This is a genomic window from Persicobacter psychrovividus (assembly GCF_036492425.1).
Classification (GTDB): domain Bacteria; phylum Bacteroidota; class Bacteroidia; order Cytophagales; family Cyclobacteriaceae; genus Persicobacter; species Persicobacter psychrovividus.
In genome coordinates this window covers 57,672-115,342 of sequence record NZ_AP025295.1, presented here as the reverse complement: position 1 = coordinate 115,342, position 57,671 = coordinate 57,672, and the positions used below count along the sequence as shown (strand labels likewise).

Genomic DNA, 57,671 nt, shown 5'->3' with positions numbered 1-57,671 from the left:
TGAACTGTTTTTTATCGCTACGTTTACAAATGGTAAAGGCTGATTGGCCTCATTGGTCACCTTTCCGCTGATGCTGCTTTGCGCAAACGCGTGTATGCTTAATAAAAGTAAAAATACAGTAAAGATTTTTTTCATGGCGTGACTTAGTATATGATTTACGCCACAAAGTAGGTACTTATTTTTAATTAATCCAATTAACAATAAGTGTAATAGGTTATATTTAATATCAATTTAATGTCAATCGAAATACTTGCTTTTAAAATCGACAGAAAACTAATCTTTTTGATGTGTTGCTTAAAAATTAACCGACTAATTTTTAAGGGGATACATATTTTCAGGCTTCAAAAGGGATCCTAAAAATAATGAACCCTGTATCACTCCAGCAATCATTTATCATCAATCAATGGTTACGGCTGAGGAGAGCTACAGATCAATGCTACCTTGTGCCGTGCTATGTCGATCAATTTTCAGGCCATTCAAGCTTTTATGGCTAAAAAGGTAAGTAGATGGTGGGCATCAGATAATCTAAATTATTTGGCCGACAGATCAATGGGATATTTGGTCCGTATAATCTTTCCGATCTCATTAATCTGTGGGCTGTGAAATTTCAGACAAAACTAAAGGATAATGTGCTGCTGCCTTTAGCTGTCGTGGGTTTTGGAGGAGTCAGAAACCAAGCGGTTAATTTCCTGTAGTTCAGCAGGTGTAATATCACGCCATTTGCCCACAGGAATATCCAGCTCAATATTCATAATTCTGATTCGCTTCAGTTTAATCACATTGAAATCAAGGTATTCACACATTCTTCGGATTTGTCGGTTCAAGCCCTGTGTCAGAATAATTTTGAATTTGAATTTCGTGATTTTTGTAACCTTACACTTCCTGGTTACAGTATCGAGAATAGGAATTCCATTACTCATGCTGCGGATAAAATCATCGGTAATGGGTTTGTCCACCGTTACGATATACTCCTTCTCGTGATTATTTCTTGCACGAAGGATTTTATTGACAATATCGCCGTCATTAGTTAAAAAGATCAGCCCTTCTGAAGGTTTGTCCAATCGACCAATAGGAAAAATTCGCTTCGGGTAATTGATGTAATCAATGATATTGTCTTTTTCCACGCGGGTATCAGTGGTACAAACGATACCAATAGGCTTGTGAAAAGCAATATAAACAGGTTTTTCGTTGGGGGTATGGATCACCTTGCCATCCACACGCACTTCATCCGCTTCACTGATTTTGGTGCCCAGCTCAGGAACTTTCCCATTAATCGTGATTCTTCCTTGTTCCAAAAGTTTGTCTGCTGCTCTTCTTGAACAGTAACCTACCTCACTTAAAAACTTATTTATTCTTGTTAATTTTTCTTCCATTGCCATCCTTGCGTTCAATCTGCAAATATCAAGAATATTTTTTTAATCCGAACAAAATTTAGGCGTAATAGTGCGATATTTTACCGATACCAGGTATTTTTCAGCTAATGCTCGATATTTTTCTGCAAAATTAACTTCCCTTCCGTGAAGCTGTAACAAAGCAGATGCTGCATATCGTGCGCACTGTCTTTATATACACAACCATTGTCAAGGCCAAGAATCTTTTCTTTTTGCGCGATGCGCCGTTGGATTTCAGTTAACGGCATGGGGTTGTGGCCATGAAGGATGGTGCGGTTCCCCGCGACGGTGGGCTGATACTCAAAATTTCGGATGGTGAGCATGGCAATTTCATTCTGAAACATCGTTGAAACCGATCGGAGATCGAAGCCTGCATGGGCCGCCAGCCATTTTTCAGAGGCGACGAAATAGGGCAGCTCCTGTAGCCATTTTTTTATGGAAGTGATGATTTCCCCTTTTTTGTTCACCAAATCTGTGGACTTCATTCTTTTGGTATAAGCGGCCAAAGCTTCTTGCCCTTGTTCCTCAGACTGTAGCAAAATTTCTTCATGATTTCCGCGAATGCAAATAATATGCAGCCCTTCATTTTGCCATTTTTGAATTTGGTAAATGACTTTGGCGCTGTTCGGGCCTTTATCAATATAATCACCAAGAAAAATCACCAGATCCGTCGGCCCAACCTGCAGCTTGTCCCATAGTGCGCGCATACTTCTCAAGCAGCCATGGATATCTCCGATGAACAGCTGACGATGGTATTTTTGTAACGAGGAGTCAAAAGTGTGGGTCGACAAGGATAATAATTTAAAGGTTAAGGACTATGGGTAATTTAGGTAATTTCCTGCTAAAATGATCCTTTTTGGCTTGTTTTTGATGTTTGACTGCGAGATTTCTACTACCTTTAGATAAAAATAAATATTACGATCATGTTTGGATTTTTAAAAGGATTGTTTGGTTCTAAAGGGCCAGATGTTAAGGAACTGAAAGAAGAAGGTGCGATATTTTTGGATGTACGCACCGCAGAGGAGTATAGAAAAGGGCATGTGAAAGGGGCGATGAATATTCCGTTGGATATTTTGGATTCTCAGCTTAAGAAACTGAAAAGCAAGAACAAAGCTATAGTGGTTTATTGCCAAAGTGGAAAGCGCGCCAAGACGGCACAGTCGATGTTGGAGAGTGCGGGGGTCGAGACGGTTGTTAATGGTGGTAACTGGCAACGATTGTCGATTAAATTGTCCAACTAATGGCTGGGCGTTTATTGGTGCTGGGTAGTGGCAATGCCTTCCATGCGGGAGGTATGGCTCATTCTGCCTTTTTAATGGAGACGGAGTCGGGGCTGACACTGCTTGAATGTGGTGCCACCACACTGTTACAGATGAAGCAGCGGAAAGTCAAATTGTCCAACCTTCGGACGATCATTATTTCGCATCTTCATGGCGACCATTTTGGGGGATTACCTTTTCTTTTGCTCGATCGGGCTTTCAGTGATGAGGCAGATCAACCCTTGTGTTTAATTGGCCCTGCGCAGTTAAAAACGCAATTATTCGCGCTGATGGAGGTATTGTACCCTGCTTCAGAAAGACATTTGGAAAGGCTGAATCTTCAATTTAAAACTTTGGGCGGGGAGAGGATTTCTACGGCTGACTTTGCAGTGGACAGTTTTGAGGTAAAGCATTCAGAAGCGATTAATGCTTACGCTTACCGCATTAATCACCCACAATTTAAGGTGTTTTATTCTGGTGATTTACAGTGGACGGATGCCGTTCTTGATTGGTCTGATGGTTGTGATTTAAAAATCATTGAATGTAATTTTTTAAATAATGGAAAGGGCGGACATGTTTCTTTGGAAGCAGTGAAAGAGCACCTTGACCGTCTTGGGAAATCGGAAACTTACTTCCACCACCTTGATCAGGAAACGAGGGCATATATGCTGAATAGTGGCTTGCAATGTACAGAAGATGGCTTGACAATCTGGTTGAGTTGATTGTCAATTATGTACAAGAAATATGACGGAAACCGTGCCTTTTGTTATGATTTAATCAAATAAAATATGGTTAAATTAGACTTGAGGAATTTTTTATTCTGAATTTAAGGTTATTCAGGGTGGTTTAATTGGTTGTTTTTGAGGAAGATAGGGGATTGTAATTATTTTATAAATTTCTTCTTTTTACCTATATGATGGTAAAAATCAGACGTTTTTGTATCTTAATGTAAATTTAACCTACTACTCAACAATCACACCTCTTAATTATGTCGAAGATGGAAACCGTTCATGATTTCGAATCCGTGGCCTTCAACCCATGTGATTTCCTGAACTTCATCCCGATACATGCATTAACAAATAAGGCTTTCAACGATCAGCATTTGTCAGATCATGGAGGCTACTTTATTGTATTATTGCAAGATGTATCGGGTTCAATTACCGTTGATCTGCAAGAAGTCAGCACCCAAGGACCTTTACTCTTTCTATTAGGCCCTGATAATCATTACAATTTTGAAATTGCAGAAAATGCCAAAGTCAATGGCTTCATTCTTAATTTTGATGAAGTTCTGTTTTCTTTGTGTAACCTGCCCGAAGAATACCGTTCTTTTTTCAATGACTGGAGCGTTGAAAGTAATTATTCTCTCGATAGTAATGAATTCAACTATCTGAATAATATGCTGGCCAATTTGTCTACTGAAGTCGAATTATTTTGCCGTGAACCGTATCACGACAATATGATCGTCAGGATGGTAGAACAGCTGATGATTTTTGCCTACCGAAAGGAGACCAACAAAAACAGCTGGCGACTAAAAGCGGAAGATGCTTATGTATGTCGATACCGTTCTTTCCTTGAATTGCTCGACGCGCAATACAAACAGTGGCATTTGGTGGGCGATTATACTGAACATCTGCAAATGCACGAAAAACAATTGAACCGTGCCTGCAAGCGGGTGGCGAACAAATCGGCCTTGCAAATTATTCATCACCGATTGTTATTGCAAGCCAAGCGATTGCTGGTAAGTTCTAACAGTTCAATTAAGGATATCGCTTTTGAATTGGGCTTTGCCGATCCAGCGCATTTTAGTAAGTTTTTCAAGAAGAAAACTGGTGCTTGGCCTGTGGAATTTCGACAAGGCGTAGAAGCATTGATGGAGGCTTAGAAATATGCGAAAGACAAGAAATATTGCATTGAAACAACAAAAGGGAACCCAAGTACGGATTCCCTTTTTTTATGGAAGTGTATTTTTTAAATACCGAGTTGGTCAATCGCTGATTATAGCGTTTTGATCAAGGCTTCGTTCATTTTTACATAGTCTGAATTTCCAGCACTTTGTGCCAGCTGAAGCGATGTTTTTGCCGCTTTTTTAGCTTCTTTGTTTTTGCCATTCTTCGCCAAAATTTTAGCCTGAAGATTGAAATACCAATAAGCATCAGTACGTAATTTTACGGCTTCGTTGATCCAGTTTTCAGCTTTTGACAAATCCTTCTCCGTTTCGAAGTAATATCTTGCTGCCGAGAAGTAATCATTTGCTTTGGATTTTGGGTCGAATGCTTTAGCGATAGAAGCCTCAACAGCTTTATCTGTTTCAACAGTTACAGGAATGCTTACCATCGTGTTTTCCCAAAGGATATCCAAAGTAGCACCCGTCGGCTTAAAGTTGTTGAACTCAATAGTGAAAGATTCCCAGGTTGTTTTTGTTTCCTGCGTAGGAACATCAAAACGCACTAAATCTTCAGCTTGATCATAGCGGTTTTTTCCATAACCTGTACCCCAGTGCGTAAGATTTTTGTGAACAACGATCGTCCATTTGTCTTTTTGAGGAATTGCATATAGTGCGTATTTCCCTTTGGCTACTGCTTTACCCGCCAACTGAACATCCTGATCGAAGGTGATTTTTGTTGAAGCGTTTGCTCCCAAGCGCCATAGTTCACCAAATGGAACCAACCCACCAAAAACCTGACGGCCTTTCATGCTCGGGCGTGAATATTCCACAACCGCTTTAGAAAGTCCAATAGTTTGGTGCAGCTCAGCAGCAGGAGAAGGTTGTGGTGTTGTGATTTGTGCGTTGGCAGCAACGGCCATTACGCTCAGAAAAATACTGAAAAAAATCTTTTTCATTTTCGGTTGTTGTTTATTGTAGAATGATGTCAGGCTGGGCATCGGCAGGTTATCGCCACCCGATGTCTTGGCCAAGTATAAAATAGGGGGTAATTTTGGACAATCGGAAATTATTCTATCGATAATTTAATCAATGATTAATGAGAATCTATAGGCGACTTTCAACTAAGCGCCCCTTAAAACGTTTATAGAGGAACAAATTGACGGTTCTTTCGAGATATTTTCTTTCTCTTCAGAAATTTTGATAATTTGTATTTTAGTTCGCATTTAACAATAATTTATAGCCTTTATACAGAATGGAAAATTCAAATTGGAATAACCAACGCCAAGCTTCTCGAAGTGGTTCAACCTTTTCTCATGGGACTTCCCATGTAGAGGCAGCCTCTCGGGTTTTCATGCAGCATGTTTATGGCTGGATGACTTTAGGGTTGCTCATTACCGCCTTGTTTGCCTACCTTACTTTCAACTCTGAATTCCTATTCAGTATTGTATCAGGGATGGGAATTTGGGCCTTGATCATCGCTGAGTTAGGGTTGGTCTTTGTCATCTCAGGGATGATCAATAAGTTGTCGCCTTTGGCGGCCAAAGGATTATTTGCACTTTACAGTGCCCTTAACGGATTGACGTTGAGTGTGATTTTGATGGCCTACACCCAATCGTCCGTATATTCAACCTTCTTAATTACAGCGGGTACTTTCGGACTGATGAGTGTTTATGGTATGGTAACCAAAAAGGATTTAACCAACCTCGGAAGCCTTTTAATGATGGGACTTGTAGGGATTATTATTGCTTCGCTGGTGAATGTATTTATCGGAAGCAGTGGTTTATCCATGATTATTTCCTATGTGGGCGTTTTGATCTTCACAGGTTTGGTCGCGTATGATACCCAAAAACTGAAAAATATCTCTTACAGTGTTTCTTCAGTAGGAGCAGGTAATGCAAGTAAAATGGCAATTTTGGGGGCTTTAAGCCTTTATCTTGATTTCATTAACTTGTTCATTATGCTTTTAAGAGTGTTAGGAAATCGCAGATAATATTAATTCATCAATTGATTGGCCTATTTCGTAAAAGAGATAGGCTTTTTTTATGTCATTTTTTATAAAAGCCGTAATTTAAGGGAAGCTTGACAACCTATTATGACCCTTTAATCCGCATCTCTTGCCTAAACTTCTGCTTGTTTTATTCGCCATTTTATTTTCTTCCGCCGTCTGTGCCCAAAATTTCACCCTCAAGGGGCGTGTTAGCGAGTTAGGAACAGAAGAATCCATTCCTTTTGCAAATGTGTACCTGAAATCCAACCCCATGGTGGGAGCAGAAACAGGCCCTCAGGGGGACTTTAAGATGCTGATTCCTGCGGAGAATTTGCCTGATTCACTGATTGTTAAATTTATTGGTTACCGTTCTCAGTCCATTGCGATTTCAGCAGATATGGTCGAGGATTTTTTGAAAGTACATTTGGAGTTTGAGCGTCAGGAACTGACAGAAGTGGTTTTTAAGGCGAAAGAAAATCCAGCTTTTGAAATTATCAGGGAATGTATTCGCCGCTCGGAAGGGCAGGTTCAGCGTTTTCAGGAAGGTTGGCACGGTACCCGCAAGAATGAGTCTTTGTTATATATGAAGGACCTCGGCGATCGGGAGCTGTACAAGCGGATGGGCAAGGAGGCCGAGAAGATCATCAGTGAATATTATGATATTCCTGAAGATGTGCGGTCGGGGAATTTGCCGATTCCGATATTTGCCGCTGAAGGAACCACCCTGCGGCAAGGGCGAGGTGGCGGGCAGGTATTGGAGGAAAATATTTCAAATACCCGCAAGGGAATGGGCTTTGATGCGCAGAGTATTTTTGGTGCTGTGTTGGGTGATCAGCGCTATCGGATTGATAATCTTTTTCAGAATAATGTCATTGTCCTTGACAAGGCGATTGCGTCGCCGCTTTCCAACTTTTGGCGGGCCAACTACAATATGTGGCTGATGGACAGTACAGAAGTTATTGGAGCGGATGTGACCTATAAAATTCTTTTTGAACCCAAAATTCGGTCAGGAATATTTTTTGAAGGTTATTTATGGATCAATAAAGCGGATTATGCCTTGCTGCGGGTAGAGATGAAATTACCCAACACTTCGGGGATTAACTTTTTGGAAGGCTTTTTTTATACGCAGTCATTCTATAAAAACCAGCTGGGCTATTATCAGAGCTCACAGGTTAATTATCAGCAGCGTATTTCAGGTATTCCTGGCGTACCGAAAATCATGATGAATTTTTCCGTGAATGATCTCGAAGCAGCGCAAGGGTATGTGGAAGTGGAATCGTTTCGGACTGATATTCCTGCTGAAAGTACGATAGGCGCCATGGATACCATGTTCAATGTGACGGTTACAGATTTCTCGCAACACATTAAAGCGATCAGTGCCATGGAAAACCGAAGCAGTATTGGTTTGGTTTCCAAGGTGGTGAATGCCATGACGAGTGGATTCTTTGATGGTGACCGTTATGATGTGGGGAATTACCTCGGTTTTTTGCTGTATAACAATGTGGAAGGTTTACGGCTTGGTTTGGGCGCACGATCGACCTTCGGTACCAAGCATTGGTATTTTCGCGGCTATGGAGGGTATGGGCTGAAAGATCACCATTTTAAAAGTCTGCTCAGCACCAAATATATTTTCAGCAGGGAGGATTATCATGTGCTTGGAATTCAATATATTAATGATCTGATGCCACTGTCGATGAGCCAGTTTGGGGCAGATCCCTATGAGTTAAACCTTCGCTTTACACAATGGGGGAATTTAGCGATTCGAAATCCTTTTTATATTGAGAAAGTGGATATTGATTATTCATTGCGCTTCAATAGAGATTGGATCTTTACGGCCAATGGGCGGATGTACCATTTGGAACAGGCCAATCAGGAGGCGATTTCTGAGATTGAGCGGATAGGGAAAATTAAAACTTTTGAGGGGAATGTAGGCTTGCGCTGGAGTTTTGAAGACAAAACAGTGGCCAATAAAAATTTCCGACTGATACGAAATGGGGCACAGCGCTTTCCTGTTCTGGAGCTTAAATATGCCTATGGCGTTGCAGATTATCAATCCGAAACCTTACCGTATCATCGCTTGATTTTCAATCTCAGGAACAATAATTCCCCATTATTGCTTTTCGGCGAAACCTCCTATAATATTACCGTGGGAAAGGTGTTTAATCCTTTGCCTTATCCTTTATTGAATGTCCATCAGGGGAATGGGAGTTTGGCTTACCTGGTCGGGACCAGCCAAATGATGAATTCCTTTGAATTTGTGAGTGATCAATTTGTTACCGCAAATGTTAAGCATTATTTCAATGGGACCATTATGGGACGGATTCCTGGTTTGCGGTGGCTGAATAAGGTTACCAAAGCACGGATTCTTATTGAAGGGGATTTTGCCTGGGGCGGATTGAGTGATGAAAATAAATTGTTGAATGAAAATTATTTGGTTAAAGCTGCTCGAAATGCCGAAGAAGCACAGGCGAGCTTTGCAACCTTTGAGCCAGGCACGCCCTATGTTAGTTTTGGCTATGGGCTGGAGAATATTTTCAGACTGTTTTTTATTCAGTATTGGCATAGATTCACTTACCTGAACCAGCCTTATCCAGTAAGTAGGGGCAGTTTCAAGGTTGGCTTTGCCGTGAAGTTTTAAAGAAGCCATCAGTAAACCCGTTAGGGAGGGCAATAGGATTGAAATTTTTCATAGCTTTGTGGCTTCAAAGTCAGTGTATGAAAAATTCCTATTTCAACCTTCTCAAAAAATCACCACAGGTAGTCAGTTATGGTGTCATCCATTATTTCTTTTCATCTGTTGGACAGAGCTTTTTTTTAAGTCTATTCATTCCTCAGTTTTGTACTCGGCTTGCCATTGATGCGGCCACTTTTGCTTATATCTACGCTGTATCGTCTTTTGCGGCAGGGGTCTTATTGTCTGTTATCGGCCCAGTGGTAGATCGGATCGACCTTCGAAAATGCAGTGGGTTGTTTGCCCTGCTGGCGGCATGTTTTTGTTTGCTGATGGGGCAGGTGCAATCTGTTTGGATGTTGGGCATTGCCATTTTTGGGCTGCGCCTGACCGGGCAAGGCATGATGCCGCTGATTGGTGCGGCAGCCATGGGGAAATATTTTAAAGCTGATCGGGGAAAAGCGTTATCAATTGCTGCTCTCGGAATGTCAGTAGGCGAAGTTTTGGCACCCATCGGATTGGTGGTATTGATCAACACTTTTGAATGGACGACGCTTTGGAGTGCCTTGGCAGTTATTCAGGCGGTGGTTTTTCCCTTCATCGCTTATCTGTTGGTGGGCAAGGTCGATCTTTTTGCCACCATTGCCACCACGGCACAGTCCAAAGGCTCCAGCAAAAAATTTATTCGCGAATTGCTGCGCAGCCCGTCCTATTGGCTGTATGCGGTTTCCCTTGTTTTCTGCCCATTTTTAGCAGCAGGGATCATGATTCACCATAGTAGTTTGCTGGAGATAAAATCCTGGAGTTTGCCCATGTATGCGACAGGTTTTGTGGGGTTTGGGGTGGCACGTATTCTGAGTTCAATCAGTACAGGACCATTGATTGATCGATGGTCGGCGAGTCGATTATTACCTTACTTTTTATGGCCGATAATCATGATGATGGCCTGCCTAATTTTCGTGAAACAGGTTTGGGTGTTGTATTTGTTACTTTTTGTTCTTGGAGGAAGTTTGAGCTTCGGGAGCATTTGTGGGACCGCGCTGTGGGCTGAAATTTATGGCGCCGAGCGAATGGGGACCGCCAAGAGCCTCAACTCGACCTTAATGGTGTTTGCCTGTTCTATGGCGCCTATCATTTTTGTATCGGTATTTACTACCGCCTACCTTTTTGTGGCGATGGCAGGCTTGATTATGCTCGCCATTGTTTTGTCTTTGCTGACGCGTTTCAGCTTGGCAAGAAATAGCGCAACAAACCAGATGAAGGCCAAAAAAGCCACCTGTTGAGGTGGCTTTAGGGCAATCTTTTAAGGAGTAGATCAACCCCTGATTTGAATAATGGTAATTTTAGAATCTCGAAAAGCCTTTATATACTCTGCTTTTGTTCACAGGAACCAAGTCGCCCTGATATTTTAATTCCGAAGACCAATTGCCTCGGATACGCGCTGTTGCTTGTCCAGAGGCCATAACGGTCATGGTAACGTCAAAATTTCCTGCAGACCCAAACAAGCTGAAGCTCACCATATAGCCTCCATGCTTATTCTCTTTGAATTCATACTTATTGACTTTACCCTCCCAGGTAACGCCGCCTATTCCGTTTATGCCCACAGGAATATTCTGAAAAGCGAGCTGCATAACCCCTTCTTCCTGTGCAATGGAGATAAAATTCGTGTTTGAATTCACCATCGCTGTTCTGCCATACTTGTTGTAAAGGGTATGTGACTCAAGCACGAACGCGCCGCTTTCTATCATCTGTTTGGTGATTTCAGCTTGTATGGCTTCTTGTTCCGCTTCCGCTATTTTTTTCTGCTGCTTGGCAAGTCTGCGTTGCTCTTTTTTTGTAAGAGGTTGATCAGTCTGTTCCGTGGTAATTGTCCCTTGTGCAAAAGCGACATTGGCAATCATTACAAAAATGATCATCCAGATTGTTGTTAGCTTATTCATAATTGATTGAATTATAAATGAGTAATGTTGTTGGTTTTAGTTGTTGATAAGATTTTTTTGAAAAAACCCTATACTAATTAAGTGCTTTTTGTAGGTTATATCCCTAACGATTGTTTAAAATTTTATTAGAGGTCGAACTTTTGACACTGCTTCAGCAGGATTTTTCTTGTCGGAAGGTCCTTTAAAGTGGTCATTTTGAATGTATTGGTAATCTTATTCTTTTTTTTATCCTACATTCAATTATTTCTTCTATAACTGCTGCTATTGCCTCAACGCTTGGGTAGAAATTGGTGTTTATTCAAGAAAAAGATGCTATGAAACAATTTTCCCTCATATATTTCTTACTGCTGATAAGCTTTGTTCAGCTGTCTTGTTCCAATAATTCAAAGGATCAGAAATTGCCTGACGTAAATTTGGATCAGCAATTAAACAGTTTACTGGAGGTGCATGGGCAACAACAAGGGGTATCATTTTTTCAGTTACCATCCTCATCCGACTTCAGTAATATTCCTCAGGATCCTAAAAATCCGATTACCAAGGAGAAAATAGCACTCGGGAAGTTTCTTTTTCATGAAACTGCCATTGGTACCAAACCTAAATATGTTGAAAATGCAGAAACTTATTCCTGTGCGAGCTGTCATCATGCAGATGCGGGATTTCAGGCGGGTATGATGCAGGGTATTGGCGAAGGCGGTGATGGATTTGGTGTGCGGGGAGAAGGAAGAATTTTAAGTGAACATACACAGGCTGATTCTGCCGATGTTCAGTCGGTACGTTCACCGACCGTTTTAAATGTTGCATTTACTGAATTGGTTTTGTGGAATGGTCAGTTTGGTGCCGAAGGGCAGAATTCTGGGACTGAAGCGCAATGGACTGAAGGCAGTCCGAAAGCGGTGAATCATTTGGGTTTTAAAGGTGTGGAAACACAGGCAATTGCAGGCCTTGCAGTGCATCGACTGGAAATCAAAGAATGGTTGCAAGATGATGCTACTTACGGAAAATTATTCGACGACGCCTATGCGAATTTGCCGAAAAAAGACCGTTGTAATGCTGAAACCGCAGGCATGGCCATTGCGGCATATGAGCGCACCATTACAGCGGAGCAAGCACCATTTCAACAATATTTACGGGGCAATCAGCAGGCATTATCTCATGAACAGAAACAGGGGGCTATTTTGTTTTTTGGGAAGGCAAATTGTGTGAGTTGCCATACGGGTCCAGCTTTGAACTCTGACGAGTTCCATGCTTTAGGCATGAGTGATATGCCTGAAAATGGCAGAATTGGTACTGTACCGCTCGATAGCCGATTGGGAAGAGGGGGCTTTACCAAGAACCCAAAGGATAATTTTAAATTCAGAACACCTCAATTATATAACTTGAAAGATTCGCCATTTTTGGGGCATGGCGGAAGTTATAAGTCAGTTAGGGAAGTGATTGAATACAAGAATTTGGCTAAAGCGGATCAGCCTGAAGTTCAGCAAGGCCAGCTGTCACCTGCATTTGTGGGATTGAATTTATCAGCGGAAGAGATTAATCAGCTCACTGATTTTATAGAGAACGGCCTGTATGATCCCAATTTGCGCCGTTTTGTTCCTGATGTTTTACCTTCAAATAATTGTTTCCCGAACAACGACCAACAATCAAAAATGGATTTGGGATGTGAGGGGATATAAAAAAAGGAGTGCTTCATAGCACTCCTTTTTTTGACGTTTATTTGAATTGACCAGTAGCAATTTTGAATCCCCTGGTTTTGTATAACGGTTTGTTTTAAATCCGTAAGTTTTAGAAAGCTGCGCCCGTGGTTGCAAGCTCATAAAGGTGGCCCATAATTTGAGCGACAATCACCAAAATTACCATTGCAAATGGGTAAACTGTCGCATAGGCTACGGACGGCGCATTGGTTTCGGTCATACCATCTACGGCACTCAATCCTGGTGTAGAGGTCATTCCCCCTGTTAGTGTACCCAAAAGAGAGAGGTAATTAATCTTCAGAATTCGACCAATGGTAATGGCTAAAATCATCGGGATCATTGTAATCATTACACCTGAAATAAAGAGGGAGAATCCATTGGCTTCAATGGTGGCCACCAAGCTGCTTCCTGCGCTTGTCCCTACTGCCGCAAGGAAAAACAGCAAGCCTATTTCACGTAAAAAAGCATTCGCTGGACCTGCGATGTTCCAAAGAATTGGGCCAGTTTTTCCTACCCATGACAATAGAAGCGCGGTAATCAACACGCCACCTGTCAGTCCTAAACTGAAGTTTCCAAAATGAATATTTCCCAAAAGGATACCAATAACCGCAATGGCGGCAACAGGGAAGAAATCTCCCACCGTGAGGCTTTTGTTGTCATTGCCAATTAATCGAGAAACAGCAGCGGTGTTGCTTGTTCCAGAAACCACCATCACACGGTCACCAAATTTAAGGCGCGAACGGTAGTTAGGGGTCATGTCTACACCAGAACGACGAATACGTGTAATCCGTGCATTATAGTTTTCAAGTAAAGCCAAAGATTGCAATTCTTTGTTAATGATTTTTCGGTTAGTCACCGTAAACCAATGGGCATCAAAATCCTCAGATTTAGGAATCTCAACAACTGTTGTTGGGCCAATCAGCATTTCTACTTTGTCCAGTGAGTCGTCTGTTCCTACAGCCTTGATAATGTCACCCTTTTTCAGTCTGTAATTTTTATCCGCAACCATACTGTGGCCTTCACTCATTACGCGTGAAATATTTGCGCCAGTCATTCGGTTGAAAAGCAAGTCGCCGATACGTTTTCCAAAAACTTGCTCGTTATCTACAATGTAGTTTTTGTTGAGCATTGAAGGGTAATTGGATTTTGCATCTTCATAATATTTTTCTTCTTCTTCTTTAATATTGATGCGGAAGAATTTTGGGGAAAGTCGACAGAACAAGATCACGCCAATAACACCAAACGGATAGGCAATACCATAACCGATCGAAGCTTCTCCAGCTCCTTTGGTGGCTTCAATAGCTGCCGCTAAACCTGGTGTGGATGTCAGTGCTCCTGTGAACAAACCTACTGCCATGGCCAGGTCGATATCGAATAAATAGGCGCAACCCAAAGCGGTTAATCCTCCTGAAAGGACAATGGTTACTGCAACAATAATTAACTTTGATCCCTGTGTTCTAAAGGAATCAAAAAAGGCGGGACCCGCCTGAATTCCTATCGTCAGGATAAAAAGAATCAGCCCGATTGTTTTAAAAATGGGTGGGATAGAATAGCCCAAATGTCCGAAAAAAAGTGCCACAAAAATAACCATCGAGGCATCAAAGGAAACACCTTTAATTTTGATCCGTCCCAACAGCATTCCTATCGCAATCACGAGAAATAGTATAAAGTAGTCTATTTCAAAAAGATGTGAAAAGTCCATTGATTATTTTAGATTGATTATGTGAATAATGACAAAACTACATGAAAATTGTGGGTCTTGAACTGATGTAAATCAATAAATTGTTTTGATAATTATCTTTGATTGATTTTTCGTAAAATTGTGGGTTAGAAATTCAGTAGATGAAAAAATCAGCCACTTTTGTTTATTGATAATTGTGGTTTTAGTAAATTGGAAAGTATGTAAAAAAGGTTGGGCGAGTTTTTGAACTTGAATTTGTAACAAATTTATAGGTTTAGCTACTTTTTTTCGCCTCGGCGTGTACTTTTTCACGGGCTTTCAACGTACAAAATGATAGCATTAACCCAAGATTATTGATGAAATACCCAACCCTATATTTACTGGCAATTATTCTATGTATTAGCTGTAATCAGAAGTCGGATCCTGGTCCCTCGGAACGAAATCGAACGGGTGGCTATTACTGGAATTTAATTCCGCCCCGAATGGACACCTATAACGTGCCTGTTTCTTTTCATTATTTTATTGAAGAAAGTGATGAGGACTTTGAGGTGATGGAAGGGCGTTTGGTAGAAATTGTGAAGGAGGTCAATCGTTTATTTGATAATGAATCTGCCTATCTGGAAAATCACGCATTTACTCGATTGGGCGTTAGTTTGGTGATTGATACCATTGTGGTGCACCGATTGGGTGAGGGAGATTTTGGAGAGGTTCAGGAGAGCTTTCGTAACAATAATCTTGACTTCTCCTATGTTGATAATTCTGATCATCTTTCGAGCGTCAGGGTGGGCATGATTCCTATTGATGATGATTTTTACCAAACAACCGCCTGGGGTGAATTTCCATATTTTCAGAATCAGCAAAATTCCATGCTTGGATTTACCTCAAGTGTCTATCTTGTGGAGTCGCTGCGCAATTACGATCAGCAAGTGAAAGACCACTATGGGATCGGTTTCCCGTATATTTTTGCGAATGAAGACACCTATACGACCAAACTTGGCGGCGAGTGGTTGGCCCATGAAATGGGACATATCCTGGGCTTATTTCATGTTTTTGGAAGAAATTGTGAGCGTACCGCGACGGATCCGCAAACGGGGCTAAGTGGCGTTTATGATATTGACTTTTGCGATGATACCTATGGTTACATTAACAATGGTTCTGGAGGTGTGGCAGCAAAGTGTACCGAGGGTCCTGAAGTTCCTGAATTCAGAACGAACACAAATGTGATGGATTATCGCGATTACACCACACGAATTACCAAAGATCAATTGATGCGTGTGCAAACTGTCCTCACCCGGGGATTGCCTATTTCAACGATTGTCATTCCACCGATTACCACCTGGGTTGGAGGCTTTGAGTCGCCGAATGCCAGATTGATGCCTGCAAGAAGCCGAGCGGATGATCAGCATTTACCTATCCGCTGCGCGACACAGCCTTAAGATTTCCCGCCATGGGACCGACATTCATAAACCTGAAGGATCAACTTTCAGGTTTTTTTTGTTAATATCGGAGATGGAAGAGGAACAGCTCAAAATACAACGCTCCAATGGGGTCATTGATGTGACTTTAAACCGTGATCATAAACGGAATGCATTCAGTCAGGAGATGAGTGAATCATTGATTGAATTATGTCAGCAGATCGATTATCAGCAGGATCGCATTTTGGTTATTCGCGCCCATGAAAATGCCAAAGTATGGTGTGCGGGTCATGACCTGTCAGTATTTGATCAGCTTGAATCTTTTTTGGACAACAACCCGATGTTAGCACTTTTTGATGCGCTGATGTCATGCCCAATCCCGATCATGAATCTGATTACAGGTGATGTGTATGCGGGTGGCCTTTGCCTCGCCATTTGTGCTGATTTTAATTTGGCGCGTTCCCACATTAAGGTGGGAATGCCACTGAATAAAATGGGACTTCCTTTGAATGAACGGATTTATGGTCAGTTTATTCATACCATTGGCCTTATGAAAACGAAGCAGCTCCTTCTGACGGGGCAGCCAATTTATGGGGAGTCGGTTTTGGAACAACTGGGACTTTTTACCGCGGTTTTTGCTGATCAACAAGCATTAGAGGAGTATGCGGATCAACTGATAGAAGGAGTGAAATCTTGTAGTCCCATGGGGCTCCGAAATTCCAAGTTGGAGCTCAATGCCTTGGCCAATAGCAAGATGATTCACGAGGATGCCCATGATCTGCGGAAGGAAGTATTGTTGAGTGAAGATCTGAAAAACAGGGTCGCTTCCATGCAAAATAAATTTAAGAACCATCATTAGCATGCTTTGCCGTGTGATACAATTATAAGAACTATGAAGCGTTTTGATTTAATCATTATTGGTGCAGGGCCCATTGGGATGGCCACAGCAATTGAAGCACAGCAAAAAGGGCTGAATTATCTGGTATTGGAAAAAGGGTGCCTGGTTAATTCTTTGTATAAATATCCTACGAATATGACTTTCTTTTCCAGTTCAGAAAATCTTGAAATTGGAGCGGTACCCTTCCTGTCGAATAATGTGCGCCCAACAAGACCCGAAGCACTGGAATATTACCGTCGTGTACAGACGAGCCACCAACTTCAAATTCATTTATTTGAGGAGGTTACCTCTCTTGAAAAAGTGGATCATCAATTTGAGGTGGTTACTACTAAGGATGCCTATACCGCGGCATCGGTCGTTATCGCCACAGGCTTTTTTGATTTCGCCAATCTGTTACAGATTGAAGGGGAGCAGCTGCCGAAAGTAATTCATTATTATGATGACCCTCATTTTTATGCCTTTTCAAATGTGGTGGTGGTAGGGGCGGCTAATTCTGCCATTGATGCAGCTTTACAAACCTATCGAAAAGGTGCGAATGTTACCCTAATCATGAGAGAGGGAGCCATCTCTGATCGTGTGAAATATTGGGTGAAGCCTGATATTGAAAACCGAATAAAAGAAGGTGCTATCGCGGTGCATTATGAAAGTGAACTGTTGGAGATCACTCCAAAATCGGTAAAATTCAAAAATCAAGTAGGGGAAGTGGTTGAAATTGACAATGATTTTGTGTTGGCCATGACAGGCTACCACCCTAATTTTGCCTTTTTAGAGGCTGCAGGTGTTCAGTTAACGGACCAGATTCCATTTTATGATCCGCAAACGAATGAAACCAATGTGGAAGGCCTCTACCTTGCAGGGGTTGTTTGTGGTGGGAAAATTACCAATGAATGGTTTATTGAAAACTCGATCATTCATGCCGAACGTATCTTAGGCGACATTTTAAACAAAAGGTCAGAAGTATTTTAATATCGTGCACGATATAAATAAATTTTCATTTATATTTGTCAGCAGATTACAATAGCATAAAACTTGTACCTAACATAAATATGAATAATCAAGCAGAAATGACAACACAGACGCTTTTTGAGGAATTGATTGAAGCACGCCGATCGAATCGGGTTTTTGATACCGAGCATCAGATGCCTGAGCACATTGTTGCTACGGCATTGGCATCGGCATTGAAATCGCCTAACAGTTCGAATATGCAAATGTGGGAGTTTGTCAGGGTAAAAAGCGACGATAAACGTAAAGCAATGGTGCCTATATGTTTGGGGCAGTCGGCTGCTTCTACCGCTTCGGAATTTGTGGTGGTTGTTGCTCGTCCTGATTATTGGAAAACCCGTTCTGAGTTCAATTATGAAAAATTAAAAAATGAGTACGGGGAGTCTTCTGATAAATTTGCCAAGGTAAAATCTTACTATAAAGATTTAATGCCTAAGGTTTATCGAAATGATGCACTGGGGATTCTTGGAGGCCTCAAAAGATTAATGGCGACTGTGGTAGGATTGTTCCGTCCAATGGTTCGTGAATTGGGCAAGCAAGATATTATGGCGACCATCCACGGCTCAAATTCATTGGCGAGCATGACCTTTATGTACGCCATGACTGCTCAAGGTTATGATACTTGTCCATTGGGAGGATTTGATAGTGTGCGACTCAAGAAGTTGTTAAATCTACCTTCAAGTACTGAAATTACAATGGTGATCGCCTGTGGAAAAGGGACACCTTCAGGAATTTGGGGCGAACGCCATCGGGTGCCTTATGAAGAGGTGGTTCGCACTGTATAATGATAAAAAAAGGAGATGATCATCATCTCCTTTTTTGTTTTTATTCCGCATAGATTTATCTTCACATATGAAGATTAAACCGTTTTACAGGCTGATACTTTTGGCCTTACTTTTTAGCGTACACCAACCTGTTCAGGCACAACAATATACCCGCCAAGATACCCTCAGAGGTGCCAATGGTCCCAATCGTGCATGGTGGGATTTAGTTTATTATCACCTCAATGTTCGGGTGTTTCCTGATCAGCAATCAATTTCTGGGGAGAATATTATGAAGTTCGTGGCCCTGAAAGAAGGGCAAACGCTTCAAATCGATTTACAAGCCCCCATGCAACTGACCCGTGTAGCGCAGCATGGCGATAATCTGAAGGTTACCGCGATAGGTAATGCTTATATGGTACAGTTGCCTAAAGTGATGAAAGCCGGCGAGCAAGGGCAGCTTTCCCTTTTCTTTGAGGGGCAACCACCCGTAGCGAAAAACCCGCCTTGGGATGGTGGTTTCGTGTGGAGCAAGGATTCTGTCAGTCAAAAACAACCAAAACATTTTATTGCCTCTGCCTGCCAGGGGGAAGGGGCAAGTTTATGGTGGCCCTGTAAGGATTTTCCTGCCGATGAGGTAGACAGTATGGATATTTCTATTACTGTACCAAGCGGTTTAATGGATGTTTCGAATGGGCAATTGGTTGAGGTGAATAAAAATCGAAAGACAAAGACCACAACTTATCACTGGCAGGTTAAGAACCCGATCAACAATTATGGGGTGAATATCAATGTGGCAGATTACGCTTCTTTTGATGAAATCTATGATGGAGAAAAAGGACCTTTGCATTGTTCCTATTATGTGCTGAAGTCAGACCTCCAAAAAGCCAAAAGACAGTTTCAGCAAGTGCCAAAAATGCTCAAGGCTTTGGAGCACTGGTTTGGGCCTTATCCTTTTTATGAGGACGGATTCAAGCTCGTTCAAACACCTTATCTCGGGATGGAACACCAAAGTTCGGTTACTTATGGTAATGGCTTTAAGAATGGCTACAAAGGCACTGATTTGTCTGGAACGGGTTGGGGGCAAACTTTTGATTTTATCATTGTGCACGAGGCAGGGCATGAGTGGTTCGCCAATAATATCACCAATAAAGATGTTGCTGATATGTGGATTCATGAAGGGTTTACCACTTATTCCGAAGCGCTGTATGTAGAATATTATGAAGGCAAGGAAGCCTGCGATGAGTACATGCGCGGGATAAGAAGCAGAATTTTAAACGACCGTCCTGTGATTGGACATTATGGTGTCAATGAGGAAGGATCTGGCGATATGTATGTGAAAGGCGCATGTATGCTGCATACGCTTAGGCAAATTGTGAATGATGATGCGCTTTGGCGATCGATGCTTCGCGGGATGAACGAAACTTTTTATCACCAAACGGTGAGCGCAGCGCAAATAGAAGGATATATGGCCACCAAAACGGGCTTGGAATTAAAGCCCTTTTTTGATCAGTATCTGCGTACCACGCAAATTCCTGTGATGGAGTATGAAATTCAGGATGGGTATTTAAATTACCGCTGGACGAACTGTGTCGCAGATTTCAATATGCCGATTGCTTTATCCATTGGGGGGGATTCCATGATTTTGGATGCTTCCAAAAAATGGCATTCTTTGAAGTTGCCAAATGCTGAGGTTAGCGTTGAGATTAATCAAAATTTGCTGATTGGGCAACAATTCAATGGCCGATTTGATAACGCAGCACATCAGCAATAGCTATTTTTCGACGGCCTTTAATGTATTTAAATCCTATAAATTGATCCTAAAAAGTACTTATTCAGCCCACCTTATGATGTAAAGGATAACCTTTCGATCCTATTTTCATTCTCTATTTAGTATTGACTCACATCTAATATATGAAAATGAAAATTGGGAAAGTTTTGACCACAGTGGCCCTCGGGGCATTATTCTTAGGCGCCTGTTCAAGCGACGATGAAAACGTGCAGCCTGTGCCTCAGTTGCAGATCACGAATTCGGCAGATCAAGTTTTAAAAGTTGAACCTGGTGATGAATTTAAAATGGATCTTGGTTTACAAAATGAAACCGATCGTGTGACCTGGTCAGCGGATACTTTGCCTGCGGGATTGAGCATCAATTCAAAAACGGGGGAAATTACAGGTAACTTTGCTGAATTGCCGAGTCGTTTGTATTCTGTCTTTTCAAATATTAAAGTGGTGGCCGATGATGATACCACCAATGCCAATTCGAGCATTGTCAATTGGCATTTGTTGAATTTGGCTGAAGGGGAACCGATATTAAGTGTTAATGCGGGAGGCAAAGAATCTTTCACCAATGATTTCGGTGAAACGTTTGAAGCGGATAAGTATTTTACAGATGGCATCGTTCATACTTGGTTTGAAGATCAAGAAATCATGAACACTCCGCAGCGGGAGATTTTTGTTACTGAGCGATATGGAGAAGAGTTCAGTTATGATTTTGATGTTGAAAATGGAAAATACATTGTCGAGTTGCATTTTTCTGAAAACCGTTGGGATGGTGGCGCTTTCCGACGATTCCATATTGATATTGAGGGGCAAACGGTAGAGGAAGCTTTGGATATTTGGAAAGAGGCCAATGCTTTAAATTCTACAGGAACAGGTAAATTCTTTGCGATTAATAAGGAGTACCAAACTACTGTAGTGGATGGTCAGTTGAATATCCGTTTTTACCTTTCGACCTTGGGCAGAGATTTTCCAAAAGTCTCAGGAATATCGATTCGGAAGTTTAATGAATAGGAATAATTTCAAAAATATAGGAATAGTATAGTGAATAAAAAAACGGGTTTATCCCGTTTTTTTTGTGTTTTATGTAACTGTTTTGTCCTTTAAAAGTACATTAAAGCAACATCATCTTAACCTATTTTGTAATTTATGCGTTTAGCAATTTCTTTTTTTTGCTTGTTGTTGGCCCTCGGGTGTCAGGATCAGAGCAACCAGCAAGCACCTGCTGCGGCAATACCTGTTAAATATCAGGTGATTAAGGCTCAGAAAATCAATAGTTTATTAGAATATAGTGGCGAGGTTCGTGCTGAAAATCAGCGGGCTTTGTCTTTTCCTGTCCCTGGCCGAATTGGAAAGGTATATGTCGAAGAGGGCGATCAGGTGAAAAAGGGGCAACTGCTGATGCAGCTCGAGCAAAATGAATATCAGCAAGGGCTTCTTGTGGCAGAAAAGAAAATGTCACAGGCGCAGAGTGAATACGATCGACTGAAGAAAATGTATGATCGACAATCATTAACCAAGTCCGATTTTCTGAAAATTGAAACCGCCCTCGCCGAGGCCAAAGCTAATTTGGTGGTTTTTCAGCGGAAACTTTCTTACACACAAATTCGAGCAAATGAACAAGGACGGGTTGACCGTCTTTTTGTGCGTTCAGGAGAAACGGTAAAGGAGGGTGTTCCTGTGATATCGATGTTGCACAGTGGCCAATATTCTATTCAGTTTTCATTGCCCGAAAATCAGATTGCAAAAGTGAAGGTGGGCGACAGTCTACGTTTCCGTGTACCAAGTATCAGTAAATCTTATTTCAACGCCACGGTGGATCATATTCGCCCATCTGCCGATGTGCTTACCCGTAGCTTTGCGGTTTTTGCGAATATCGAGAAGGCACCCAAAAACTTGATGCAGGGGATGGTCGCCGAAGTTAATATTCAGGTCAATGGCAGTCAGCCTCAATTGGTAATTCCTACCAATTATGTTGTCCCTGATCCCGATGGAAATCTTTTTGTATTTATTGTTCAGGGTAACCGAGCCGTCCGAAAACGGGTGATCGGTGATCAGCTTGTGGGAAAAGGAATGCTAATAGAGCAGGGACTTTCTCAGGGAGACAGCCTGATTGTTGCCGGGCAGTGGAAATTAACGGATGGTCGTCAGGTAAAGGTAGTAGGGCATGGAACTTATTAAAAGTGCAATTCTCAATCGGCAGGTAACCCTGACCCTGACTTTCATGATTCTCTGTGGTGGTTTATATGCCTTGCTGCATATGTCGCGCAGGGAAGACCCACAGTTTAATATCAGACAGGGCTTGGTCGTTGTCGCTTATCCTGGTGCAGGAAGTCTTGAGGTCGAGCAACAGGTTGTTCGGAAGGTCGAAGAGTTACTTTTTACTTTTAAGGAAGTGCGCAAGGCCAAAACATTTTCTAATTCTCGGGCAGGACTCGGCTATATAGTCGTGGAGCTTGAAAAGAATGTTACTGATCCTGAAAAATTTTGGTCCAAGCTTCAGCATGAGCTCAATACATTGAAAAAAATGAGTCTTCCGCCGTCCGTGCTTGGCCCTGTGGTGGAAACGGGCTTCGGGGAAACTATTGCGCTGTTAATTGGTGTTCGTTCAGAGCAGCGTGATCAGGTAGAGCTGAGCACTTATCTTGAAAAGATTGAAAATCAGTTGCGAACCATTCCCGAAGTTTCCAAAATTCAGCGGGTAGGGGAGCAAACGGAAGCCATTTATATCGAGTCCGATTTAACAAAATTAAGTCAGTATGGGATATCGATGACGTCGTTGTTTTTAACCCTCAGGGGTGAAAATTACCTGTTTCCTGCAGGGAAGTTAAATTTGGGAGCTCAGGAAATTCCCTTGCATGAGCAAAGCCTTTTTTCCTCTACGGAAGATATCAGAAATCAGATTATTGGGCAGGGACCTGAAGGCGCAACGGTTCGTGTACGTGATGTGGGGACGGTGGAACGACGCTTCAAAAAGGCAGATAAGTTTATCCGTGTTAATGGCGAAGAGGCGCTTTTGCTTTCCATTGAAATGCTGGATGGTAATAATATCGTTGATTTTGGTGATGCCATCGCCGCAGCACTTCAGCAGGTGAAACCTTTATTGCCCGAAGATATAAAAATTGATTTCATCGTTAATCAGCCTAAGAATGTTGAAGATGCAGTCGATCGGTTTATTGAGGAGTTTTTTATCGCCATTGTAGCGGTGGTGATTGTGATCATTTTATTGTTGCCCTTTCGGGTGGCCGTCATCAGTGCGGTGGCTATTCCTGTCACCGTTGCCCTGACGTTTACATTACTTCAGGCTTTTGGCATTGAATTGCAGCAGGTGTCCCTCGCCGCCCTTATTGTAGTGCTCGGAATGCTGGTCGATGATGCGATTGTAATTGCTGATAATTATGTGGAAAAGCTGGATGAGGGAAAGAACACTTTTGAGGCTGCCTGGTCTGCGGCCAATGAATTGAAAATCCCTGTGCTTACGGCTTCTTTGACGATCATTGGGTCTTTTCTGCCTTTGGTTATTTTAACAGGGTATGTTGGTGAGTTTATTTATTCCCTGCCGATAACGGTTGCTATTGCGATCAGTAGCTCCTATTTGGTTGCGATGTTTCTCACGCCCTTGCTTTGTCATCACTTCATTAAAAAAGGCCTGAATGAGGACAAGAAACCTGAAAAAAAGGGCGTGCTTGACCGTCTGCAGGATTTTTACAATTACCTGATTGAGAAAAGTTTTGCCTATACGAAACTGACCATCCTTTTTTCCCTGCTCTTTTTAGTGGTGGGGGGCATAGCCTTTTTATTCATTCATCAAAAACTATTTCCTGCAGCGGAAAAAGATCAGTTTGTCATTGAGTTGTTTATGCCTGAAGGGACGAATCTGGAAACCACCAATAAAGCAATAAAGGAAGTCGAGAGGCGTATTGCCAAGGATGAGCGAATGGTGAATTATACCACCTTTGTTGGGCAGGCGGCTCCGCGGTTTTACTATAATTTTTCTCCAGAATTTCCGAAAGCCAATTACGCACAAGTATTGGTGAATACAATTTCTGTGGAAGCAACACAGGAGATGGTCAGTGAACTCGAAAAAACCATTGATGTGTGGGTGCCTGAGGGCATTATTTTAGCCAAACAAATGCAGCAGGGGGTTACCCATGATGCGCCTGTGGAAGTACGTATTTTTGGCGATGACCTGAAAGTGCTCCAAAATTTGGGTGTAAAAGTTGAAGCCATTTTGAACAAACTCCCTACGGCATACCGCGTGGAATCAGACTTTAAAAACCCCTATTTTTCCCTTGATCTTGAGGAACGAAAATGGGAGGCAAGCCGTCTGGGAATTACCAACGCCTCGATTGCCAAGAATTTGCAAGTAGCCCTGAGTGGTTTTACGGTGTCCAATTTTTATGAAGGGAATAAGGTACTCGATATTATTATTGAAGAGCCAGCCAGTCAAAATGACCGCTATGAGTCCGTTGGAAACACCTATATTGTTTCTCCATTAAGTCGCGAGAAAGTACCCTCAAGCCTGGTCGCTGACGTAAGCCCGAGTTGGCAGATCTCCAACCTCAAGCACCGCAATGGCCGACGAACGCTGACGGTTCTTTGTCGCCATTTGGAATCAGATTTTCCTTCTGAGCAAATGGCCGCCGTGCGTGCGGATATTGAAAGCATTCCACTGCCTCCAGGTTATATGATCGAATATGGTGGCGAATTTGAAGACCAGAATGAAACGTTCTCAGAGATGTATGTTGCTGTGGCGCTGAGTGTGGTGTTGATCTTTATGATTATTTTGCTTCAGTTCCGAGACCTTAAAGAGGTGTTTTTGGTGTTGGTAGCGATTCCCTTTTGTGTTCCCGGTGCCATGATCGGCTTGTCGATTTTAGGCTATCCTTTCGGATTTACTGCCTTTGTCGGTTTGGCATCTTTGGCGGGAGTTACCGTTCGGAACTCCATCATTTTAGTAGATTATGCAAATTTCCTTCGCGCGGAAGGGCATGATGTTCGGGAGGCGGCGATTCTCGCTGGTGAACGCCGAATTCGTCCAATATTCCTGACCACGTTAGCCGCTGCGGTAGGTGTGGTTCCGATGATTATTTCGGGCAGCGAAATGTGGGCTCCTTTGGCAACGGTGATTGCTTTCGGTCTGGTATTCGCCATGTTTATGACCCTTATCGTTGTTCCGGTGCTATATTATTTATTATTGAAAGAGGATAAAACGGGAAATGCTAAGGTCGGAAAAACATTGATGTTGTTGCTCTTGCTATTGCCCGTTTCGCAGTTGAGCTGGGGGCAGGTTCAGGAAAAATCACTCAGCCTTGATGAGGCTTTACTGATGGCTTACGAACAAAATCCGCTGTTGCAGGCGGCGGCTTTAAAACTGGAAGAGAAATCTCTGAATATTAAGGTGGCGAAATCGCTTTACTATCCGCAGGTGCGGGCAAACGGATCGATGTTTTATTGGTACAACACCAAAAAAGTTACTGATGCTGAAATTTCCCTCGTGGATTTACCGATCATCGGGAGTGTGCCACCCTTAGGTTTAACCACAGAATTTGTAATCCCAGAACAGGGACGATTCGCGGGCTACGGCTCCGTAGGCGTTTTTCAGCCCGTGAGCCAGTTGTTTAAAATTGGCAGTGGGGTGAAATTGGCTGCCTTGGAACTCGAAGAGGAGCAGGCTTCTTATTCCAATGCGGTTTCGAAAGTGACGGTAGGAGTAACAAAGCTGTATTTGGGGATGCTGATTGAAAAGGCGAAGTTGCGTGAGCAGGACAGTCAGTTGGCCTTGACGAAAGAAAAACTGAAGGAAGCCACAGATGCGGTAGAAAATGGTCATTTGTTACAGGCTTACGAATATGGGCTGAAAGCCGAAACATTGCAGCAACAGAGTGAAATTCGCAAGATTAATACCACCTATATGGATTATCAGCGGAAATTTGCGCAGTTGCTGAGTTGGCCTGTTGATTCCATTACAGGCTTACAGGTTCCTACTTCAATGCTCATTGATTCGCTGTACCAACAGTTGGGTGATCTGCAAACCACCAATACGGATTTAAAAAAAGCTGACCTACTCATGCAAAAGGCAGAATTAGGTTGGCAGGCAAGTAAGCAAGATTTTATTCCTGACTTAACCCTGTTTGCAACGGGTTTGTATGTCGGTGGAGTGCCTGTAATGCCTGAGTTGAATGTGTTGGTGGGGGTTAATTTCAATTGGACGATCCTAAGTTGGGGGAGTAGAAATAAGGAAGTCGAAATTAGGAAGTTGCAAATGAAACAAGCCGCCCTGAATTTACAGAATGAATTGAAAGAGCAGGCCATTTCGGCGGGAAATGCAGAAGATCAGTTAAAGCTTGCCGAGGAATTACTTACTGTGGCAAAGAAAGCGGTTTTCTTTCGGGAGGAAGTGCTTCGAGTGAAAGGCGATGCCTTTGAGAATGAGTTGATCACCAAAAAGGATTTGCTGGAAGCGAAAATGGAGTACCATAAAAGTGAAAGGCAGTTGTTGGAGGCGCAATTGAATTTATTATTGAAAAAGGCGGAATTGGTAGCGGTTTATGGAAAATATGGCAGTTAGGTTGACATATTTTCATCTGTTGAAGGTCAAAACACCAAAGAGTAAAAAAATATTCTTAATTTTGAGCCACAATTGATCTATTGCCTTTTTGACGGTGCGACCTTTCTGAAAAGGGGTAAACCTAATCACCCAATCAAGCTTTATAAATTGACTATAAATGGAAAAAAATATTTTAGTTTTAGGGCATAAAAACCCTGATACCGATTCTATATGTTCTGCATTGGCCTATGCAGCACTAAAAAATAAATTGGAAATCCCTGCCACGGCTGTTCGTCTTGGTGACCTGAACAAGGAGACTGCCTTTGTTTTGGATCACTTCAAGGTGACGCCCCCAGTGTTCATGGACTCCATCAGGCCACAGCTGAAAGATATTAAGTCTGCGACCAAAGCGGTAATCGATGACCGCCTGACGTTAAAGCAAGCGCTTGAAATCCTGACAAGAGAGAATATCTCAAGCCTGCCTGTAGTTGGTGCCGACAAAAAGATTGAGACCATGCTCCACGTTTCAGATATCGCCAATGCTTATCTGGAAATGAGTACTTTGACCATCTTCAAGCAATTTGAAACTACTTATCAGAAAGTGGCCGAAACTATTGCTGGTGAAATGGTGAATAAGTCCTTGCCACAGGGAATTGTAAAAGGTAATTTATTGTCTCTGAATAACCTTAATTTGCAAGAAGGTGGCGATATTGTAATTTTGGAGTTGCTGAAAGAGAACCTTGAAAAGCTGAAGGAATCAAAGGCTGGATTGGTCATTTGGTGCCCGATTGATTACAGTCAGGAAATTGATTTCGCAGGTTTCGATATTCCTGTGCTCAAGGTGGATAACGGGTTCTTCAAAGTATTTAAACTGATTTCTCAGTCGGTAACAGTAGCCTCTATTCTTCAGAAAAAACCATTCTACATGTTCCGTACCACGGATACCATTGAATATGTAGAAGGGCTGATGAAAGAAGCTGATCAAACGAACTTCCCTGTAGTAGATGAGGAAGGTCACGTTTTTGCCACCATCAAGAATAAGGATTTACAGAATGTGGATCGCCGAAGTGTGGTGTTGGTCGATCATAATGAGAAAGCTCAGGCGATTGATGGAATTGAAACTGCCCAGATTTTAGAGATTGTCGATCATCATAAATTTGGTAACTTCTCAACGATTGAACCATTGATGATTCGTGCCGAACGGGTAGGTTGTTCATCAACCATCATTTTGGATTTGTACCGTTCCAATGGGTGTCTGCCTGAACCAAAAATTGCAGGCCTGATGCTCAGTGCGATTATCTCTGATACCCTCTTATTTAAATCGCCTACCTGTACACAGCAGGATATTGATGCGGCAATGGACTTGTCGGAAATTGCTGGGGTTTCACCTCGAGAATATGGAATGGAAATGTTGATTGCTGGGGCTTCTTTGGGAGATAAACAACCGAAAGACCTGATCAATATGGATATGAAAGAATTTGCGATGGGTGATTATAAAACTGCTTTGGCACAAATAAATACCGTGGATGTACAGGGTGTTTTAGCGAAGCAGGAAGAATATAAAACCGTGATTGAAGAGGCGATCAAAGCCAAAGGTTATGATTTATTCCTTTTCGTCATTACTGATATTCTTAACAACGGTTCACAAGCCATGGTCTATGGCCGCGCAACTGATTTGTTTGAAGAAGCCTTCAGTATTCCATTGGAGAACAATACTGCCTGGATGCCAGGCGTTGTATCGCGTAAAAAACAACTGGTGCCAAATTTGATGGCCGCAGTCATGTAATTGATATTGAACAGAATAAAAAAGCCACTTTCGAGTGGCTTTTTTTGTGCTAATTATTTGCTGCAGGGATTTGCATGGGAATGCGGACTTGCGTTTTGTCCCAACTCATAACCCATGTCAATTTATTGGCGCTGGTAGAGGGAACCACTGTCATGGTGAACTGATCCATTGTTTTGGCTAATTGTTGCGAAGGGACTTGCACACGCAGCAGGTCCTGCTCGGGTTCGAAAACTTCACTGACGGGGGATTTTCCCCAATACCCGATTTTTTTATTTATCGCCACTGTCCAGTCGCGTTCACCAGGAATGGTATATACCGAGTATTTTCCTTCAGGGACAGGTTGACCATTAATAGTAATATCCTTGGTGACCATTATTTCTGTGGCATCATTTGCCCCTGTGCGCCAAATTTCACCATAAGGAACCAAGGCACCTTCTTCTTTTGTTCCAAAAATTAGGCGGTCTTTTTTAAAAGGTCTACCGTAGGTGATTTGCAGGCTGAACAAATCATTTTCATACTTGACGGTATCCATGGGGCTCATTTTGTAAGCCTGTTCCTTCACTTGCTCGCAACTCATGATGGCGAGCAGGCACATTAATATGCCTAAGATGGTCGTATGTTTCATTATTTCGGAAGTGGTTTTAGGTTATATTATTGTTATAAACTAAATTTTTCTCCGAAGGTGCTGAAAATGGATTATTTTAATGTATTGGGCAAACCAGTGAAAACAGTTCAGTAATATGTTTAGGGATAAAACTTTTTTGATGACTAATAATGATCGGACTTTGCAGAAGCTCCGGGTGATCGCAACATAATTTCATCAATTCTTGAGGCGAAAGTTCATCGATGTGCTCATTGAACATCTGATAATAAGCACTATCCGTATTCATCATTTGCCAAATAGGGATGTGTAGCTGAATAAGAATACGCTCGATGAAATGGGGATTGAGCTTAACTTTTTCGAGGTCAATTTCTTTTAGCGTTGGTAAGATGCTTCTCGATTCACAGATGATTTTTTGGTCAGAGAACTTGCTGCTGTTGTAAATAATCAGGTCGGTATTTATTTCTTGTAGCTCCATAACTTTCTGATTTATAGGGTATACTATAATTTACGACCTATTACACTCATCGAGAAGGATAATTGTTAGTCTGAAACATGACAAATACTTCCTTTTATATAAAGAAATATAACGCTGACCTGTAATTCGTCTTATTTCAAACAAATGCCAAATAAGTTTTAATGCTCATTTAATTTTGGCCAATAAATTATGAGAATCATAAAAAATATAAGGTAATCCTTGCACTTGAAATTTTTTCAACATTAATTTGTACCATAATGAATTACACAGACACAAATATCGCCCTAACAAACGATCTTCGAGCTCTCCGCTCGGCGACAGAGGTGATTTGTGTGCGCGTTTCCCGACGCCGCCCCTTGGGGGGCTAATTTTATATTGAGGCTACGTGCCTCGATCAATCTGCACAATTATACTATCCATTTACATATACTGTAAATGTGATATCAAAAAAAGAAAAGTCGCAAAGTAAGAACTGTGTCATATTTATTGACCTGCTTGTTTTTTATATTTGTTTGGACTTTTCGACCTTGTTTCATTATTCTTTTTATGATTTTTTATCATGTCCATTAAGATTATTCAAGCGTCTGAAGCTTATAGTCATTATACCGATGCCATTTGCGCAGCATTGGCCAATTCCGCCAAAGAGCGCGGTACTGGTATTGCCACCCGTTCAGCAGAATATATTGAGGGGAAATTACGAAGTGGTAAAGCGGTATTGGCTTTAACTTCTGAAGGGGAGTTTGCTGGCTTCAGCTATATTGAGGTTTGGGGGCACGAGAAGTTTGTCGCAAACTCTGGATTGATCGTATTGCCACAATTCAGAAAATATGGACTTGGTAAAAAGATTAAAGCAGCCATCTTTAGGTTGTCACAGGAGTTATATCCGGAAGCAAAAATTTTCGGCATTACAACCAGTATGCCTGTGATGAAGATTAATTCTGACTTGGGCTACCGTCCTGTGACTTTTTCAGAACTAACTGATGACCCGACGTTCTGGGCTGGCTGTAAAAGCTGCAAGAATTATGATATTCTTCAGCGCAATCAGCAGAAAATGTGCTTATGCACAGGTATGCTCTATGATCCTTCGACGGTCAGTAAGAGCAATGTAAAGAAGGCTATTGAGAAAATACTCAAGGTTACTCAAAGAAAAAAAGCGGTTTAATTTTTATATACCATTATCATGTCAACCAATAAAGAAAAAGTAGTTTTAGCGTTCAGTGGTGGTTTGGATACCTCCTATTGTGTAAAATATTTGTCCAATGAAAAAGGGATGGATGTACATACTGCCATTGTCAATACTGGTGGTTTCACAGAAAAGGAGCTTGAAGAAGTGGAAATGAAGGCCATGAGCCTTGGTGCTGCTTCGCATAAGACGATCCGCCAGGTGGAAACCTTTTATCAGCAGTGTGTAAAATACCTTATTTTTGGCAATGTTTTGAAAAACAATACTTACCCACTTTCAGTAAGTGCGGAGCGTGTTTTTCAGGCAGTTGGAATTGCGGAATACGCTCAGGAGGTTGGTGCAACACACATTGCCCACGGAAGTACAGGAGCGGGAAATGACCAGGTTCGTTTTGATATGATTTTCCACATTTTGTGCCCACATATTCAAGTGATTACTCCTATTAGAGACATGAAGTTAAGCCGTCAGGAGGAGATTGATTATTTGGCCAAACATGGTGTGGAAAAAGAGTGGGCACAGGCGAAATATTCGATTAACCAGGGACTGTGGGGAACAAGTGTTGGCGGGGAAGAAACCCTGACCTCGAACCTTGCTTTACCCGAGGAGGCCTATCCTACTCAAGTAACTGAAACTGCGGTAAAACAGATTACACTGCACTTTAAAGAAGGAGAGCTCGTTCAGGTCAATGATCAAAAAAATGCTCCGGTAAAAAATATTGAGTACCTGAATGCGATCGCCGCCCCTTATGGAATCGGAAGAGACATTCATGTTGGTGATACCATTATCGGTATTAAAGGGCGTGTCGGTTTTGAAGCTGCGGCACCGTTAATCACCATCAAGGCGCATCACGCACTCGAGAAACATACACAAACAAAATGGCAACAGTACTGGAAAGAGCAGTTGGGGAATTGGTATGGAATGTTGGTGCATGAAGGGCAATTCCTTGATCCTGTGATGCGTAACATTGAAGGATTTTTGACAGAAACGCAGGAGAAGGTCAGCGGGAAAGTTTTTGTAACCCTGGCACCTTATCGTTTTCAGGTAGATGGTATTGAGTCTGAAAATGACCTGATGAGTGGCGATTTTGGGAAATACGGGGAAGAAAATTTAAGCTGGTCAGGTGAAGATGTTAAAGGATTTACCAAGATGCTGGCGAATCAAACGAAAATCTATCATGCAATCCATAACAAAAACAACAATGATTAAGGTCGGTATCATCGGTGGGGCGGGTTATACCGCAGGAGAACTTTTAAGATTGCTGGTCAATCACCCGAAAGTTCAGATTAGCTTTGTGCAATCTACAAGTCAGGCGGGAAAAGCGGTAACGAGCATCCATCATGATTTGGTAGGCAGCACAAATATGGAATTTGTGGCCGAGATGCCTAAAGGTGCGGATGTCATTTTCCTTTGTATGGGACATGGAAAGTCGCGGGAATTCATGGAAAAGACGCTGGTAGATTCTACCACTAAAGTCATTGACCTGAGCCACGACTTTAGACTGAAAGATAAAAGTATTGCCTCGGATCATCGTGTATTTATTTACGGTTTGCCCGAGCTGAATAAAAACGCAATCAAGGGTGCGAATCATATTGCAAACCCAGGTTGTTTTGCTACCGCTATTCAGTTGGCTTTATTGCCTGCGGCAGATATTATTCAGGATGATGTGCATATACATGCCATCACAGGAGCCACTGGTGCCGGTCAGAATCCTACTGCCACAACGCATTTTTCGTGGAGAAACAACAACGTTTCTCATTACAAAGCTTTTGAGCATCAGCATTTGGGAGAGATTGGTGAGAGTATGGTGCAGGCAGGTAAAGGCTTTGACCATACCATTAATTTTCTGCCCATCCGCGGGGATTTTGCAAGGGGGATTTTTGCCACGGCCTATTTTAAGTCAGACCTGACTGCCGAAGAGGTGAAAAGCAAATATCAGAAATTTTATAAAGATGCTGCTTTTACGCATGTAGTCGACCATAAAGTGTCTTTGAAAGAAGTGGTCAACACCAATAAATGTGTACTGAATATCGAGAAAATTGACGGTAAGATTTTGATTACCTCATGCATCGATAACCTTTTAAAGGGAGCTTCAGGGCAGGCAGTTCAAAATATGAACCTCATGTTTGGACTTCCTGAACATACTGGAATTCAGCTTAAATCTATCGCTTTTTAGTTCTGCCAATATGAATTTATTTGATGTATATCCGCTGTTGCCTATTACATTGACACACGGTGAAATGTGCCGTGTTTTTGATAATCAGGGTAATGCTTATTATGACTTATACGGAGGGCATGCTGTGATTTCCATTGGGCACAGTCATCCGCATTACCTGCAAAGATTGCAGGAGCAAATGCGAAAAATAGGCTATTATTCCAATAGCGTTGGCATCCCAATTCAGCAGCAGGTGGCCGATAAATTAGGCAAGCTGTCCAATTACGATGAGCACCAGTTGTTTTTCTGTAACTCAGGTGCAGAAGCGGTGGAGAATGCTTTGAAGTTGGCTTCTTTCCATACGGGGAAATCTGAGGTGATCGCCTTCAAAAAAGGGTTTCATGGCCGAACGTCAGGCGCAGTAGCAGTTACCGACAACCCAAAAATTCAGGCACCATTTAACCAGTGCCACCAGGTGAGTTTCCATGAAGTGGAACAGGTGGATACGGTACGTGAACGTCTGGAGGCGGGCAATGTAGCAGCGATCATCATTGAAGGAATTCGTGGTGTGGGCGGAATTTATGTGCCTTCATCCTGGTTCATGCAATCGTTGCGGAACCTTGCTGATAAGTATGAGGCACTGTTGATCATCGATGAAATTCAGTCAGGTTTCGGACGTTCAGGGAAGTTCTTTGCGCATCAGCATCAAAATATCAAGGCGGATATTATCACGATGGCCAAAGGCATGGGGAATGGCTTTCCTGTGGGAGGTATTCTGATCGACCAGAAAATTAAAGCTTCTTTTGGACTCTTGGGCACCACCTATGGAGGAAATCACTTGGCTTGTGCGGCGACTCTGGCGGTTTTGGAGGTCATTGAAGAGGAAGAGTTAATGGCACATGTGGCTACAGCAGGTGCCGAATGGAAATCAGCTTTGGCGCAATGTCCTGGAGTGGTGAGTGTGGAAGGGGAAGGCTTTATGCTGGGGATTAACTTCGATTTTCCGATTAAAGATATTCGTCGCCAATTGGCGCTTGATCGATATATTCTTACGGGGGTTTCTGCAAATCCCAACCAAATACGCTTATTACCTACTTTAAATTTGGGCAAGGCTTCCATGGATCATTTTGTAGATCAATTGACTCAGGCCGTTAAATCGCTCGAATTAGTTTAATTAAATCAATTTTTATGTCAAGTACAGCAAAGTTCACCAACATCACAGATGTCAACAATTTAAATGCCTGGATCGAAGAGGCGCGCTATTTAAAAAGAAATCCGCACATCTTTAAGAAAGTTGGTGCAGGAAAATGTATCGGTTTGGTATTTTTTAACCCAAGCCTTCGAACGAGAATGAGCAGTCAGCGTGCCGCACAGTTACTGGGGATGGATACCATCGTATTGAATGTTGGTTCCGATGGTTGGAATCTGGAGATGAGTGACGGCGCTGTGATGGATCAGGGAGCACAGGAACATATTAAAGATGCCATTCAAGTGATGTCGCAATATTGTGACCTTTTGGCAGTTCGGGCGTTTGCCGACCTTAAAAATCGGGAGGAAGATTATTCTGAACGAATTTTGAATGATTTCATTAAGTATTCTGATGTGCCGGTGATCAGCCTTGAAAGCGCTACGGGACACCCGTTGCAGGCTTTTGCGGATATGATTACGATTGAGGAACAACGTGCTGAAGGGCGCCGTCCGAAGGTGGTTTTAACCTGGGCACCACATCCTCGGGCATTGCCTCAGGCGGTGGCGAATTCTTTTGTGGAATGGGTGAAAGCTTCTGATGCTGACCTGGTGATTACCAATCCTGAGGGATATGATTTGGCCAAAGAAGTTACCGAAGGGGTAAAAGTGGAATATGATCAGGATAAAGCTTTTGCGGATGCAGACTTTATTTATGCCAAAAACTGGTCAAGCTACGAAGAATACGGTAAAATTTTGAGCACCGATAGCGCTTGGCAGGTAACTTCAGAAAAAATGGCACTGACCAATAACGCCAAATTTATGCACTGCCTTCCAATTCGAAGAAATGTAGTGGCTTCCGATGAAGTAATTGACAATAGTATTGTGATCAAACAGGCCGAAAACAGATTGTTTGCCGCTGCGGTAGCTTTCAAAAAAGTGCTTGAACAAATAGAAAAGTAATGACCGCTGAGAAAGCCAAACTGAACATCATTAAGGTAGGGGGTAACGTGATTAACGATGCTGAAACCCTGTCAGGATTTTTAAAAGATTTTGCCCAACTGAAGGGGGCTAAGCTGCTGGTACATGGCGGAGGGAAAATCGCTTCCACCATCAGCCAGTCGTTGGGAATTACCCCACAAATGATAGACGGCCGAAGGGTTACAGATGCAGAAACCTTGCGGGTGATTACGATGGTTTACGGAGGGCTGATCAACAAAGGTATCGTGGCACAGCTTCAGGCTTTAGGCTGTAATGCACTTGGCCTCACGGGGGCAGACATGAATATCATCCCTGCACAAAAGCGGAAACCTGAGCCGATAGATTTCGGATTTGTAGGAGATTTTGATCCACAGCAAATTAATACCCAACAGCTCTCTACGCTCATTAATCAGGGCATTACACCGATTATGTCACCGCTTACTCATGATCAGGACGGCAGTATGCTGAATACCAATGCCGACACTATTGCATCGGGTTTGGCGCAGGCACTTTCAGCAGATTTTGAGGTCGCTTTGGTGTATTGTTTTGAAAAAAGTGGGGTGCTTCGTGATGCCGATGATGACCACTCTGTGATTCCTCAGATCACACCTGAAGTGTATCAGGATCTTAAAGATCAGGGGGTTATTTTTGCAGGAATGATCCCCAAGCTCGACAATGCTTTTGGTGCATTGAATTCAGGTGTTAGTAAGGTGCATATCACCCATGCTGAACAGCTGTTGTCTTTAGGAGAAAAAGGGACGGTATTATGCCAAGTGTAACAAACCTGACCGCCGAGGCGATTGATTTGCTGAAGCGTTTGATCGCCACTCCGTCGCTGTCGAAAGCAGAAGATAAAACGGCGGATCTGATTGCACAATATTTAGCTGACAAGGGCTTTCATGTTCAACGACAACAGCATAATGTTTGGGTGAAGGCCACCAATGCAGTCGAAGGGGCACCTGTATTGTTGCTCAATTCGCATCACGATACGGTCAAGCCGAACAAAGGCTGGGTTAGAGATCCCTTTGCGCCAACTGTAGAAGGCGATCAACTTTTTGGACTGGGAAGCAATGATGCAGGAGCATCTGCGGTGAGCCTGATTGCTACTTTCTGTTACCTTGCCAAGCAGGAATCCATGCCTGTACAGCTGGTATTAGCCATCACTGCCGAGGAAGAAAACAGTGGGGTTAATGGTATCCGCTCTATTCTCCCTGTTTTAGGGAAAATTGATTGTGCTATTGTGGGGGAGCCCACAGCGATGGAATTGGCCATTGCTGAAAAAGGCTTGCTGGTTCTTGATGTTACCGCCAAGGGCAAAGCGGGACACGCAGCGCGGGAGGAAGGCGTTAATGCGCTATATCTTGCAATGGATGACATTCAGTGGTTCCGAAACTATCAATTCGAACACGCTTCTGATTTTCTCGGACCCGTAAAAATGTCCGTGACACAAATTCAAGCGGGTTATCAGCACAATGTGGTGCCCGATGAGTGTAAATTTGTTGTTGATGTCAGAACCAATGAATGTTACTCGAATGCGCAGGTGCTTGAAACCATCCGAACGCATGTAAATGCCGATGTTCAGCCTCGATCCACGCACTTGAACAGTTCTAAAATTGCGTTGAATCATCCGCTAATACAGCGGGGAATTCAGCTGGAAAGGCCTTATTATGGCAGTCCTACGATGTCGGATCAGGCCATGCTTTCATGCCCTTCTCTGAAAATGGGCCCAGGAATGTCGGCGCGTTCACACACCCCTGACGAGTTTATTATGCTCTCAGAAATTGAAGCCGCCATTCCATTATATATCAAACTATTATCTGGTCTTGAAATTCCACATTGGCATCAGGACTAAAACAACCTTAACATCTATCAACACTATGAAACTTTGGGATAAAGGCGGGGTCGCCGTAGAAAATATTATTGATGCCTATACTGTGGGGCAGGACCGTGATTTGGATATTCATTTGGCACCATACGATGTGCTTGGCTCTATTGCCCATGTTAAAATGCTTTCCGAAGTGGGCTTGATTCCTGCGGAAGAAGCGGCACAGATTGTCGTTGAACTGCAAAAAATTCATCAGTCGGTTTTGGATGGACAGTTTGAAATTGAGGATAGTGTGGAAGATGTACACTCTCAGGTAGAATTTTTGCTGACAGAAGCGCTCGGCGATCTTGGGAAAAAGGTACATGCTGCCCGTTCAAGAAACGATCAGGTTTTGGTGGACATGAAAATGTACCTCCGTGCTGAAGTGGAAGAGATTGTGAATCTTTCTACGGAGCTGATTACCAAATTATTACAATTGTCGGATCAGCATAAGGATGTTATTATTCCTGGATATACCCACCTTCAGGTAGCGATGCCTTCTTCCTTTGGTTTGTGGTTTTCCGCTTTCGCAGAAAGTTTGATAGATGATCTAAGAATGCTTCAAGGTGCCTATGATGTCATTAATCAAAACCCACTTGGGTCTGCGGCAGGTTATGGTTCTTCCTTTCCGATCGACAGAGAACTAACGAGCCGACTTCTGGGCTTTGCCCACCTGCATTATAATGTGGTAGCGGCGCAAATGTCAAGAGGTAAATCGGAGCAGTCTTTAGCTTTCGGGATGGCATCTATTGGTCAAACTTTAGGCCGTTGGGCGATGGATATTTGCCTCTATAACAGTCAGAATTTCGGCTTCCTGTCTTTCCCTGATCACTTGACGACAGGCTCCTCGATTATGCCACATAAGAAGAACCCTGATGTGTTCGAAATTATGCGTGGGAAAATGAATCAGTTGCAGAATTTGCCGCAACAGTTGATGATGCTGACCACCAATTTGCCAAGTGGCTATCATAGAGAATTTCAGTTACTGAAAGAAGTGCTTCTACCTGCCATTTTCCAATTGAAAGACAGCTTGTCTATAGCAAAATATATGATGGAAAATGTACAGGTAAATAAGGCGGCAATTGAAGATAAAAAGTACGAATACATGTATTCTGTCGAGTCGGTTAATGCCGAAGTGATGAATGGTTTAACGTTCCGTGATGCCTACATCAAAGTAGGGCAAACGATTGAAAAAGGGGAGTATGTTCCCCAGACGGAGATCAATCATTCGCATCAGGGAAGTATCGGGAACCTGTGTAATCGGGAGATCGAAGTGAAGCTTTTTAAAGTGCGTAAATCCTTTAATTTCGATACCTGGCATCAGGCATTTAGCCATTTGCTGCAATAGGCCATAAAGGCTGTCCATCCCTTTTCTGAGGCCCAATTTCCAAACATTGGCAGTATTCAGCGGTTCTTATTAAAAAAGGGTATGGATTTAAGTCGTCTAAAAGAATTGCAAGAAGTTTCTGCGAAATTGAAAATTGCCCATGAATTGCTGGTCGATCAATTGGAGCGTTCGGGTATTTCTGAAGAAATCATGGATCAGTTGGTAGATTTACACCGAAGGTACTATTCACTTCAAAAAGACCTGACACGGTTGAAGGCCAAGATAGAGATTGAGGAATTTAATGAGGATATCAAAAGGGAAATGTCTCTTTTGGACCGACAAAATGCTTGGTTGAAAAATCATTTCAGGTAAATTGATTTTTTTGTTAGGGATTGCACGATTTTTAATGGATATTTGAAGGGTAAATATATAATATTATGGCAAGCAGAAGAGATCTAAAAAAAGTCGTACATTATTTGTCTAATGAGTTCATCGCTGATGCATTATTGTATTTGATGATTGAAGACAAAAATGATAGCGAAATCGAAGGTTTGGTAGAAGCAACTATTAATGCTGAAGAAGAAGCTATCGATCAGATTAACAATAAAGGTTATGAAGGTTCTGCAAACAAGCATTTCAAGCAAGTAAGAACTTCATTCGTAGAAAAAATCGACGCCAATTATACCAAATTGGTGGACATGATGAAATAAAAATCAATCGCAACACCTTGTAATTGATCAAAAAAGAAAAGTGCTATCTGTAGAGGTAGCACTTTTTTTTATCGCTAAGTCATTGAAATTGAACTATTTTTATACTTCATGCCATTTTAGCGATGGATTGTGCGAAAATTGTGCAACATTCGCGGCTTTTTTTCATTATTATATTAATGGGAAAATAAAAGCGCAAAATGAAAAAAGAAGTTACATTAGAAGGGTTCAAAGCAGAGGTAAAAATAATGCCACATTTGGGAAAAGGAAATGTGGTGGACATCAAGCTCCCCGAGGCAGTTGATGTGCGGGTGCTTTTGGAGCATCATGAAGCAGCACTGTATTTTTATCAGCAAATGGATTGCCACAACAGTGAAGTCATCACCAAGTTTCAGCAAAGCGGTTTTTACACGTCTAAAGGGTTGATTTGTTTCGTTTTTAATTTAAATTAGTGGAGAATTAAAACCACTAATCCTATGTTAAAAAAAGTACATTCCATGCTCTTATTGCTAGGTGGAATCTTGTTGCTTTCAGCTTGTTTTCCCGACAGAGGCCCTCAGTATATTGACGATCTTGACTTGACTATTACTTATTACGACGATGAATTTTACGTCGATGGTCAGGCGAACGATCAGTATAAATATTTCTACATTACTGATACCGTCGAGTATATCGGAAGAAAATCCGACAGTGATGCCGAAGAAGATTTCCTCAAGAATTTCTCTCCAAAATTAATCAGTGAAATTAGAACATCTTTCACTGAGCTGGGCTATGAGCTTAAAGATTCGGATTTCGTTATGAATAATCCTCAAGAGTCTTTTGCGGTTAACGTCACATTTTTAGCCCTGAGCAATCAAGTGATCGGAGGATCCCCTGGTTGGTGGTGGGGCGCAGGTTACCCTGGCTACTGGGGTTGGTATGGCCCAGGATGGGGCGGGGGCTATTGGGGAGGCTATTACCCCTGGGCTCCTGGTTACGCTTATAGTTATGCTTATCAAACGGGCACCCTGATGACCGAGATGGTCGATGCGCAAAGTTTGAAAGATTACCGTGAATGGTTTAAGGATAAAACCGAGGAGGAGATTGAAAATGCGGACCCTGCGGATATTCCGCCACTGCAATTCAGGTGGCAATCTTTGGTAGATGGCATTGCCTCCAATAGTGATAAAGCCAACCTCAACAGATTGACCACTGGCATTCAGCAATCATTTACCCAATCACCTTATCTCCAACGGAAGTAATCATCGCTATGAAAACCTTATTGTATTCTATTTTATTTTCTTTGTTGCCCTTAGCCATGGCGCATGCTCAGGTAGATGATGCCTATGTGGGTATTCAAAATTCGCACAATGCCTCAAATGCAGGCAGAGCGACATTTTGGTCTGCTGATTATGTAATAACTGTTCCTACTGGTGATCAGGCGGGCTTTATTTCATTGCCCTCTTACCGCGGTTTTTCGGTAGCAGGCGGAGGATTTATCACTGATCAATTGCTCGTGGGCGGAAGCATTGGCTGGACGGGAAGTTATGCAGAATATGGGCGCCGTACTTATGAGCTCGAGGGTATTGCAGGTGCTATTACTGGCCGACGCTATGATTACCTATATGCTTTGCCAGTCTTGGCAACTGTGCATTATTTCTTTTTACCAGATGCCTCCGTAGAGCCATTTGTAGGTTTGGGTTTAGGTGCGCAATACACCAATTTAGAAACCCAGATTGGTTCGCTTTCTGTCTCTGATAACGCCTGGGACTTCAGCCTAAACCCCGAAGCAGGGATCTATATCCCGATGGGATTTGGAGCCACTTGGGGGTTCACGGCAAAGGTCAGGTACAATCAGGTATTTTACAAGGAGCGGGATTTCTCCAATTTACAAAATTGGGGATTCCACATTGGTGTTGGCTTTCTGTATTAAAACTGAAAACGATAGCCAGCGATAGCGACTAATCCCCGCTTCAAACCATCTGGAATAACCTCTCGATTAATAAAAGGACTGCCCAAGTTGATATAAACAGCTTGGGTATTTTTTATTTGGTATTCGACGATAATACTACCGTTTAGGGTAAGTCCGTCAGAACCTTCAACAGAAACGATGTCTCCTTGGTCATTCGTAATTTCATCCTCTCCTAAATGCAGAATCGGAAGGATAGAGGGCTGAATTTTTAGGCGGTCACCCGCACTCATGATGTTGTAAGCCACACGCAATAGTAAATCTCCTTTTCTGTTCAGCATATTTGAATTAGGATAATTTTCAGCCATATCAATGCCTGAGGTATTGCCCAGAAAGGCATTCGTGTTGGCACCGCTTATTGGTTGCTGAAGGTAAAGACTTCCTTCCCAATGTTTATAACCAATGTGATAAGCCAACAATAAGTCGATGGTTCCAAGTGTAGGCTGAAAAACCATTGGAAGTGGCTCGTTGTTGTCATCGGTAAGGTCTGGGGACGATAAATTGAACTTTCCTCCAAGTGCAAATCGGTGCGTAAATTTACTTCCCAGCTGCGGTAGACGGTAATCAAGCGTGGCGAAAAGATCTCCCATACCAAAAGTATTGGCAACATCTGAATTGGCGCCCTGAGCAGTTAATTTTAGACTGACAGACCATTGACTGTTTATTGATCGTGCATATTCTAAAAATGGTGTAATAACTGTAACATCATTGTCAGCTATACCATAACCTAAGCCAATGCCGATGGTATTTTTGGGGAGGTCCTCCTCAAAATTGTGGCTTGCAAGTGTACACACCCCAGCGTCGGAACAGCCTTGGGCAATGACATTCGAAAAAGGGAGAATCAACAGGAGTAGTAGGTAGTATAATCGGTTCATCTTTTTATTTTAAGTTAATGCTTTTTTTACTGATGTAATGTCTTGCAGGTTACTATTGTAGCATACGTTAAAAAGGACGATCAATCAGTAAAGCTGTCATGTTTTTGGTCATTTGACCATCGGCTTTCATAGCATGGATCAATTAATACTTGAATGGTAAACTTTGAAGAATAAGTTATGTTAATAACATAAAGTTTAACATCTCCTAAAATTCAATTCTCCTATGAAAGCAGTAATATTAGCTGGCGGTTATGGTACTCGTATTAGTGAAGAGAGTGGCGTACGCCCAAAACCGATGGTAGAAATTGGTGGCCAGCCCATTTTATGGCATATTTTGAAAATGTACAGCCAGCATGGCATTAATGATTTTATTATTTGCTGTGGGTATAAAGGCTATGTCATTAAAGAGTTTTTCTCTAATTATATGTTACATAAATCCGATGTTACCTTTAACTTGGCCCACAATACCATGGCGATTCACAACAGTGACTCGGAACCGTGGAAAGTTACTTTGATTGATACCGGTGATAACGTGATGACAGGAGGGCGTATTCGCAGGGTAAAAGAATATATCGGTAATGAGCCTTTTTGCCTTACCTATGGCGATGGGGTAAGTGATGTGGATATCACCAAATTGGTTGAATTTCACCGTCACCAAAATGCCACCGTTACTTTAACAGCGGTGAAACAGCCAGGTAGATTTGGTGCATTTCAGCTGGGGGATGAGCAAAATAAAATTAATGATTTTACTGAGAAGCCAACGAATGAAGGGGCCGGTGGGGCTTGGATCAATGGTGGTTTTTTTGTTGTTGAACCTGAAGCGATTGACCAGATTGCAGGCGATTCGACCGTCTGGGAAAAAGAGCCCTTGGAGCATTTTGCAGCGAATGAAAAACTGGCAGCATTTCGCCATCGCGGATTCTGGCATCCCATGGATACCTTAAGAGATAAAAATGTACTCGAAGAATTGTGGCAAAATAATAAAGCACCATGGAAATCCTGGTAATCAAAATTTTATCAGTATTTTTAATCCTATAAGTCAATCACTTAGCATAAAGCGTCTATTTTTTTGGAAATAGACGCTTTTTCTTTCTAAAAATACCCGTAAATTGCATTCAATCGCCCCATAGTTCAAGGGATAGAATAGAAGTTTCCTAAACTTTAGATCCAGGTTCGAGTCCTGGTGGGGCGACAAATTTTGACTTTTAAGGCTCACGATATGAGCCTTTTCTCTTACTTATTCTATTTAACATAATGCTTGTGTGATTGCCTGATTGTCCTTTTATGCAGTAAAAATACCTAAAGGCATAGAAGTATGGCTTCACCACTATAGCATAAAATTTTCTATCAGTTGATAAACTGACGCCTTAAAGGAGACCAAGAATTTCTTAGTGTGTGACCAATGCTATCCTATATAGGTCGGGAAATGGCAAAAAATGGTCTGATTCATCTATTAATACATCTGTAGCCAAAAATAAATTACTATTTTCCTGCAATTATTTTTCATTCGTACTATTCCTTTATAAGGTAGCTAATTTTTAGATTTCTGTTTATCAGGTAGATAAGTACACCAAATATACAAATCTTCCGAAGTGCATAATATCAATTATGTAAAATAGGATTATTATGACAGAGTTCATATTATTTAATTTGTACACCTATTAACTTCCGGAGTAAACATTTTTTATTAACATCCCCCTTATCCATGTTAAAACACATTTTATCGCTCATTACAATAGGAATGAGTATTATTTTAAGCTCGTGTGCTAAGGCACCACAAAATTTCGACTTAAAATCTCCCTCAAACCAAATCAGTCTAAGTTTCAATTTAACGGATTCAGGACAGCCAGAATATTCCGTCAATTACCAAGGTAAGCAAGTTATTACGCCATCCACTTTGGGCTGGACCTTAAAGAATGCACAGCTCACAGACGGATTTGAAGTAAAGCAAATTGATCACTCAAATGTTGATGAAACATGGCAAATGCCATGGGGTGAGCGTAAAAACATTCAAAATCACTACAATCAATCGACGGTTACATTGTCCAAAGGGCAACGTGAAATTCACTTAATTTTCCGAGCATTTGATGATGGTGTAGCTTTCAGATACGAGATTCCTGCTGAGGCACCACAAGACAGTATATTCTTAATGAATGAACAGTCCGAATTCAACATTTCTCAAAACTTGGATGCCTGGTCGATTCCAGCAGACTTCGATTCTTATGAACACCTCTACAAAAAGACAAAGCTCTCCGAGGTAAAAAATGCCAACACCCCTATTACGTTGGCCTCCGAGGACCAAAAGCTTTTCTTGAGTATTCACGAAGCTGCATTAACTGATTTCGCAGGTATGACCCTTTATAAGTCTGACAAAAATTCACTTGGCTTATACAGCACCTTGGTGCCTTGGCCGGATAAAGTGCTTGTACGTGCCAAAGGACATCTTCGAAGCCCATGGCGAACCATTCAAATTGCCTCAAAAGCAGGCGACTTGATTACCTCTGACATGATATTGAACCTCAATGAGCCTTCAAAAATTCAGGATGAAAGTTGGATTAAGCCGATGAAATATGTCGGTGTTTGGTGGGGAATGCATATTGGACACAACACCTGGACCATGGGCAAGCGACATGGGGCAACTACTGAGAGTGCGATCGACTATATCAATTTTGCTGCTGAAAATAACATTCAGGCGGTCTTGTTTGAAGGCTGGAACACTGGCTGGGATAAATGGGGGCAAAAAGATGCATTCGACCATATCACTCCCTATGCAGATTTTGATCTTGAGAAGGTAGCACAATACTGTAAAGAAAAAGGCATATCGCTTATTATGCACAATGAAACTGGAGGAGATATCCCTTCTTATGAGGCATTGATTGAAAAGGCTTATGCAAAATATCAGCAACTGGGATCGAATGCTGTTAAGACCGGTTATGCGGGTGGGATTATGCCAAGAGGGCAATTTCATCATGGGCAATTTATGGTCAGACATTATCGGAAAGTGGTGGAAACCGCTGCCAAATATCATCTAATGCTCGATGCACACGAACCTATTAAGGATACTGGTATTCGTCGGACATGGCCAAACATGATGACGCGCGAGGGTGTCCGAGGAATGGAATGGAACGGATGGAGTGCAGGGAACCCTCCTGCCCACCATTTGGTATTACCTTTCACGAGAGGACTTTCCGGACCTATCGATTACACTCCGGGTATTTTTGATCTGAAATATGAAAAGTACAAAAATAGAATTCCATGGAATGGCTCTCAGGAAACGCTGGATAACGCACGCATACACACCACTTTAGCTAAGCAACTCGCCTTGTTTGTCACCTTGTACTCACCGATGCAAATGGCTTCAGACCTGATTGAAAATTACAAGGGCAACCCTGCTTTTCAATTCATCAGTGATGTACCTTGTGATTGGGATGAAACCAAAATCCTTGATGCCGCCATCGGTGAACATATGATTACGGCGCGAAGAAATGGAAACAACTGGTATATTGGTGGTGCTACGGATGAAAACGCCCGAACCTTATCCTTGAGTTTTGATTTCCTTGAGCCTGGTAAAAATTATACCGCCACGATTTATGCGGATAATAAAGATACAGACCTGGAGAAAAATCCAACGTCCTACAAAATTGAGAAAATGCAAGTTGATGCATCTACCAAATTAAGCATTCCATGTGCTGAAAGTGGTGGTTTTGCCATGACCATTATTCCTCAATAATGAGTAATTACTGAGGAGGGTTTCACTTTTAGACCCGACTTATAAAGCCAGATGTCCATGAGGTCGTCTGGCTTTTTTTATACTGTAACTTCTTCCTCGGTTTCTTTTTCAGCTTCTTTTACCAAGATGTCCGGCTTGCTGAAGGCATAAAATGGTCCTTCTTTGGACATTTGCAAAGCCCCCAACATGGCAAAAAATACAGCCCCATTAAAATTATAAAAAGCATGGTCAAAAAATTGGGTAAAGCCAAAGCCAACAATCATCGCAATTCCCGCAAAAGACCATATATTTTTGTTTTGGATCGATTTAAATATAAACTGACCACTTGCCAAGCCAAAAATCAGGAACCCCACCACCCCATTTTCAAGAAATACCTGCAGGAAAGTGTTATGTGTATTATTCATAATCCATAGACCAGTCCCCCAATAAATGACTTCATCGCGAAAATAATTTTCTCCCCATCCAAATATCAGCATTCGGTAATCCGTCTGCGCGTGTTCCCACATTAAAGCCCAGGTGTTGTAGCGAATACCCGCATTCCCAGTCTCATTTGCATAGGTAGTTAAAAGTGGCGCCACTACTGCAAAGGTGATCAGCCCCAAACCAAATACCAAGCCCATTTTCAGCCATCGCCCTTTGGTAAAATTAAAATATAGAATGCAGCTCATAATCACTGTTGCGATCAACGCGCCACGGGAGAAGGTCAGGACAATTCCCATAAAATTAATCAACAGAGCGATGAGTACCCATTTACGATCAGATTCCCACCAATAGGCATAGAGAATAGGAAAGGTGATCACCAAAAATGAACCGAGATCATTGAAATGCCGGAAAGTTCCCGATCCTAAAACGGTGGATTTTGAAGCGCCAGGAATAATATACGCAAAATAATTTCGACTGAAACTATGCAACTCCTCTCCTACCAAATGCTCGAAATAAGGTACGCCAAACATAACCTGTGACGCCCCTATGCACGCTTCAAATACCGCCAAGGCCACCAATAGATTTATACACCAGCGGAATACTGTCTTATTCTCATTATGATAGAAAAGGTGATAGAAACACCCGCCAATAAGTGTATTAACCAGGATAATATAACCTGTGGCAAATCCACCAGGGAACCCCCTGACAAACAAAATATTCATCAGCCTGTAAAAAAAATATAGCGTCATGGCATTGAATACCACCTCTTCTCCCCTGTTGATTTTATACACGGAAACCAACATCCAAAACCCCGTTACGAGAATAGTGCAATAGGTGAAATAGTTGATGTCCTCCGCATGAGCCGCGGGAATAATTTGCAATACGGTCGTAAATAGCAAGAATAAAAAAAGTCCCTTCCGACCGTAAGTGAAAAGTGTATCAATTGTTATTTCCATTTTGTTGTAATGTTGCGTGCTGATAGTCAAATTTCATAAAGGCAAGTACTTGTGCCACAGGACCACCAGCCCTGATTTTACTTTCATAGGTGGGCAGTATTTTATCACTGATAAAATCCCTGAGTGGTTTATTGTAAGGCAGGCGAATGATAAAAATAAATATCAATAGCGCCGCCAGGCAACACAAAGCAAACCTTAGGAGCAATGGGATTTCCTGCTGATGTAACAGGTTGCTCAATCCAAAGCCCAAACCGCCTAATATTGTAGCGTTCATACTTCCAGGTATCAACTGTCGGCCTAAAGCTTTAAAGGTAAAAGGAAGCAATGGTTTTAAAAGTATAGCGAAGCCGACCATTTTTAGCCAATAACTGATGGTCATGGCCCAGGCAATACCCACTAAACCATAGGATTTGAATAAATAAATCAGGCCCGCCACGGCACTCAAATGCAAAATGGTGAAAATGCTTTTCGGCTTCAAATAGGCCGTTGCATCACATACAATGCCGCCAAGCGCCGCAATATAGTTGAAACCTATGCCGAGGGTCAGTACCCGAAAAACAGGCACCACGGAGAGGTATTTTTCTCCAAGAAGAATCAAAATGATTTCTGTGGCGGCACCAAAACAAAAACCCGTCAGGGATAAGATCAGGCTTGCCAGTAACATGGTAGATTGTAAATATAAACCTGAGAGCTTTTTCAAATCCGATTGAATCGTACTGAATGCAGGAAAAATGACTCTTGAAAGGCTGGTATTAATTTGAACCAAAGGCAGACGAATAGCAATGAGTGCCCGATTGTACAATCCGAGATTATAAAAGCCAAGGGTTTTACCGATCAGCAGGGTGTCTAAATTTGTTTTTAGAAACTCCATAAAACTAATCAGTGACACCTGAGAGCCATAAGATAAAATCGGTCGAAAATACCGAAACCCAAAAATCGGCTTCAGGCTGTGTTTCACCTGTGCATAAAGGGCGATCAGATTGAGGCCCGATTGCACGATGGCCGCATAAACCACACTCCATACCCCATAGCCCATCAATGCCAAGGTGATCCCCACCAATACATAACCGATAAAATAAGTGGACACCTCAGTAACCGAGAGTGTTTTGAATTTCATATGCTTGCGAAGCAAATTCTGTGAAATGGCTGTTACACCATTAATAATAAAAGTTACACCAAGCAACTGAATGATGGGAACAAGAGAAGGATTAGGTTCATCAAAAAGATGGATAAGATATGGTGCCAAAAAATAGATCAAGCTGTAAATGACCACCGAAAAAAGTAATGCAAGTGTGAAGGTTGCTCGGATATCGGTAGCGCTCAGGTCCTTTTTTTGAACAATAGCCGTTCCCAGTCCCATTTGAGCAAAGTAGCTGCCAAATCGAAGCACCACGTTGGCCATGGCTACCAAACCAAAGTCGACAGGGCTCAATAATCGATTAATGACCATAGTATAGACTACCTGAATCAGTGCACTAATAATGGTGGCTAAATAGCTCCATTTAAGTCCATTGATCGTTTTTCGCCCAAGGGATGAAGACATAAATGAGGAGGTTGAATGTAAGGGAAAGTTTACTTTTTATTAAAAATTATATGAATATCTAAACTTGATTAAGGAATTTTTGTTCCTAATATGAGGTAATTAAGTAGCCAGTAAACCACATTAAAAAATCCTCGCTCCTATGAAAATCGCAATTGCTTCCTGGGTAAATGTATCCTCTTTAAATGACTACTTTGACCACCCAGTGCCCAAGGAACTGGCGCATTTAGGCGCTCCCGCAACTGCAGTCACCAATATCATTAAAGGTTTGCATGAATTAGGGCATGAGATAATAGTATATACACTGGATTTCAGGACCGAAAAACGGCACATTTTCAAAGGAGAACGAATTACCTTTATTGTAGAAAAAGAGCGCCACAGGGCTCGTTACAAATTATGGGATGGTTGGAAATTTGAAACCGATCAAATTGCAAAACTTACCCATGAGTTTCCTGCCGACATCTATCATGCCCATTGGAGTTACGAATATGCTTTAGGCCTGATCAAGGCGAAGGTCCCACACCTGATTACATTTCGTGACGACTCATGGGAAATCCTGAAATATTTTAAAGATGTATATCGACTCGGGAAATTTAACCTCGATCGGCGCGTACGGGCAAAAGGAGAAAATTTCTCCGTAAACTCCATGTATTTACAGCAACAACTTTCAGGCTTTCGAAAACAGTTGCCTATCGTACCCAACCCCGTAAACCCTCATTGTATTCAGCCAAAGGCACGCCCTTTTCCACAACATAAAACCATTAAAATCATTAGTATCCTGACGGGTTTCCAAAAAAGGAAAAATCCCAAAAAGGCTTTGGAGGCTTTCTCCCATTTGAAAAAAATAATGGTAGAGGATCTTGAATTCCATATTTATGGTTCAGGCTTTGACCAAGGTCAGGCTGGATACGAATGGGCCCTTGCGCATCAGCTAACCGACAAGGTAACCTTTCACGGATATACCCCTTACGATCAACTGATTGCAGAACTCCCTAATTATGACTTGCTTTTCCACCCTGCCCTTGAGGAGTCTTTTGGAAATACCTTATTGGAAGGCATGGCTTTTGGCATTCCAGTGGTTGCAGGGCAGGATGCTGGTGCGGTGCCGTGGGTTTTGGCACATGGGAAAGCTGGACAATTGGTAGATGTTCACGATGCAAAAAAAATGGCGGAGGGAATAAAATCCGTACTGTTGAACAAAGAGGTTTACGAACGACTTACCCACGCTGGCTTGGCGCGTATCCACAACACCTTTGCCACCGCTACCATAGCACAAAAATATGTGGATCTTTATGACAAAATACTGAAAGACATTCCGCTTGAAGTATAAATCAGTTGCAGACCTATGCAGCAGGAGTGGCAACCAAATGATTTGCGATTGTCCAAAGATAGATGAGATATAAAAGATTTTCTAAATAAGCACGCGACGATGGTCAGTGCTTTTTTTGTATCGACGACACATTTAGGTGATTTCGGAGGAATATTGCCATCATACTCGTCAATCAATTTTAGGCATAATGCTCGGAATTCTTCAGAGTACTTCTTGTTATCATCGAGCCAATTGTTCAATAAATGTATGTCTTCAAGCTTTTTCATCGTTTTTTACCACTGGTTGTATAGGTATAACAAATTTGGGTGGAAAGTTTCTTCGTGATCTATAATAAGGGAATTACTAAAGTAGAATACAACTTCCTCAATTTACCTCAAAAGCTTATCGTTAATGGTGAGGAAATTACCTATCTTTATGATGCTGCGGGGAATAAGTTACAATTTAGTAATCTCGGTGGCAGTACGGATTATGTCGCTGGAATCCATTATGAAGATGGTGCCTTAGCATTTGTTCAACATAGAGAAGGGAAGTATGACTTAAAAGATAGTAAATATTTTTACAACCTAACCGATCATTTAGGGAACGTACGACAAGTCTTGAATAAAGATGGGGTGGTACAGCAATCGATAGATTATTATCCATTTGGATTGGTGGCTCATCAAAATGGTGGTACGGTTGGTAACAATAAGTACTTGTATAACAACAAGGAACTACAGGATAATACAGGCTGGTATGACTATGGTGCGAGGATGTATGATGCGCAGATTGGTAGATGGCATGTGGTGGATCCGTTTGTTGGGCTTTCGTTTAGTCAAACACCATATCATTATGTTTATAACAATCCGATAAACTATACTGACCCAAATGGGATGTGGACTGTGGAAAAGATGGTAGTATAAAATCGGATAGTGAAGAGGAAGCTCAAGCTTTATTTAGAGCACTTCAGGCTCAGCAGAATCATAATGATGGTTTTGAGCTTATCGTGGATACTTATGAAGGCGGAAATAAAGGAGATGAAGCATTTCGATTTGTTTCTAATGATGGTAAAATGACTCAAATAGCTTATCAAATGACTGACAGAGGAACAAGCCATAAGCATAGTAGTGGAGACTCTTGGTCATTTGGTGGTTCATTTATTGCAGGGGTAGGAGCTGAGTTTTCAGTAGGTAAAGTTTATGATGGATACGGTAATAGTAATTGGTTTTGGAATATTAATGGCGGATTTGGATTTGATATAGGAATTGGCTTTTCCGCATCGGAAGTATCAAGTTTATACAGAAATAGACCGTTTGAAGTAAATGATTGGGAGGGTGAAGGTGGTGGCTATTTTCTAGGCTCAGAAAATCTTGCGGATTTATCATTTGCTAAATCTTGGAATACTCCAAAAGAAAATCGTAGGAATATGTTAAAATTCTATCATGCCACTAATCCTAGAAAAGTTGGGACTACTTATAGAGCTACGGATGTAGGTATTCCATTACTTGGTGGTTTTGATGAATTATCCTTTCCAGTATCAGGAGCATATACATTTGGTGTTACAAGGTTTTTTTTTAAAAAATATATAGTATGTCAAAAAAATCAATATCAATTTTGTTAGTTTTAGCATATGTATTATTTTTCTTCATACAAGAAAACTTTGAGAATCCATATGTTAAAAATGAATATTTTTATTCATTAAGCTTCAAAGGAAAAATAGAAGATAAAAAACAATTATCAACTGAACATAATATTGCGAGGTTTAGTATTGTGAATGATTCAAGTAAGTTGATGATTGCTTTACCAAACAACCCAAACGAATTTTTTGAAACTATACAAGAAGGAGATTTCATATATAAAAGAAAAAATAGTATCTATTGTTATTTGATAAGAAATAGGGATACCATAAAATTACAGTTTTCCTTCCCTGAGGGAACGCCTTTAGATACTATAGCTTCATTTAATAATTAGAGTGTATAAAATAGGCCTCTCAGCAACGCTAAGTTTGGAATTTCAAAACTGAAGGTAACAAGTTCGAGGCATTCACTATTCAAAACACCACAACAGATCATGGACACCATCCATGATCTGTTTATTTTTATATTGATCACAAAAACATCAATCATGAAATACAAAACACTCTTTTTGCTCTTATTCATTTTCACTACTATGAAGTAAACACCCAGTCAAACTCACCCCTCAAAATTCTGAGGTAACAACGCCTCCAACTTATCCTAGCCTGTCGAATATTTTCAAAAAACATGTACACGAGTTAAGCAGCCATTTGAACGCTCATCATTGCTTTTGCCACGGCTTCCTTATCTTTGATTTCTGCCACTTTTACGGTGTCAAATCCTGAAACAAGTTCGGCAATTTCATTTTCTTTCACAAAAAATAAGGGAATGGTCAGCAAGTGGTTGGTGCACATTTTCTGTGGGTGGCTGCTCATTTTTGATTTGTACTTTCCGAATACGCTTTCGATGATAGCACTGCAACAAAAAGGGATGTCTTCACCAATCGTTTTATAGGTTTTATGAAAATAATGAGTGATTTTTTCTCTGAATATAGTTGGCCGATCCCCTTCGAGTTCTTCCATTTTTTGAGTTAATTTCAAAATAGTTTTGTGACTTATCCCTTCCGTTCTGCCAACCGACAATATTTCTTTGATCACTGGGGTCAAAGATATCAAATCCTTGATGAAAGGTGTATGATCACTGATTTGGAGGAGGCTCAAAGCCGCACCTTTGCTTTCTTCGGCGACATTTTTCAGCTCAGGACCGACCTTTCTAAACCACTTTTCATATTGCCCAAGCTGATGAAACCTACAATGATGCCTTACTTTTGGAGGGGCCAAATGTGCATATTCCCCACACGCTAAATCTTTTCTGAGTTCACCAACCCATTTGATGAAATTCTTGTAATCATCTGTATCGTTATATAGATTTTTCAGTGTCCTTGATACTTCATGGGTGATATCCGAAACATGATCAAGCCCCAGCAAGGCTGTAGCCTTAAGTAAATTAGAACCTTTATCGCTTAGGACATATTGAATTTTCAGCTTCTGAACGAGTGGTTGAAGTTCCTTATAAATTACATCTGCCGACCAACCTTTTTTCGCACCAAGATAAACCAAGTGACAGTCCTCAAAACGTAATGTACGCTGCTGGTCAGAAACCGACACAGGAACGGCAAGTACCAAAAACAATTTCTTCCCGTTGAATGAAATGCTTTCATCACAAATCAAAACACATGGCCGCTCAGGTGAAAATGGTTCGATGGCCTGCATTCCTGCTTTTTTTAACCAATTATCAATCGTCGAATGGTCAGGGCATTTACTATCTATGTGCATTTGTTGAATGAAAATACGCAATACCGTCTCACTATCACGAAGGCTCATGCTGGTTTCAGTATGTAAAATTAAAGCCAAAGTAATAATGGCCGAACAGTAGCTGTGGTGCTTGATTTTTTTCCCACCAAACTCCGACTTGTTTTTAGACTTTTCCTCTTTGTACATCTTTTCCCAAAAGGAAGCCCGAGCCTTATATCTTTTAATTTTGATACTGTCGTTTCGCCTTTTTCGTTTGGCTCTTTCTGTTGACTTTTTCTTTTTTAGAGATTGTTTGTTATTTTTAAAACTCAAAGCGATTCTGGTAAGGTTGAATGACGGTTTGGACACTCAAATTTAACCTTTTTTTTGGAATCGCTTTTTTTGTGAATTTTCGACAGGCTAGGCTACAGCAAGGAAAAAAATATCAGCACCTAACCCAGTTTCACTGGCGTTGCTTTCAGTTTTTTATGCTTATTATAATTACCCCAACAATTCAGACAGCAAGTTAAAATAATATACTAACTTGTAAATCAATGAAAAGCAGAAGAAAATTTAGCCCCAAGTTTAAAGCCAAGGTAGCACTTGAAGCGATCAAAGAACAACAAAGCACAGCGGAACTTTGTCAGAAATATGAAATCAGTCCTGCACAGATTGGCCAATGGAAACAACTTTTTTTGGAGAATGCATCGAGTGTTTTTGAAAAAGGGAGTAAGGCTATCAAGCAGGAATCTGATCATGAAGGAGCGTTAAATAAATTATACTCTAAAATAGGACAACTTCAAGTTGAGAATGATTTTTTAAAAAAGGCCTCATCGAAGTAAAGAGCGTTACCGAAAGACAGGTGATGGTCGATGAGGAACATGCTGATTTAAGCATTAGACGTCAATGTGAGCTTCTCCAAATTTCTCGTTCGGGCTGGTATTACAAGCCAAAAGGGGAAAGTGAATTGAATCTTGAATTGATGCGTGTAATTGACAAAGAATACCTTGAGCATCCTTTTCGAGGGGTACCTTCTATGACTTCGTTTTTGATTAATGATTGCGGTTATCCGATCAATAAGAAGCGAATTGAACGTCTGTACAAAGTCATGGGGCTTCGTTCTCTTCTTCCTGGTCCGCACACTTCAAAACCTTCACCTGAAAATAAAATATACCCCTATTTACTTAGAAACCTTGAAATAACCCATTCAAATCAAGTTTGGGAGACGGATATCAGCTATGTTCCTATTGCAAAAGGGTTCATGTATCTGATGGCTGTGATTGATGTCCACTCTCGATATATTGTAGGCTGGTCACTCTCAAACACCATGTCAGCAGAGTGGTGCCGCAATACAATTCAAGAATGTATTAACAACCATGGCGCTCCTGAAATTGTCAATACAGACCAAGGGAGTCAATTTACGAGTGATCTCTTTACGGGCTATCTCTTAGGCCAAGGAGTAACTATTAGCATGGATGGAAAAGGTCGAGCAACCGACAATATTTACATTGAACGATTTTGGCGAACGGTCAAATATGAAGATATTTATTTGAATGAGTATCGCGATGGATTAAAGCTGCAGATAGGACTTATCGAATATATGAACTTTTACAATAACGAAAGAAGGCATAGCTCAATCGATGAGAAAAGGCCCTGCGATCTTTACCAATCCAAGCCGCACTCAACAACATCAGAAGCAAAAGTAAGCGCTTCCTTAGAATCAGTCAAGGGCGGGTAAATGCTCCTGCCGCAGGCGCAACACAGGAGCACCCTTGACAAGATTCACTGAAGCACTTGATAACTCGCTCAGATGTTTTGAGTTCAAGGGAAAATAATTTAAATAGCAGAGATGGCTGTCTGAAGATTGGGGGAAATTATATATGATGGTAGTGTAAAACATGTAAAAAGTATGCGAAAACATGATAAAAAAGCTAAAGAGGCTAATAGGACTATTAAAAAATGAAGAAAATAATCGAAGCACTAAAAAGTTTTATCATTATTCTAATGGTTACATTACTATGGGAATATATAATTATATATTTTACAAGCAGTGAATTTGGTATGTCTGAGATTGGAGAAATCATTTATATATCTATAATAGTTTGGTTAATAGTTTTTTTTAGACAAAAGTCAAGCTGAAATATGTCTTTCCCTGAAATAACTTGGCAGTTTTCGTTCACTTTTTCATCAGGTATACATTGGGGGTAATTGTATTTTACTAAGTTTAATGGTTTTAGATTACAATTCGAGAAGTTGCAGCATTCCCATGGAGAATTTTAAAAATGATGACAAACCAAGTTTGAGGCTTACACTATTCAAAACATCACAACAGATCATGGACACTCTCCATGATCTGTTTATTTTTATACTTATCACAAAAACATCAACTATGAAATACAAAACGCTCTTTTTGCTCTTATTCATTTTTACTACTATGAAGTAAACACCCAGTCATACTCACCCCTCAAAATTCTGAGGTAACAACGCCTCCAACTTATCCTTAGGAGTTGTGTGGATATTTTCAAGAACATGAGTAAGCCATTGCATTGGGTTCACACCATTGAGTTTACATGTGGCAAAGAAGGAATAGAACATCGCGGCCCATTGTCCACCACTTTCTGAACCTACGAACATATAGTTTTTGCGTCCAATGGCGATTGGTCGGATTTGATTTTCTATTAAGTTATTGTCAGGCAACAACAGCCCATCTTCAGCATAGTTGACCATTCGATCAAACATGTTGAGGAAATATTGAAAAGCTTTGCCTAAATCCTGTTTTGGGGTGGTATATATTGCATTTTCTTTGATCCATTCCTTTAAATCCATCAGAATTGGAAGGATCTGCTCTTTTCGTTTTTGCTGCCGGACGGAAGCCTCTTTTTCTTTGAGCGCACGCTCGATCTCGTAAATTTTTCCTATTTCGTTGAGCGCATATAAGGCTCTTTTTTTGTCATTCTTTTGTGCCTCGAAGAATTTTCGACGAATATGAGCCAGGCAGGCAACCAATGTTACTTCTTTGTGATTTCCCAAGTAATCATAACCTGCGTAACCATCAACCTGAATATATTTTCCGGTGAAGTCATCAAAAAAATTCTTCGCATGCACAGCACCTCGTCCACGGTTGAACTGAAAGCAAGCAATTTTTTCACATGGTGCATGATACGCCCACATATAGGCTTTCACGGCACCACCTTTTTTGCTGAGTTTGATCGAGGTTTCATCAGCCTGCACATAATTGGATTGCTGTACCTTTTGAGTCAGAAGTTGATACAATTCTTCAAGCAATTCAGCTGACTTTTTGATCCAATTGTTGATGGTCGAATCTGATATGACGATCTGATCCCGCTTGAACATCTGGATCAGACGATAAATCGGTAGGTGATCCACAAATTTGCTGACCAATAAATAAGAAAGCAACGAAGCGGATACATTGCCCTTCGGAATGGGAATTCGTGAGGGATAATCAGCCATTAATGACTCAAACCGCTCATCCTCCAAAGGGATCACTTACTTCTGCCGATGAAAACAAAGTTTGATTAGCTTCGACGGTTGATAGTCCAGTACTTCAATCACTTCCGTACCGATTTTTTGGGCATTCTCGGGAAGGTTCTCGGGCTTCAAGTAAATATCCTTGGTCGGTAGATCTTTCGGAAGCACCAACCTTTTGGCTAATCCTTTTTTACTGGACTTTTTCTTAGTTGTATTTTGAGTAGATTCCTCAACAGGGGTGTCTATGATTTGTTGCCCGCCAAAAAGTATTTCAGTTTGCTTTTCATCCACCACTTTCCCCTTAGGCATCCGCTCTGACCTCGAGCCATTATGCAATTTCAAAAAATAACTGAGTTGTTGTTCCATCACCTCAAAACGGTGTTTCAGATCGTTATGATCCTTGAGTAAGTCATTATATTTAGAGGTGATGTCCATGACTAAATATAATCAAAAACAGCCATTTGAGCTAATTAGCGACTGTTTTTAGACTGATATCGCTTCCTATTTTTTCGTTTTTCCAAACCGATACCTTCGAGCATCATCATGACCGTTACATGAGATATTTTTAAATTGGTAGCCCCATCATCCTGCTTTTTAGGAAGTTAAATACGCCCTTTTTCCAATCGTTTGAAATAGATCGCAAAGCCATCGCCTTCAAAACGAAGTAATTTGATCATATTTCGTGACTTATTGACAAAAATATAAATATTCCGATCCATTGGGTTTTTATCCGTACAATTCCTTATCAAACCGCAAAGCCCATCGAAACTCTTCCGCATATCCGTTGGCTCACTGAATAGAAATAATGAATCCTTTGGTCCAACAGCTAACATGAGTGAATGATATCAGTTAAACGTTCCATTGATGAGTCTGCTGGCATGAAAATTTTGACGCCATTGGGAAAATGAATTTCAATTTCACCC

The 57,671-nt window shown here is 41.5% G+C and carries 53 protein-coding genes and 1 tRNA gene (2 of these 54 cut by a window edge); 38 read left to right on the top strand and 16 right to left on the bottom strand.

What is annotated here, in order from left to right; translation table 11 throughout:
- The 3 genes from AABK40_RS19340 to AABK40_RS19330 all read right to left on the bottom strand — a co-directional run.
- Positions 1–135 carry the 5' end (the start) of a TonB-dependent siderophore receptor gene (locus AABK40_RS19340; RefSeq protein ID WP_338399025.1) on the bottom strand. 2,181 nt of this gene lie to the left of the window's left edge, so only the first 135 of its 2,316 coding nucleotides appear in the window; the start codon lies at positions 133–135; its stop codon lies beyond the left edge, outside the window.
- Between the two features lie 506 nt (positions 136–641).
- Entirely contained in the window at positions 642–1,373 is a 732-nt protein-coding gene (gene rluF, locus AABK40_RS19335) for a 23S rRNA pseudouridine(2604) synthase RluF (RefSeq protein ID WP_332920293.1), read from the bottom strand.
- A gap of 104 nt (positions 1,374–1,477) precedes the next feature.
- Positions 1,478–2,182, bottom strand: coding sequence for a metallophosphoesterase family protein (locus AABK40_RS19330; protein WP_338399024.1), 705 nt, complete (start codon positions 2,180–2,182; stop codon positions 1,478–1,480).
- Between the two features lie 132 nt (positions 2,183–2,314).
- Between AABK40_RS19330 and AABK40_RS19325 the strand changes: the two genes are divergently transcribed.
- From AABK40_RS19325 to AABK40_RS19315, 3 genes are all read left to right on the top strand, one after another.
- Positions 2,315–2,632 carry a rhodanese-like domain-containing protein gene (locus AABK40_RS19325; protein WP_332920291.1) on the top strand — a complete coding sequence of 106 codons (318 nt, stop codon included), beginning with the start codon at positions 2,315–2,317 and terminating at the stop codon, positions 2,630–2,632.
- Entirely contained in the window at positions 2,632–3,372 is a 741-nt protein-coding gene (locus tag AABK40_RS19320) for an MBL fold metallo-hydrolase (RefSeq protein WP_338399023.1), read from the top strand. Before AABK40_RS19325 ends, AABK40_RS19320 begins: the two co-directional genes overlap by 1 nt.
- Before the next feature lie 266 nt (positions 3,373–3,638).
- The gene (locus tag AABK40_RS19315; protein ID WP_338399022.1) at positions 3,639–4,532 is read left to right on the top strand and encodes a helix-turn-helix domain-containing protein; all 894 of its coding nucleotides are present in this window, start codon (positions 3,639–3,641) and stop codon (positions 4,530–4,532) included.
- A 113-nt stretch (positions 4,533–4,645) separates the two neighbouring features.
- Here AABK40_RS19315 and AABK40_RS19310 read toward each other — a convergent pair whose 3' ends face one another.
- Entirely contained in the window at positions 4,646–5,491 is an 846-nt protein-coding gene (locus AABK40_RS19310) for a DUF2911 domain-containing protein (protein WP_338399021.1), read from the bottom strand.
- A 296-nt stretch (positions 5,492–5,787) separates the two neighbouring features.
- Here AABK40_RS19310 and AABK40_RS19305 point away from each other — a divergent pair, with 296 nt between their 5' ends.
- The 3 genes from AABK40_RS19305 (at position 5,788) to AABK40_RS19295 (ending at position 10,476) form a co-directional block, all read left to right on the top strand.
- Positions 5,788–6,525 (top strand): Bax inhibitor-1/YccA family protein, encoded by a 738-nt coding sequence (locus tag AABK40_RS19305; RefSeq protein ID WP_332920287.1) that lies wholly within the window; start codon positions 5,788–5,790, stop codon positions 6,523–6,525.
- Between the two features lie 124 nt (positions 6,526–6,649).
- Positions 6,650–9,160, top strand: coding sequence for a DUF5686 family protein (locus AABK40_RS19300; protein WP_332920286.1), 2,511 nt, complete (start codon positions 6,650–6,652; stop codon positions 9,158–9,160).
- Between the two features lie 77 nt (positions 9,161–9,237).
- Positions 9,238–10,476: an MFS transporter gene (locus tag AABK40_RS19295; RefSeq protein WP_338399020.1), complete on the top strand. Its 1,239-nt coding sequence runs from the start codon at positions 9,238–9,240 to the stop codon at positions 10,474–10,476.
- A 60-nt stretch (positions 10,477–10,536) separates the two neighbouring features.
- Here the strand turns inward: AABK40_RS19295 and AABK40_RS19290 are convergent, their stop codons facing one another.
- Positions 10,537–11,133 (bottom strand): DUF4251 domain-containing protein, encoded by a 597-nt coding sequence (locus AABK40_RS19290; protein WP_332920284.1) that lies wholly within the window; start codon positions 11,131–11,133, stop codon positions 10,537–10,539.
- Between the two features lie 314 nt (positions 11,134–11,447).
- Between AABK40_RS19290 and AABK40_RS19285 the strand changes: the two genes are divergently transcribed.
- The gene (locus AABK40_RS19285) at positions 11,448–12,806 is read left to right on the top strand and encodes a cytochrome-c peroxidase (protein WP_338399019.1); all 1,359 of its coding nucleotides are present in this window, start codon (positions 11,448–11,450) and stop codon (positions 12,804–12,806) included.
- Between the two features lie 109 nt (positions 12,807–12,915).
- Here the strand turns inward: AABK40_RS19285 and AABK40_RS19280 are convergent, their stop codons facing one another.
- Positions 12,916–14,526, bottom strand: a complete 1,611-nt coding sequence (locus AABK40_RS19280) for an aspartate:alanine exchanger family transporter (RefSeq protein ID WP_332920282.1) — start codon at positions 14,524–14,526, stop codon at positions 12,916–12,918.
- Between the two features lie 335 nt (positions 14,527–14,861).
- On the opposite strand from AABK40_RS19280, the gene AABK40_RS19275 reads away from it, so the two are divergent.
- From AABK40_RS19275 to AABK40_RS19235, 9 genes are all read left to right on the top strand, one after another.
- Positions 14,862–15,941, top strand: a complete 1,080-nt coding sequence (locus AABK40_RS19275; RefSeq protein WP_338399018.1) for a M43 family zinc metalloprotease — start codon at positions 14,862–14,864, stop codon at positions 15,939–15,941.
- 73 nt (positions 15,942–16,014) lie between these two features.
- Positions 16,015–16,779: an enoyl-CoA hydratase/isomerase family protein gene (locus AABK40_RS19270; RefSeq protein ID WP_338399017.1), complete on the top strand. Its 765-nt coding sequence runs from the start codon at positions 16,015–16,017 to the stop codon at positions 16,777–16,779.
- A gap of 33 nt (positions 16,780–16,812) precedes the next feature.
- Positions 16,813–17,784: a YpdA family putative bacillithiol disulfide reductase gene (locus AABK40_RS19265; RefSeq protein WP_338399016.1), complete on the top strand. Its 972-nt coding sequence runs from the start codon at positions 16,813–16,815 to the stop codon at positions 17,782–17,784.
- A gap of 80 nt (positions 17,785–17,864) precedes the next feature.
- Positions 17,865–18,605 (top strand): nitroreductase family protein, encoded by a 741-nt coding sequence (locus AABK40_RS19260; protein ID WP_338399015.1) that lies wholly within the window; start codon positions 17,865–17,867, stop codon positions 18,603–18,605.
- Between the two features lie 67 nt (positions 18,606–18,672).
- Positions 18,673–20,355, top strand: a complete 1,683-nt coding sequence (locus tag AABK40_RS19255) for a M1 family metallopeptidase (protein ID WP_338399014.1) — start codon at positions 18,673–18,675, stop codon at positions 20,353–20,355.
- A gap of 140 nt (positions 20,356–20,495) precedes the next feature.
- Complete coding sequence (locus AABK40_RS19250) at positions 20,496–21,374, top strand: malectin domain-containing carbohydrate-binding protein (RefSeq protein ID WP_338399013.1); 879 nt, start codon at positions 20,496–20,498, stop codon at positions 21,372–21,374.
- 135 nt (positions 21,375–21,509) lie between these two features.
- Positions 21,510–22,541 carry an efflux RND transporter periplasmic adaptor subunit gene (locus tag AABK40_RS19245; RefSeq protein ID WP_338399012.1) on the top strand — a complete coding sequence of 344 codons (1,032 nt, stop codon included), beginning with the start codon at positions 21,510–21,512 and terminating at the stop codon, positions 22,539–22,541.
- Positions 22,528–26,931 (top strand): efflux RND transporter permease subunit, encoded by a 4,404-nt coding sequence (locus AABK40_RS19240; RefSeq protein WP_338399011.1) that lies wholly within the window; start codon positions 22,528–22,530, stop codon positions 26,929–26,931. Before AABK40_RS19245 ends, AABK40_RS19240 begins: the two co-directional genes overlap by 14 nt.
- A gap of 157 nt (positions 26,932–27,088) precedes the next feature.
- A complete protein-coding gene (locus tag AABK40_RS19235; protein ID WP_338399010.1) occupies positions 27,089–28,696 on the top strand; it encodes a putative manganese-dependent inorganic diphosphatase in 1,608 nt (535 codons plus the stop codon).
- 49 nt (positions 28,697–28,745) lie between these two features.
- Here the strand turns inward: AABK40_RS19235 and AABK40_RS19230 are convergent, their stop codons facing one another.
- Positions 28,746–29,321 (bottom strand): DUF2911 domain-containing protein, encoded by a 576-nt coding sequence (locus AABK40_RS19230; protein ID WP_338399009.1) that lies wholly within the window; start codon positions 29,319–29,321, stop codon positions 28,746–28,748.
- Between the two features lie 76 nt (positions 29,322–29,397).
- Entirely contained in the window at positions 29,398–29,775 is a 378-nt protein-coding gene (locus tag AABK40_RS19225) for an ArsC/Spx/MgsR family protein (protein ID WP_332920271.1), read from the bottom strand.
- Positions 29,776–30,340: 565 nt separating this feature from the next.
- On the opposite strand from AABK40_RS19225, the gene AABK40_RS19220 reads away from it, so the two are divergent.
- The 13 genes from AABK40_RS19220 (at position 30,341) to AABK40_RS19160 (ending at position 41,086) form a co-directional block, all read left to right on the top strand.
- Entirely contained in the window at positions 30,341–30,937 is a 597-nt protein-coding gene (locus AABK40_RS19220; RefSeq protein ID WP_338399083.1) for a GNAT family N-acetyltransferase, read from the top strand.
- 18 nt (positions 30,938–30,955) lie between these two features.
- Positions 30,956–32,164, top strand: a complete 1,209-nt coding sequence (locus tag AABK40_RS19215; RefSeq protein WP_338399008.1) for an argininosuccinate synthase — start codon at positions 30,956–30,958, stop codon at positions 32,162–32,164.
- Positions 32,157–33,131: an N-acetyl-gamma-glutamyl-phosphate reductase gene (argC, locus tag AABK40_RS19210; protein WP_332920268.1), complete on the top strand. Its 975-nt coding sequence runs from the start codon at positions 32,157–32,159 to the stop codon at positions 33,129–33,131. The genes AABK40_RS19215 and argC overlap by 8 nt, the downstream gene beginning before the upstream one ends.
- 10 nt (positions 33,132–33,141) lie before the next feature.
- Positions 33,142–34,284 (top strand): aspartate aminotransferase family protein, encoded by a 1,143-nt coding sequence (locus AABK40_RS19205; RefSeq protein WP_338399007.1) that lies wholly within the window; start codon positions 33,142–33,144, stop codon positions 34,282–34,284.
- 14 nt (positions 34,285–34,298) lie between these two features.
- A complete protein-coding gene (locus AABK40_RS19200) occupies positions 34,299–35,258 on the top strand; it encodes an N-acetylornithine carbamoyltransferase (protein WP_338399006.1) in 960 nt (319 codons plus the stop codon).
- On the top strand, positions 35,258–36,055 hold the full coding sequence (gene argB / locus AABK40_RS19195) for an acetylglutamate kinase (RefSeq protein WP_338399005.1): 798 nt from the start codon (positions 35,258–35,260) through the stop codon (positions 36,053–36,055). The genes AABK40_RS19200 and argB overlap by 1 nt, the downstream gene beginning before the upstream one ends.
- Positions 36,043–37,128 (top strand): M20 family metallo-hydrolase, encoded by a 1,086-nt coding sequence (locus tag AABK40_RS19190; RefSeq protein ID WP_338399004.1) that lies wholly within the window; start codon positions 36,043–36,045, stop codon positions 37,126–37,128. Before argB ends, AABK40_RS19190 begins: the two co-directional genes overlap by 13 nt.
- 25 nt (positions 37,129–37,153) lie before the next feature.
- Complete coding sequence (gene argH, locus AABK40_RS19185; protein ID WP_332920263.1) at positions 37,154–38,488, top strand: argininosuccinate lyase; 1,335 nt, start codon at positions 37,154–37,156, stop codon at positions 38,486–38,488.
- Positions 38,489–38,569: 81 nt separating this feature from the next.
- Positions 38,570–38,839 carry a hypothetical protein gene (locus tag AABK40_RS19180; protein WP_332920262.1) on the top strand — a complete coding sequence of 90 codons (270 nt, stop codon included), beginning with the start codon at positions 38,570–38,572 and terminating at the stop codon, positions 38,837–38,839.
- Between the two features lie 65 nt (positions 38,840–38,904).
- Positions 38,905–39,177 (top strand): hypothetical protein, encoded by a 273-nt coding sequence (locus tag AABK40_RS19175; protein WP_332920261.1) that lies wholly within the window; start codon positions 38,905–38,907, stop codon positions 39,175–39,177.
- A 197-nt stretch (positions 39,178–39,374) separates the two neighbouring features.
- Complete coding sequence (locus AABK40_RS19170; RefSeq protein WP_332920260.1) at positions 39,375–39,626, top strand: hypothetical protein; 252 nt, start codon at positions 39,375–39,377, stop codon at positions 39,624–39,626.
- A gap of 45 nt (positions 39,627–39,671) precedes the next feature.
- On the top strand, positions 39,672–40,415 hold the full coding sequence (locus tag AABK40_RS19165; RefSeq protein ID WP_338399003.1) for a DUF4136 domain-containing protein: 744 nt from the start codon (positions 39,672–39,674) through the stop codon (positions 40,413–40,415).
- 8 nt (positions 40,416–40,423) lie between these two features.
- Complete coding sequence (locus AABK40_RS19160; RefSeq protein ID WP_338399002.1) at positions 40,424–41,086, top strand: outer membrane beta-barrel protein; 663 nt, start codon at positions 40,424–40,426, stop codon at positions 41,084–41,086.
- Here AABK40_RS19160 and AABK40_RS19155 read toward each other — a convergent pair.
- Positions 41,083–41,997, bottom strand: coding sequence for a hypothetical protein (locus tag AABK40_RS19155; RefSeq protein ID WP_338399001.1), 915 nt, complete (start codon positions 41,995–41,997; stop codon positions 41,083–41,085). The genes AABK40_RS19160 and AABK40_RS19155 overlap by 4 nt on opposite strands.
- A gap of 223 nt (positions 41,998–42,220) precedes the next feature.
- On the opposite strand from AABK40_RS19155, the gene rfbF reads away from it, so the two are divergent.
- The 3 genes from rfbF to AABK40_RS19140 all read left to right on the top strand — a co-directional run bounded on the left by rfbF (position 42,221) and on the right by AABK40_RS19140 (position 45,727).
- The gene (gene rfbF / locus AABK40_RS19150; protein ID WP_332920256.1) at positions 42,221–43,003 is read left to right on the top strand and encodes a glucose-1-phosphate cytidylyltransferase; all 783 of its coding nucleotides are present in this window, start codon (positions 42,221–42,223) and stop codon (positions 43,001–43,003) included.
- Positions 43,004–43,117: 114 nt separating this feature from the next.
- A tRNA-Arg gene (locus AABK40_RS19145) sits at positions 43,118–43,189 on the top strand.
- Between the two features lie 549 nt (positions 43,190–43,738).
- Entirely contained in the window at positions 43,739–45,727 is a 1,989-nt protein-coding gene (locus AABK40_RS19140; protein WP_338399000.1) for a glycoside hydrolase family 97 protein, read from the top strand.
- A gap of 77 nt (positions 45,728–45,804) precedes the next feature.
- Here AABK40_RS19140 and AABK40_RS19135 read toward each other — a convergent pair whose 3' ends face one another.
- Positions 45,805–47,106, bottom strand: coding sequence for an O-antigen ligase family protein (locus tag AABK40_RS19135; protein ID WP_338398999.1), 1,302 nt, complete (start codon positions 47,104–47,106; stop codon positions 45,805–45,807).
- Entirely contained in the window at positions 47,090–48,649 is a 1,560-nt protein-coding gene (locus AABK40_RS19130) for a lipopolysaccharide biosynthesis protein (protein ID WP_338398998.1), read from the bottom strand. Before AABK40_RS19130 ends, AABK40_RS19135 begins: the two co-directional genes overlap by 17 nt.
- Positions 48,650–48,788: 139 nt before the next feature.
- On the opposite strand from AABK40_RS19130, the gene AABK40_RS19125 reads away from it, so the two are divergent.
- The 4 genes from AABK40_RS19125 (at position 48,789) to AABK40_RS19110 (ending at position 51,923) form a co-directional block, all read left to right on the top strand.
- Positions 48,789–49,976, top strand: coding sequence for a glycosyltransferase family 4 protein (locus tag AABK40_RS19125; RefSeq protein ID WP_338398997.1), 1,188 nt, complete (start codon positions 48,789–48,791; stop codon positions 49,974–49,976).
- A 305-nt stretch (positions 49,977–50,281) separates the two neighbouring features.
- Positions 50,282–50,875: an RHS repeat domain-containing protein gene (locus tag AABK40_RS19120; RefSeq protein ID WP_338398996.1), complete on the top strand. Its 594-nt coding sequence runs from the start codon at positions 50,282–50,284 to the stop codon at positions 50,873–50,875.
- The gene (locus tag AABK40_RS19115) at positions 50,848–51,573 is read left to right on the top strand and encodes a hypothetical protein (RefSeq protein ID WP_338398995.1); all 726 of its coding nucleotides are present in this window, start codon (positions 50,848–50,850) and stop codon (positions 51,571–51,573) included. Before AABK40_RS19120 ends, AABK40_RS19115 begins: the two co-directional genes overlap by 28 nt.
- The gene (locus tag AABK40_RS19110; protein ID WP_338398994.1) at positions 51,543–51,923 is read left to right on the top strand and encodes a hypothetical protein; all 381 of its coding nucleotides are present in this window, start codon (positions 51,543–51,545) and stop codon (positions 51,921–51,923) included. Before AABK40_RS19115 ends, AABK40_RS19110 begins: the two co-directional genes overlap by 31 nt.
- 301 nt (positions 51,924–52,224) lie before the next feature.
- On the opposite strand, the gene AABK40_RS19105 is transcribed toward AABK40_RS19110, so the two are convergent.
- Positions 52,225–53,592, bottom strand: a complete 1,368-nt coding sequence (locus tag AABK40_RS19105; protein ID WP_338398993.1) for a hypothetical protein — start codon at positions 53,590–53,592, stop codon at positions 52,225–52,227.
- Positions 53,593–53,813: 221 nt separating this feature from the next.
- Between AABK40_RS19105 and AABK40_RS19100 the strand changes: the two genes are divergently transcribed.
- Together AABK40_RS19100 and AABK40_RS19095 are read left to right on the top strand one after the other, a co-directional pair.
- Complete coding sequence (locus AABK40_RS19100) at positions 53,814–54,101, top strand: transposase (protein WP_338396827.1); 288 nt, start codon at positions 53,814–53,816, stop codon at positions 54,099–54,101.
- On the top strand, positions 54,092–54,997 hold the full coding sequence (locus tag AABK40_RS19095) for an IS3 family transposase (protein ID WP_338398059.1): 906 nt from the start codon (positions 54,092–54,094) through the stop codon (positions 54,995–54,997). The genes AABK40_RS19100 and AABK40_RS19095 overlap by 10 nt, the downstream gene beginning before the upstream one ends.
- A 719-nt stretch (positions 54,998–55,716) precedes the next feature.
- Here the strand turns inward: AABK40_RS19095 and tnpC are convergent.
- The 4 genes from tnpC to tnpA all read right to left on the bottom strand — a co-directional run.
- Positions 55,717–56,730, bottom strand: a complete 1,014-nt coding sequence (tnpC, locus tag AABK40_RS19090; RefSeq protein ID WP_338398992.1) for an IS66 family transposase — start codon at positions 56,728–56,730, stop codon at positions 55,717–55,719.
- 36 nt (positions 56,731–56,766) lie between these two features.
- On the bottom strand, positions 56,767–57,183 hold the full coding sequence (locus AABK40_RS19085; RefSeq protein WP_338398991.1) for a hypothetical protein: 417 nt from the start codon (positions 57,181–57,183) through the stop codon (positions 56,767–56,769).
- A gap of 167 nt (positions 57,184–57,350) precedes the next feature.
- A complete protein-coding gene (tnpB, locus tag AABK40_RS23895; RefSeq protein WP_421953323.1) occupies positions 57,351–57,581 on the bottom strand; it encodes an IS66 family insertion sequence element accessory protein TnpB in 231 nt (76 codons plus the stop codon).
- Positions 57,575–57,671, bottom strand: partial view of an IS66 family insertion sequence element accessory protein TnpA gene (gene tnpA / locus AABK40_RS19080; RefSeq protein WP_338398990.1) — the final stretch only. Its footprint extends 209 nt past the window's final position; the window shows 97 of its 306 coding nt (coding positions 210–306); the start codon falls outside the window, past its right edge — the gene reads right to left on this strand; its stop codon occupies positions 57,575–57,577. The genes tnpB and tnpA overlap by 7 nt, the downstream gene beginning before the upstream one ends.

Bases quoted from the DNA above. Each gene is read 5' to 3' on its own strand.
- rluF (WP_332920293.1), bottom strand. From the start codon at position 1,373: ATGGAAGAAAAATTAACAAGAATAAATAAGTTTTTAAGTGAGGTAGGT.
- AABK40_RS19325 (WP_332920291.1), top strand. From the start codon at position 2,315: ATGTTTGGATTTTTAAAAGGATTGTTTGGTTCTAAAGGGCCAGATGTT.
- AABK40_RS19320 (WP_338399023.1), top strand. From the start codon at position 2,632: ATGGCTGGGCGTTTATTGGTGCTGGGTAGTGGCAATGCCTTCCATGCG.
- AABK40_RS19315 (WP_338399022.1), top strand. From the start codon at position 3,639: ATGTCGAAGATGGAAACCGTTCATGATTTCGAATCCGTGGCCTTCAAC.
- AABK40_RS19310 (WP_338399021.1), bottom strand. From the start codon at position 5,491: ATGAAAAAGATTTTTTTCAGTATTTTTCTGAGCGTAATGGCCGTTGCT.
- AABK40_RS19305 (WP_332920287.1), top strand. From the start codon at position 5,788: ATGGAAAATTCAAATTGGAATAACCAACGCCAAGCTTCTCGAAGTGGT.
- AABK40_RS19295 (WP_338399020.1), top strand. From the start codon at position 9,238: ATGAAAAATTCCTATTTCAACCTTCTCAAAAAATCACCACAGGTAGTC.
- AABK40_RS19290 (WP_332920284.1), bottom strand. From the start codon at position 11,133: ATGAATAAGCTAACAACAATCTGGATGATCATTTTTGTAATGATTGCC.
- AABK40_RS19285 (WP_338399019.1), top strand. From the start codon at position 11,448: ATGAAACAATTTTCCCTCATATATTTCTTACTGCTGATAAGCTTTGTT.
- AABK40_RS19280 (WP_332920282.1), bottom strand. From the start codon at position 14,526: ATGGACTTTTCACATCTTTTTGAAATAGACTACTTTATACTATTTCTC.
- AABK40_RS19275 (WP_338399018.1), top strand. From the start codon at position 14,862: ATGAAATACCCAACCCTATATTTACTGGCAATTATTCTATGTATTAGC.
- AABK40_RS19270 (WP_338399017.1), top strand. From the start codon at position 16,015: ATGGAAGAGGAACAGCTCAAAATACAACGCTCCAATGGGGTCATTGAT.
- AABK40_RS19265 (WP_338399016.1), top strand. From the start codon at position 16,813: ATGAAGCGTTTTGATTTAATCATTATTGGTGCAGGGCCCATTGGGATG.
- AABK40_RS19260 (WP_338399015.1), top strand. From the start codon at position 17,865: ATGAATAATCAAGCAGAAATGACAACACAGACGCTTTTTGAGGAATTG.
- AABK40_RS19255 (WP_338399014.1), top strand. From the start codon at position 18,673: ATGAAGATTAAACCGTTTTACAGGCTGATACTTTTGGCCTTACTTTTT.
- AABK40_RS19250 (WP_338399013.1), top strand. From the start codon at position 20,496: ATGAAAATGAAAATTGGGAAAGTTTTGACCACAGTGGCCCTCGGGGCA.
- AABK40_RS19245 (WP_338399012.1), top strand. From the start codon at position 21,510: ATGCGTTTAGCAATTTCTTTTTTTTGCTTGTTGTTGGCCCTCGGGTGT.
- AABK40_RS19240 (WP_338399011.1), top strand. From the start codon at position 22,528: ATGGAACTTATTAAAAGTGCAATTCTCAATCGGCAGGTAACCCTGACC.
- AABK40_RS19235 (WP_338399010.1), top strand. From the start codon at position 27,089: ATGGAAAAAAATATTTTAGTTTTAGGGCATAAAAACCCTGATACCGAT.
- AABK40_RS19230 (WP_338399009.1), bottom strand. From the start codon at position 29,321: ATGAAACATACGACCATCTTAGGCATATTAATGTGCCTGCTCGCCATC.
- AABK40_RS19225 (WP_332920271.1), bottom strand. From the start codon at position 29,775: ATGGAGCTACAAGAAATAAATACCGACCTGATTATTTACAACAGCAGC.
- AABK40_RS19215 (WP_338399008.1), top strand. From the start codon at position 30,956: ATGTCAACCAATAAAGAAAAAGTAGTTTTAGCGTTCAGTGGTGGTTTG.
- argC (WP_332920268.1), top strand. From the start codon at position 32,157: ATGATTAAGGTCGGTATCATCGGTGGGGCGGGTTATACCGCAGGAGAA.
- AABK40_RS19205 (WP_338399007.1), top strand. From the start codon at position 33,142: ATGAATTTATTTGATGTATATCCGCTGTTGCCTATTACATTGACACAC.
- AABK40_RS19200 (WP_338399006.1), top strand. From the start codon at position 34,299: ATGTCAAGTACAGCAAAGTTCACCAACATCACAGATGTCAACAATTTA.
- argB (WP_338399005.1), top strand. From the start codon at position 35,258: ATGACCGCTGAGAAAGCCAAACTGAACATCATTAAGGTAGGGGGTAAC.
- AABK40_RS19190 (WP_338399004.1), top strand. From the start codon at position 36,043: ATGCCAAGTGTAACAAACCTGACCGCCGAGGCGATTGATTTGCTGAAG.
- argH (WP_332920263.1), top strand. From the start codon at position 37,154: ATGAAACTTTGGGATAAAGGCGGGGTCGCCGTAGAAAATATTATTGAT.
- AABK40_RS19180 (WP_332920262.1), top strand. From the start codon at position 38,570: ATGGATTTAAGTCGTCTAAAAGAATTGCAAGAAGTTTCTGCGAAATTG.
- AABK40_RS19175 (WP_332920261.1), top strand. From the start codon at position 38,905: ATGGCAAGCAGAAGAGATCTAAAAAAAGTCGTACATTATTTGTCTAAT.
- AABK40_RS19170 (WP_332920260.1), top strand. From the start codon at position 39,375: ATGAAAAAAGAAGTTACATTAGAAGGGTTCAAAGCAGAGGTAAAAATA.
- AABK40_RS19165 (WP_338399003.1), top strand. From the start codon at position 39,672: ATGCTCTTATTGCTAGGTGGAATCTTGTTGCTTTCAGCTTGTTTTCCC.
- AABK40_RS19160 (WP_338399002.1), top strand. From the start codon at position 40,424: ATGAAAACCTTATTGTATTCTATTTTATTTTCTTTGTTGCCCTTAGCC.
- AABK40_RS19155 (WP_338399001.1), bottom strand. From the start codon at position 41,997: ATGAACCGATTATACTACCTACTACTCCTGTTGATTCTCCCTTTTTCG.
- rfbF (WP_332920256.1), top strand. From the start codon at position 42,221: ATGAAAGCAGTAATATTAGCTGGCGGTTATGGTACTCGTATTAGTGAA.
- AABK40_RS19140 (WP_338399000.1), top strand. From the start codon at position 43,739: ATGAGTATTATTTTAAGCTCGTGTGCTAAGGCACCACAAAATTTCGAC.
- AABK40_RS19135 (WP_338398999.1), bottom strand. From the start codon at position 47,106: ATGGAAATAACAATTGATACACTTTTCACTTACGGTCGGAAGGGACTT.
- AABK40_RS19130 (WP_338398998.1), bottom strand. From the start codon at position 48,649: ATGTCTTCATCCCTTGGGCGAAAAACGATCAATGGACTTAAATGGAGC.
- AABK40_RS19125 (WP_338398997.1), top strand. From the start codon at position 48,789: ATGAAAATCGCAATTGCTTCCTGGGTAAATGTATCCTCTTTAAATGAC.
- AABK40_RS19110 (WP_338398994.1), top strand. From the start codon at position 51,543: ATGTCAAAAAAATCAATATCAATTTTGTTAGTTTTAGCATATGTATTA.
- AABK40_RS19100 (WP_338396827.1), top strand. From the start codon at position 53,814: ATGAAAAGCAGAAGAAAATTTAGCCCCAAGTTTAAAGCCAAGGTAGCA.
- tnpC (WP_338398992.1), bottom strand. From the start codon at position 56,730: ATGGCTGATTATCCCTCACGAATTCCCATTCCGAAGGGCAATGTATCC.
- AABK40_RS19085 (WP_338398991.1), bottom strand. From the start codon at position 57,183: ATGGACATCACCTCTAAATATAATGACTTACTCAAGGATCATAACGAT.
- tnpB (WP_421953323.1), bottom strand. From the start codon at position 57,581: ATGTTAGCTGTTGGACCAAAGGATTCATTATTTCTATTCAGTGAGCCA.